Annotated in this window: 46 protein-coding genes (2 of these 46 cut by a window edge); 19 read left to right on the top strand and 27 right to left on the bottom strand. The window is 49.4% G+C overall.

Annotation, left to right across the window (positions count from 1 at the left end):
• Positions 1 to 600: the 3' portion of a hypothetical protein gene (locus tag BMW71_RS06775; protein ID WP_092171260.1), read on the top strand. The gene continues 201 nt to the left of window position 1, outside the view; only the last 600 of its 801 coding nucleotides appear in the window; its start codon lies off the left edge, out of view; its stop codon occupies positions 598 to 600.
• 137 nt (positions 601 to 737) lie between these two features.
• Here the strand turns inward: BMW71_RS06775 and BMW71_RS06770 are convergent, their stop codons facing one another.
• From BMW71_RS06770 to BMW71_RS06760, 3 genes are read right to left on the bottom strand one after another with little or no spacing between them, the layout of a single operon-like run.
• Positions 738 to 1,589 (bottom strand): mechanosensitive ion channel family protein, encoded by an 852-nt coding sequence (locus tag BMW71_RS06770; RefSeq protein WP_092171258.1) that lies wholly within the window; start codon positions 1,587 to 1,589, stop codon positions 738 to 740.
• 49 nt (positions 1,590 to 1,638) lie between these two features.
• Positions 1,639 to 2,346, bottom strand: coding sequence for a methyltransferase domain-containing protein (locus tag BMW71_RS06765; protein ID WP_092171255.1), 708 nt, complete (start codon positions 2,344 to 2,346; stop codon positions 1,639 to 1,641).
• Complete coding sequence (locus BMW71_RS06760) at positions 2,343 to 3,422, bottom strand: type III polyketide synthase (RefSeq protein ID WP_092171252.1); 1,080 nt, start codon at positions 3,420 to 3,422, stop codon at positions 2,343 to 2,345. The genes BMW71_RS06765 and BMW71_RS06760 overlap by 4 nt, the downstream gene beginning before the upstream one ends.
• An 87-nt stretch (positions 3,423 to 3,509) precedes the next feature.
• Between BMW71_RS06760 and BMW71_RS06755 the strand changes: the two genes are divergently transcribed.
• Both BMW71_RS06755 and BMW71_RS06750 read left to right on the top strand, forming a co-directional pair.
• Positions 3,510 to 4,394, top strand: coding sequence for a UbiA family prenyltransferase (locus tag BMW71_RS06755; RefSeq protein WP_092171250.1), 885 nt, complete (start codon positions 3,510 to 3,512; stop codon positions 4,392 to 4,394).
• A gap of 186 nt (positions 4,395 to 4,580) precedes the next feature.
• The gene (locus BMW71_RS06750) at positions 4,581 to 8,015 is read left to right on the top strand and encodes a ThuA domain-containing protein (protein ID WP_092171248.1); all 3,435 of its coding nucleotides are present in this window, start codon (positions 4,581 to 4,583) and stop codon (positions 8,013 to 8,015) included.
• A 65-nt stretch (positions 8,016 to 8,080) separates the two neighbouring features.
• On the opposite strand, the gene BMW71_RS06745 is transcribed toward BMW71_RS06750, so the two are convergent.
• Positions 8,081 to 8,521, bottom strand: coding sequence for a hypothetical protein (locus BMW71_RS06745; RefSeq protein ID WP_092171246.1), 441 nt, complete (start codon positions 8,519 to 8,521; stop codon positions 8,081 to 8,083).
• A gap of 108 nt (positions 8,522 to 8,629) precedes the next feature.
• Here BMW71_RS06745 and BMW71_RS06740 point away from each other — a divergent pair, with 108 nt between their 5' ends.
• Positions 8,630 to 9,235, top strand: a complete 606-nt coding sequence (locus BMW71_RS06740; protein WP_092171243.1) for a hypothetical protein — start codon at positions 8,630 to 8,632, stop codon at positions 9,233 to 9,235.
• A gap of 51 nt (positions 9,236 to 9,286) precedes the next feature.
• Here the strand turns inward: BMW71_RS06740 and BMW71_RS06735 are convergent, their stop codons facing one another.
• Positions 9,287 to 9,496: a BlaI/MecI/CopY family transcriptional regulator gene (locus tag BMW71_RS06735; protein WP_177179588.1), complete on the bottom strand. Its 210-nt coding sequence runs from the start codon at positions 9,494 to 9,496 to the stop codon at positions 9,287 to 9,289.
• A 139-nt stretch (positions 9,497 to 9,635) separates the two neighbouring features.
• Between BMW71_RS06735 and BMW71_RS06730 the strand changes: the two genes are divergently transcribed.
• A complete protein-coding gene (locus tag BMW71_RS06730) occupies positions 9,636 to 10,388 on the top strand; it encodes an NRDE family protein (RefSeq protein ID WP_092171238.1) in 753 nt (250 codons plus the stop codon).
• A 43-nt stretch (positions 10,389 to 10,431) separates the two neighbouring features.
• The gene (locus BMW71_RS06725; RefSeq protein ID WP_092171236.1) at positions 10,432 to 11,421 is read left to right on the top strand and encodes a YpdA family putative bacillithiol disulfide reductase; all 990 of its coding nucleotides are present in this window, start codon (positions 10,432 to 10,434) and stop codon (positions 11,419 to 11,421) included.
• A gap of 8 nt (positions 11,422 to 11,429) precedes the next feature.
• On the opposite strand, the gene BMW71_RS06720 is transcribed toward BMW71_RS06725, so the two are convergent.
• The 3 genes from BMW71_RS06720 to dusB form a co-directional block, all read right to left on the bottom strand.
• The gene (locus tag BMW71_RS06720) at positions 11,430 to 12,350 is read right to left on the bottom strand and encodes a mechanosensitive ion channel family protein (protein WP_092171233.1); all 921 of its coding nucleotides are present in this window, start codon (positions 12,348 to 12,350) and stop codon (positions 11,430 to 11,432) included.
• 65 nt (positions 12,351 to 12,415) lie between these two features.
• Complete coding sequence (locus BMW71_RS06715; RefSeq protein ID WP_241684862.1) at positions 12,416 to 13,330, bottom strand: DMT family transporter; 915 nt, start codon at positions 13,328 to 13,330, stop codon at positions 12,416 to 12,418.
• 51 nt (positions 13,331 to 13,381) lie between these two features.
• On the bottom strand, positions 13,382 to 14,371 hold the full coding sequence (gene dusB, locus BMW71_RS06710; RefSeq protein WP_092171230.1) for a tRNA dihydrouridine synthase DusB: 990 nt from the start codon (positions 14,369 to 14,371) through the stop codon (positions 13,382 to 13,384).
• 148 nt (positions 14,372 to 14,519) lie between these two features.
• Between dusB and BMW71_RS06705 the strand changes: the two genes are divergently transcribed.
• From BMW71_RS06705 to BMW71_RS06690, 4 genes are all read left to right on the top strand, one after another.
• Positions 14,520 to 15,458, top strand: coding sequence for a CPBP family intramembrane glutamic endopeptidase (locus BMW71_RS06705; RefSeq protein WP_092171228.1), 939 nt, complete (start codon positions 14,520 to 14,522; stop codon positions 15,456 to 15,458).
• Positions 15,451 to 15,657: a putative signal transducing protein gene (locus BMW71_RS06700; RefSeq protein WP_092171225.1), complete on the top strand. Its 207-nt coding sequence runs from the start codon at positions 15,451 to 15,453 to the stop codon at positions 15,655 to 15,657. Before BMW71_RS06705 ends, BMW71_RS06700 begins: the two co-directional genes overlap by 8 nt.
• A complete protein-coding gene (locus BMW71_RS06695; protein ID WP_092171223.1) occupies positions 15,641 to 16,480 on the top strand; it encodes a phosphatidate cytidylyltransferase in 840 nt (279 codons plus the stop codon). The genes BMW71_RS06700 and BMW71_RS06695 overlap by 17 nt, the downstream gene beginning before the upstream one ends.
• Positions 16,481 to 16,592: 112 nt before the next feature.
• On the top strand, positions 16,593 to 17,255 hold the full coding sequence (locus tag BMW71_RS06690; RefSeq protein WP_092171220.1) for a phosphatidylserine decarboxylase family protein: 663 nt from the start codon (positions 16,593 to 16,595) through the stop codon (positions 17,253 to 17,255).
• Positions 17,256 to 17,262: 7 nt separating this feature from the next.
• On the opposite strand, the gene BMW71_RS06685 is transcribed toward BMW71_RS06690, so the two are convergent.
• From BMW71_RS06685 to BMW71_RS06670, 4 genes are read right to left on the bottom strand one after another with little or no spacing between them, the layout of a single operon-like run.
• Positions 17,263 to 17,907, bottom strand: a complete 645-nt coding sequence (locus tag BMW71_RS06685) for a response regulator transcription factor (RefSeq protein WP_092171217.1) — start codon at positions 17,905 to 17,907, stop codon at positions 17,263 to 17,265.
• Positions 17,897 to 18,679: a sensor histidine kinase gene (locus tag BMW71_RS06680; RefSeq protein ID WP_092171215.1), complete on the bottom strand. Its 783-nt coding sequence runs from the start codon at positions 18,677 to 18,679 to the stop codon at positions 17,897 to 17,899. Before BMW71_RS06680 ends, BMW71_RS06685 begins: the two co-directional genes overlap by 11 nt.
• Positions 18,669 to 19,346, bottom strand: a complete 678-nt coding sequence (locus BMW71_RS06675) for a hypothetical protein (RefSeq protein ID WP_092171212.1) — start codon at positions 19,344 to 19,346, stop codon at positions 18,669 to 18,671. Before BMW71_RS06675 ends, BMW71_RS06680 begins: the two co-directional genes overlap by 11 nt.
• Before the next feature lie 41 nt (positions 19,347 to 19,387).
• On the bottom strand, positions 19,388 to 19,735 hold the full coding sequence (locus BMW71_RS06670) for a hypothetical protein (protein WP_092171210.1): 348 nt from the start codon (positions 19,733 to 19,735) through the stop codon (positions 19,388 to 19,390).
• A gap of 324 nt (positions 19,736 to 20,059) precedes the next feature.
• Between BMW71_RS06670 and BMW71_RS06665 the strand changes: the two genes are divergently transcribed.
• The 3 genes from BMW71_RS06665 to BMW71_RS06655 all read left to right on the top strand — a co-directional run bounded on the left by BMW71_RS06665 (position 20,060) and on the right by BMW71_RS06655 (position 24,336).
• Positions 20,060 to 20,608 carry a LemA family protein gene (locus BMW71_RS06665; protein WP_092171207.1) on the top strand — a complete coding sequence of 183 codons (549 nt, stop codon included), beginning with the start codon at positions 20,060 to 20,062 and terminating at the stop codon, positions 20,606 to 20,608.
• A 1-nt stretch (position 20,609) separates the two neighbouring features.
• Positions 20,610 to 22,541, top strand: coding sequence for a DUF2207 domain-containing protein (locus BMW71_RS06660; RefSeq protein WP_092171204.1), 1,932 nt, complete (start codon positions 20,610 to 20,612; stop codon positions 22,539 to 22,541).
• A 265-nt stretch (positions 22,542 to 22,806) separates the two neighbouring features.
• Entirely contained in the window at positions 22,807 to 24,336 is a 1,530-nt protein-coding gene (locus tag BMW71_RS06655; RefSeq protein ID WP_143057567.1) for a thiol-activated cytolysin family protein, read from the top strand.
• A gap of 28 nt (positions 24,337 to 24,364) precedes the next feature.
• Here the strand turns inward: BMW71_RS06655 and BMW71_RS06650 are convergent, their stop codons facing one another.
• The 4 genes from BMW71_RS06650 to BMW71_RS06635 form a co-directional block, all read right to left on the bottom strand.
• Complete coding sequence (locus BMW71_RS06650) at positions 24,365 to 26,965, bottom strand: serine/threonine-protein kinase (RefSeq protein WP_092171200.1); 2,601 nt, start codon at positions 26,963 to 26,965, stop codon at positions 24,365 to 24,367.
• 4 nt (positions 26,966 to 26,969) lie between these two features.
• On the bottom strand, positions 26,970 to 27,512 hold the full coding sequence (locus BMW71_RS06645) for an ECF-type sigma factor (RefSeq protein ID WP_092171198.1): 543 nt from the start codon (positions 27,510 to 27,512) through the stop codon (positions 26,970 to 26,972).
• Positions 27,513 to 27,832: 320 nt separating this feature from the next.
• On the bottom strand, positions 27,833 to 28,849 hold the full coding sequence (locus tag BMW71_RS06640; RefSeq protein ID WP_092171196.1) for a hypothetical protein: 1,017 nt from the start codon (positions 28,847 to 28,849) through the stop codon (positions 27,833 to 27,835).
• 29 nt (positions 28,850 to 28,878) lie between these two features.
• A complete protein-coding gene (locus tag BMW71_RS06635) occupies positions 28,879 to 37,758 on the bottom strand; it encodes a non-ribosomal peptide synthetase (protein WP_218145566.1) in 8,880 nt (2,959 codons plus the stop codon).
• 613 nt (positions 37,759 to 38,371) lie between these two features.
• Here BMW71_RS06635 and BMW71_RS06625 point away from each other — a divergent pair.
• A complete protein-coding gene (locus tag BMW71_RS06625) occupies positions 38,372 to 39,217 on the top strand; it encodes an ion transporter (RefSeq protein WP_092171188.1) in 846 nt (281 codons plus the stop codon).
• Between the two features lie 17 nt (positions 39,218 to 39,234).
• On the opposite strand, the gene BMW71_RS06620 is transcribed toward BMW71_RS06625, so the two are convergent.
• Together BMW71_RS06620 and BMW71_RS06615 are read right to left on the bottom strand one after the other, a co-directional pair.
• Positions 39,235 to 39,999 carry an SDR family NAD(P)-dependent oxidoreductase gene (locus tag BMW71_RS06620; protein WP_092171186.1) on the bottom strand — a complete coding sequence of 255 codons (765 nt, stop codon included), beginning with the start codon at positions 39,997 to 39,999 and terminating at the stop codon, positions 39,235 to 39,237.
• Positions 40,000 to 40,107: 108 nt separating this feature from the next.
• Positions 40,108 to 40,941: a polysaccharide deacetylase family protein gene (locus BMW71_RS06615; RefSeq protein ID WP_244891103.1), complete on the bottom strand. Its 834-nt coding sequence runs from the start codon at positions 40,939 to 40,941 to the stop codon at positions 40,108 to 40,110.
• 309 nt (positions 40,942 to 41,250) lie between these two features.
• On the opposite strand from BMW71_RS06615, the gene pelA reads away from it, so the two are divergent.
• The gene (gene pelA / locus BMW71_RS06605) at positions 41,251 to 42,339 is read left to right on the top strand and encodes a pectate lyase (RefSeq protein WP_092171180.1); all 1,089 of its coding nucleotides are present in this window, start codon (positions 41,251 to 41,253) and stop codon (positions 42,337 to 42,339) included.
• Between the two features lie 78 nt (positions 42,340 to 42,417).
• Here the strand turns inward: pelA and BMW71_RS06600 are convergent, their stop codons facing one another.
• On the bottom strand, positions 42,418 to 43,638 hold the full coding sequence (locus BMW71_RS06600; RefSeq protein ID WP_092171178.1) for a hypothetical protein: 1,221 nt from the start codon (positions 43,636 to 43,638) through the stop codon (positions 42,418 to 42,420).
• An 85-nt stretch (positions 43,639 to 43,723) separates the two neighbouring features.
• Between BMW71_RS06600 and BMW71_RS06595 the strand changes: the two genes are divergently transcribed.
• The gene (locus BMW71_RS06595; protein ID WP_092171175.1) at positions 43,724 to 44,494 is read left to right on the top strand and encodes a response regulator transcription factor; all 771 of its coding nucleotides are present in this window, start codon (positions 43,724 to 43,726) and stop codon (positions 44,492 to 44,494) included.
• Between the two features lie 686 nt (positions 44,495 to 45,180).
• Here BMW71_RS06595 and rluF read toward each other — a convergent pair.
• The 5 genes from rluF to BMW71_RS06570 all read right to left on the bottom strand — a co-directional run bounded on the left by rluF (position 45,181) and on the right by BMW71_RS06570 (position 49,210).
• On the bottom strand, positions 45,181 to 45,912 hold the full coding sequence (gene rluF, locus BMW71_RS06590) for a 23S rRNA pseudouridine(2604) synthase RluF (protein WP_092171173.1): 732 nt from the start codon (positions 45,910 to 45,912) through the stop codon (positions 45,181 to 45,183).
• Positions 45,913 to 46,902, bottom strand: coding sequence for a D-alanine--D-alanine ligase (locus tag BMW71_RS06585; RefSeq protein WP_092171170.1), 990 nt, complete (start codon positions 46,900 to 46,902; stop codon positions 45,913 to 45,915).
• A 722-nt stretch (positions 46,903 to 47,624) separates the two neighbouring features.
• Entirely contained in the window at positions 47,625 to 48,239 is a 615-nt protein-coding gene (gene nudK, locus BMW71_RS06580) for a GDP-mannose pyrophosphatase NudK (protein WP_244891102.1), read from the bottom strand.
• Positions 48,208 to 48,564, bottom strand: coding sequence for a TIR domain-containing protein (locus BMW71_RS06575; RefSeq protein ID WP_092171165.1), 357 nt, complete (start codon positions 48,562 to 48,564; stop codon positions 48,208 to 48,210). The genes nudK and BMW71_RS06575 overlap by 32 nt, the downstream gene beginning before the upstream one ends.
• Positions 48,565 to 48,640: 76 nt before the next feature.
• Entirely contained in the window at positions 48,641 to 49,210 is a 570-nt protein-coding gene (locus BMW71_RS06570; protein WP_092171162.1) for a Crp/Fnr family transcriptional regulator, read from the bottom strand.
• A 646-nt stretch (positions 49,211 to 49,856) separates the two neighbouring features.
• On the opposite strand from BMW71_RS06570, the gene BMW71_RS06560 reads away from it, so the two are divergent.
• From BMW71_RS06560 to BMW71_RS06550, 3 genes are all read left to right on the top strand, one after another.
• The gene (locus BMW71_RS06560) at positions 49,857 to 50,981 is read left to right on the top strand and encodes an AAA family ATPase (RefSeq protein ID WP_092171157.1); all 1,125 of its coding nucleotides are present in this window, start codon (positions 49,857 to 49,859) and stop codon (positions 50,979 to 50,981) included.
• Between the two features lie 88 nt (positions 50,982 to 51,069).
• Positions 51,070 to 51,993 carry a helix-turn-helix transcriptional regulator gene (locus BMW71_RS06555; protein ID WP_092171154.1) on the top strand — a complete coding sequence of 308 codons (924 nt, stop codon included), beginning with the start codon at positions 51,070 to 51,072 and terminating at the stop codon, positions 51,991 to 51,993.
• A 232-nt stretch (positions 51,994 to 52,225) separates the two neighbouring features.
• Positions 52,226 to 52,807: a Crp/Fnr family transcriptional regulator gene (locus BMW71_RS06550; RefSeq protein ID WP_244891101.1), complete on the top strand. Its 582-nt coding sequence runs from the start codon at positions 52,226 to 52,228 to the stop codon at positions 52,805 to 52,807.
• 621 nt (positions 52,808 to 53,428) lie between these two features.
• Here the strand turns inward: BMW71_RS06550 and BMW71_RS06545 are convergent.
• The 3 genes from BMW71_RS06545 to BMW71_RS06530 all read right to left on the bottom strand — a co-directional run.
• Entirely contained in the window at positions 53,429 to 55,084 is a 1,656-nt protein-coding gene (locus tag BMW71_RS06545) for a hypothetical protein (RefSeq protein ID WP_092171152.1), read from the bottom strand.
• Positions 55,085 to 55,410: 326 nt separating this feature from the next.
• On the bottom strand, positions 55,411 to 56,478 hold the full coding sequence (locus tag BMW71_RS06535; protein WP_092171146.1) for an NHL repeat-containing protein: 1,068 nt from the start codon (positions 56,476 to 56,478) through the stop codon (positions 55,411 to 55,413).
• Between the two features lie 18 nt (positions 56,479 to 56,496).
• Positions 56,497 to 57,671: the 3' portion of a DUF1501 domain-containing protein gene (locus BMW71_RS06530; RefSeq protein WP_092171143.1), read on the bottom strand. The gene runs 253 nt beyond the window's last position; 1,175 of the gene's 1,428 nt are visible here — the last part of the coding sequence; the start codon falls outside the window, past its right edge; its stop codon occupies positions 56,497 to 56,499.

Below are 57,671 nucleotides of genomic sequence, written 5' to 3'. Positions count from 1 at the left end.
CAAGGAAAAATTTCACCTATTCTGGATGTATCCAGTTGCCCGGGCTCGGTCATCATGCGGGACGAGAAAAACAGCCGGATAAAGGTGGATTACGGTAGTGGCTGTGTCGACGAAAGAGGTCTTCAGAAAAAAGGAGTCGTTACCATCGCTTATACCGATTCCTTTCTGATAAAAGGCAGCAGTGTTACCATCGGTTTTGAAAATTTTTCCTTGAACGGACGAAAGTTGGAAGGAACAAGAAAATTGGAAAATTTGGGCTTTCAGTCCGAAAAAAGGCGTATCCGGTTTTCTTCCGTTATCAGTGATTTTCAATTTACCTCCCTAACAGGAGAAACGTACCGCCTGGATCACTCGCAAATCAAAGATTTGCATCTATCTACGGAGGAAACAGGATTTCGGATTTACCTGGAAGGATACGGGACGGTATCGACCGTTGCGGGAGTAAAGACGTCGTTTGAAATAATACATCCGGTAGTATACCTGCAGGAATGCATGGCTTCCGGAAACCCCATCCCCTCTCAGGGTAGTTTGCAGCTCCGGGGAGGAAATCAACAGGTGCTACTTACCTTCGACTCGGGTAATTGTAGCAACAAGCGTTGAAAAAGAGCTTATTTTTTTGAAGATTGATTACGAGTGGGTTGGAAGAGAAGTTGGTTAATTTTGGTAGTTGGTTAATTTTTTAATGTAGGGTTTACCCGGAGCCTCTTAACTTGGTAGTGTCAGAGGCTCCGGCTTTTTTACCCTTTTATTTCGGGCTTCCCCTCCGGGAAAAAATGGTGCACATCTCGCTGAGGAAAAGGAACTTCAATGGCGTTCTCTTCCAATGATTCCTTTATAGCCTCCATATTGTCCCAAAAAACGGGCCATAGATCGTCGGCATTGGCCCAACACCGGACGGTGAGATCCAACGAATTGTCGCCAAAATTGGTAAAGTAAACCGCGGGTGCGGGATCACCGTGTATCCGTTCGTCCTTTTTTAAGGTATCCAGAATGACCTGTCTGGTCTTTTTCAAATCGGTACCATAGGCTACCCCTACCGCCATGTCAATCCGACGGGTTGGTTTTATGGAAAAGTTAACGATGCTGTTGTTGGCAAGCGCGCCATTGGGAATGGTTACCACCTTGTTGTCAAAATTCCGAACCGTGGTATAAAGAATGGCAATTTTTTCGACCGAGCCTAGGGTGCCCTGCGCCTCGATGGTGTCGCCCACTTTAAACGGTTTAAAGATTAGAATCAGTATTCCCCCAGCGAAGTTGGCCAGTGAGCCCTGAAGCGCCAGGCCAACGGCCAAACCGGCGGCACCCAATACGGCAATAAACGCGGTCACCTCCACACCCAGCGTAGAAAGAACGACGAGAATCAGCACGATATACAGCAAGCCCTTCAAAAAACTGTTTAAAAACGACGCAAGGGAGGGCTCCACCTCATACTTGATAAAAATCCTATCGGTAGCGCGTAGTGTAAAGTTGATCACCCATTTACCGATAAAATATACGAGTAAGGCAATAAGTATGCTTTTTACGGCCGTTAAAAGCAGTGGGACCATATTTTCGAGAAGGCCCTCAAAATCAAGGTTATCCAATTCCATAGTCTAATTAAATTTTTGGTTAAAATTATGTCAAAATAGAATTTCTTTTTTACAACCAACAAATAACCTGCCATCGGAATGCCCAATGCCACGAAATTTTATAGGTAGTGATTCCCGCCGCGGCTAAAATCCGCTCCCAATCCGTTCTGCTAAACGCGCGCAAAACCGATAGCGGGGCATCGTTTTTTACCATGCGGGAGCGAGAAAAGACCGCCGTCAGCCATTTGATGCTATAGTAGGCCAGAAAATGCCGATGCAGGTCATTAATAACCAACCCGATTCTAGTGGTATCCTTGAGGTTACAAAGAATCTGGACCAGTTCCTCGTCGGTAAAATGATGGGTAAACAGGGTGCAGGTTTGTATGTCCGCCGGGGTTTTCAAAAAGTCCTTCTCAAACACATTTCCCACCCTAAACTGAATTTCAGGATACCTCGACTGGATGGTCTCGCGTGCCAGCGAAATGATGTGGGGATTGGCATCGATGCCGGTAATTTCTAGCGAGTAGCGGTTTCGGTCTCCCCATTTTTTTAGCACCAAGGCCATGTCTCCCCTGCCACATCCCAAATCGGCAATGCGGTGCGTTTTTTGACGATTTTTCCCAATCAGGTACTGTATGCCAGAGGTGGTCACCCGATTTCCTCCCAATAGCCGGTTGATGGTGCGCAGCTCTCGAAGGGTTTGCTCCAGCTCCTTGCCGCTGCATTGCAGGTCGTCCATCAACTCCTTTGTGTAACTTCTGTGGGCAAATTTGCTCATGACTTTTGGAGCAATAAGGTTTCTAAGGTAAGCCCCGGACCAAAACCCATGGCCAAGACCTCTCCCTCTATTGCAGGATCTTCCAGGATGGCGGCGAGTACGTATAAGATGGTGACGGAAGACATGTTGCCAAACTTTTCGAGTACCTGGTGAGCGTGTCCATTTTGTCGTTCCTCAATGCCGAAAGCCGATTCAATTTTTTTCAGGATTTGTTTGCCTCCCGGATGAATCGCAAACTGGCGGATCTGTGCGATGTCAAATTTGTTTTCCAGGTTTTTTCGCAATTCCAGAATTCCTCGATTCAACAAATCGGGAATGTATTTGCTAAGTCTCATTTCGAAACCAAAATCACCGATCGTCCATGCCATATCGGTTTCTCCTTCGATCAGGATATTACTCTGGTATTGGCGGATGGCCAGACCATGTTCTGCGTTTTTAACCAAAACAGCCGCGGCCCCATCCCCAAAAAGTGCATTGGCGATGACGTTATCCTCGTTGTACGCTTTTTGGAAGTGAATCGTACACAACTCCACCCCCACGATGAGTACCCGGGCACTGGGTTCGCTACGGCAGATCCTATCGGCCAGTTTGATGCCATTAAATGCGGCATAACAACCCATGAAATGAATGGCGTAACGCTCGATCGTATTGGGAAAGCCAATCGTTTGGATAATGTCCATCTCCACTCCAGGCGCGTACATGCCGGTACAGGAGACCAACACCAGGTGGGTCACCTTCGAGGGCGGGAGTTGTGCCTCCTGCAAGCACCGGCGAATGGCCGTTTGGGCCAAAACCGGAGCCACGTTCCGAAATACCTCCATTCGCTTGGCCGTGCCCGGAAAGGGCTCCAGACTCCTGTTATTTGGAAAAAATTCAAACTTAGCCGGATCCTCGAAGTTGAAATCATTCAGGGCACTGTATCGCTGCCGGATCCCCGATTTACGGTAAATAAAACCCAATTTTCTGCTCTCCTGAGGGTCCAACCCATGTGCCAATTGCATAAAGCGACTGATCTTTTCTTGAGAAATGGGTTCTCCCGGATTGGCCAGCCCTATGCTGACGATTTGGCTATTCATGGATTTTATTTTAGCTTGTTTTTATTGTAATTTTCAAGATAAGTAAAAAACAGTTGCCATGACGAAAAGTTATCAAGCTTTCTAACTATGTTTAAGAAATCAAGTTGGGAACACTTGCGGATTCCCTTTTCCTATTACCTGATGCCGGTATACTGGTTTGCGCTCGCCACCCTGACCGAAATCGAACTCTTCCGGGCTGTGATGGTGTGGGTGGTTCTCCACCTTTTTTTATACCCTTCCAGCAATGGATACAACAGTTATTTTGATAAGGATGAAAAAAGCATCGGGGGCCTGAAGAACCCCAAGAAGGTCAGTCTGGACCTGTACTACTTATCCCTGGTGTTTTTTCTGATAGCTCTTGGGCTTGCGCTGGTATTGGGCACTGCCTTTTTCTGGATGGTGCTGGTCTACGGACTGGTTTCCATGGCGTACAGCCATCCCTCCATTCGGCTTAAAAAATATCCCTATGTCAGTTGGCTTACGGCAGGCTTTTTTCAGGGAGCCTTTACCTTCTGGATGTGCGTGGAAGGGCTGGGGGATTCGGAATGGTCCTGGCCACTTCCGGATAGCCTGTGGATGCCGGCATCGCTAACCAGCATCTTGCTGTTGGGTTCTTATCCACTGACACAAATTTACCAGCACGAGGAGGATAGTAAACGGGGCGATGAAACACTCAGCCTAAAGCTAGGACTTTCCGGAACGTTCGGATTTTCGTCCATCTGGCTGTTGTTGGGTGGGATTGCATTTGCCGGGTACTTCTTTTACACAAATCAACCCTGGGCGGTTTGGGTTTTCTTACTCGCCATGCTTCCGGTCGTATGCTATTTTTCGGTTTGGTTTTTTTTAGCCCAAAAAGATCCCGAACGATACGTCTCCCACAGCATGAGCATGTGGATGAACAAAATTTCTGCTACGGCTTTGAATGTCTTTTTTGTCTACCTGGTCTGGCAATCGCAGGCGGCCATCCCTTGAGGTATGATAGGGTAGGAAGGATTATGGAACGGCCTTAGGTACATGGGGTCCCGGTGCGGAATGGTAGAAAAAAGGAGGCTTTTCTTGCAGTCTCCGGCATCGGGATGCCGTTCAACTACAATTTTGATGAAGGAAGCTGCCAAAAAAAAGATATTCTTTATATTGCTCCAAAATTAATTTTCAGGTATGTATAGCAACACGATTACGAAGGGCTTTCTCGCCCTTTTGAGTGCAATGATCTTCCTTGGCGCCTGTTCCACGCGATCCGGCGACCCCAGGGTATTGGTTTTTGCGAAAACCGAAGGATATTACCACGAATCCATCCCAGATGGATTGCAGGCAATTATGAAGTTGGGACAGGAAAACGGCTTTTCGGTGGATACCACCACCCAGGCCGAAATGTTTACCGAGGAAATCCTGCAACAATACAGCGCAGTCGTTTTTCTTAGTACGACCGGAGACGTACTCAATCACTATCAGGAAGCCGATTTTGAACGCTACATACAGGCAGGTGGAGGCTTTGTGGGCATCCATGCTGCGGCAGATACGGAATACGATTGGCCCTGGTATGGAAAAATGACCGGTGGCTACTTTTCAGACCATCCGGGTATCAACGACCCGCACCCCAATGTACAGGAAGGAAGTCTGGACGTAGTGGACAAATCCCATGGAAGCACCTCTTTTTTACCGGACCAATGGGCCCGTACCGACGAGTGGTACAGCTACAAAAACCTGAACGAAGACGTAAATGTACTGATAACCCTTGATGAAAGCAGCTATCAGGGAGGAGAGGACATGGGCGAGCATCCCATTGCCTGGTACCACGAATACGATGGCGGCAGGGCCTTTTACACCGGTGGAGGGCATACCAGCCAATCCTTTCAGGAGGAGCTCTTCTTGCGCCACCTGGTAGAAGGTATTCGCTATGCCATCGGAGCCAATAAAAAACTGGACTATTCACGGGCGAGTAGCAAGCGGGTGCCCGAAGCCGATCGTTTCGCAAAAGTCAACATGGTGAGCGGGGAGTTTACCGAGCCGACCGAAATGGCCATTCTTCCGAATCTGGATATACTGGTCTCCCAACGTAGGGGCGAAATCCTGTTGTATAAAAACGGAGATTCCACCACCAATCAGGTAGCTCACCTGGACGTGTATTGGAAAACGGATGCCCCAAGAGTAAATGCCGAAGAAGGGCTTATGGGCATCAAGGCAGACCCGGACTATGAAAACAACCACTGGGTTTATGTTTTTTATAGCCCCACGGGAAAATCAGTGAACAGGCTCTCCCGGTTTAAATTTGAATCCGATGAATGGAACATGGATACCGAGCAGGTGATTCTGGAGTTCTATTCCCAGCGGGATATTTGCTGCCATACGGGTGGATCCATCGCCTTTGACAGCGAGGGGCTGCTCTATGTATCGGCCGGAGACAATTCCACACCCTTCAACCAGCCCAACCAACCCCATACGTTGAGAGGGTATGCCCCGCTGGACGAAAGGCCGGGTTTTGAACAATACGATGCGGCGAGGTCTTCCGGAAACACCAACGACTTGCGCGGAAAAATTATCCGCATAAAAGTGAATGAAGACGGCTCCTACAGCATTCCGGAGGGCAATTTGTACCCGGAAGGAATGGCGGGAACCAAACCCGAAATCTACGTGCAGGGCAATCGAAACCCCTACCGAATCAGCGTGGACCAAAAGACCGGCTACCTGTACTGGGGAGAGGTGGGGCCCGATGCCCGGGCAGACAGCCTGGGTGTGCGTGGTCCCAAGGGCTACGATGAAGTAAATCAGGCAAAAGAAGCCGGTTTTTTTGGTTGGCCCTTCTTTGTGGGAGACAACTACCCCTACAATGCCTACGATTTTGACACCGGAGAATCCGGAATCCAGTTCGACCCACTCAAGCCGGTAAACCTGTCCCGCAACAATACAGGATTGAAAGAATTGCCGCCGGCCCAACCAGCATTTATCTACTATCCCTACGTTGAATCGCCGGAATTCCCGCAAGTCGGAACGGGCGGCCGAAATGCAATGGCAGGACCGGTGTATTACTCCGACCTGTATCCCAATGGAGGCGGATTACCCGACTATTACGACGGAAAGCTGTTTATCTACGATTGGATTCGCGGCTGGATCAAAGCCGTGACGATGGATGAAAATGGCGACTACGTCAAAATGGAACCATTTATGGCAGACGTGCGCCAAAACGCCCTCATCGACCTGGAACTGGGACCCGACGGAAAATTGTACCTGCTGGAATACGGCAACGGCTGGTTCAGCGCCAACGAGGACGCTGCCCTTTCCGTCATTGCGTTTAACCCCGGCAACCGCGCGCCAGTAGTTACCGGAATTACCTCGGACAAAACATCTGGAACCCTTCCGCTTCAGGTGCAACTGCAAGTAAAGGCTAGCGATCCGGAAAAGGATGCGCTGACCTATACCTGGGACCTGGGGAACGGGGAATACATCGACACCACCGAACCTCAATTGACCTACACCTACGAATCCGTCGGCGATTACGATATCTCGGTAACGGTCCGGGATACCGGAAAGGAAGCTGCCAAAAGCCCAGTGCTGAACGTGTATGCTGGAAACGTTGCGCCGGAAGTACACATACAGTTTGCCGGCAACTCCTCCTTTTATTTCCCAGGAAAATCCGTTGCCTACGAAGTGACCGTAACGGATCCCGATGATCTCGAAGCGGGAAATGACCTATCCACCCTTTATGTGTCAGCAGACTACATCGAGGGATTCGACCAGGCAGAAGCGGCCATGGGGCATCAGATCATGTCGGAGGCCATGGCCGGAAAGAGCATCATGGAATCCCTGACCTGCAAAACCTGTCATCAGGTAGACGAGGCGTCCGTAGGCCCTGCCTACACGGAAGTTGCCAAAAAATACGCTGACGATCCGGATGCAGCCGATCACCTGATCAATAAGATCATTAAAGGTGGATCGGGTGTATGGGGAGAAACGATGATGCCAGCCAATCCTTCCGTAAAAGAAGGCGATGCCCGGAAAATTGTCGCCTGGGTGCTTTCGCTCGGAGAATTAGAAAGCCTGGAATCCAGCCTTCCGCCAGCTGGCAGCCTGGATCCGCTTCAGGGAAAACCCCTTTCCAACAATGGGGTCATGATCCTGAACGCCAGTTTCACCGACCGGGGTGGCGAAACCATCAAACCACTGACTAGTTCCGCTACAGCCTACCTGCGGAACAGCAAGATCAGCTTTGACGAACTGAGCGAAACATCCGGATTCAACAATGTCGATTTTGAGGGACAAAAAATCTTGATTGCCCCTACGGATCGTGGGCATGTTGCCCTCAAGGGAATCGACCTTACTGGTCTGAAAGGCATCGACTTTACGGCCGGTTCTCAAAACCCGTTTGCCTTTGGCTATCAGATAGAAGCCCGGGTTGGAAGTCCGGATGGCCCACTGATCGGTCAGTCGATACTTCGCAAAAAACCCGAACAAGGCAGAAGCCAATACGACTTCCAACTATCGTTTGAAAATGTACCGGAGGAGGAAATGCAGGACCTATACCTTGTCACCGTACCGCTGAATGAAGCGGAAAAGGTAAATTTGGCCTTTTTATCCATGGAAATGATTTCCGAATAGTACGAAGCAGGGACACATCCAGGCCTCAACCACCCTGTACCCATCGGTGCAGGGTGGTTTTTTTTTCAAGCCCTGGTATTCATTAAGGCGCCGTTGAAGCGGCTGCACCCGAAGAAACTGGCACCGGACAACTCCCCCTGGATAAGCCACTGGGGGTACGAATTCAGCTCGCTGGGGCACTCCTTGCAGTTTCCTGGCGGTAGGGGATTAATTCGTTTTCTGAGCATAAAATTCACGCCAACTCCAGCTTCCACTCCATGGGTACGATCTTCTAAAAGGCCCGTACGCGCCACCGGCAACCAGTATTGACTTCGCAAAAACAATTTCCACCGCCTGGCCAACAGGTAATTGGTCCCAAGGCCCAGTCGTAAATGACTGATTGTAAATTGGCGTACAGGGTCCGAGGCATACCGATACTCCAGTTCGGAATTATTTTCAAACTCGTAGATAAAATCCTGTCGGGATAGGTAATTACCCAGCAGTCCGAAACCACTTTCAAAGCTCACTCCCGCAAAGCGAGGTGGTACCTAACGTATACACTCGAAAAAGCATCTCTGCAGCCACAATATTTTGTGGAGACTTCAAGTTTTACGTAAGAACAGCCGCCGAAACACATGCAACTCGATACCCTTTCCGCTATGCCACCCGATTCGTCCAGCCTGGAAATACGTTGGTTTTTTTCAAAACCTGTTCCCGAATTGAAGGCCTTTGTGCTGGCAGCCTTTCGTTTGAAGCCGTTGCCGGAAACACGAACGGATGTGTACTACCCCATTCCCGGCAGGGAGGATCTGGGATTAAAAACCCGCGAAGGAGAAAACGAGCTAAAGAAACGAAGGCAATCCGGGCTTCCACTTTTTTTCCACGATTCGCAGGCCGGTTACCTGGAAATTTGGGACAAATGGGTGGTGGAAAATGGAATCGAGCAGCAGGGGTACCTGAATTCAATTTCCATCCGGAAAAAACGATGGGCCCTAAAATTCACCCTGTCTGAAACCGGCGCATGGGAAGTGCATCCGTATGAAAGCTACCTGCCTCGGGGAATTCAGATGGAGTACACTGCGCTAAACTGGCGGGACTGTGCGTATTTTACCTTTGGCTTGGAAGGATTTGGCGGCGTCGGTCAGGCAGAGGTAGAACAATTCCTTGCCCTGGCGCCTCTTTGCTCGGAACTGTCCCTTGACCATTCATCGGGCTATCCTGCCTGGATTTTTCGCCTGTAGCTTTGTTTTTTGCGCATCTCGGGAGCTAGCTTAGCGCTTCCTTTTTGAAAATTAGGGAAATGGCCTTTCTGCGTTGCGCTTTTTTTCGTTCCTGGCCAGCAGGCCTTTCGCATGCGTGTTTTGCCCAGTCTTCGGGATGGTGGATCCGGTTTGTTTTTCCCGGCCCACTCGCTCGTATACCTGGCGGACGCTGGCTGTCTCCATCTCCCATACTATAGCCAAAACTTCCAGTTCTGCACCGTTCGGTCTTTCTAGCATCATTTTATGCGATTTATTTCGCAGGCAATACACACGACTCATCTTGTATTTCGAACGACATACAATTATTTTCGTAGTGAAATAGATGAAAAATTCCTGCTAATTGATTTTTCCATAAGGTCGTCCTTCCGTATTTTGCGGCATGTGTCTGATATCTTTTAGTTGGAATGCCCATCCAAAATACCGATTGATTTTGGTAGCCAATCGTGACGAGTACTTCAATCGCCCTACGCAATCGCTGCATCAGTGGGAAAGCGGCATCTATGCCGGCAAAGACCTGAAGGAAGGCGGTACCTGGCTGGGTTTTCATCCCTCCGGAAGGTTTGCGGCCCTGACCAATTACCGGGATATTCGTAACGAGATTCCGCGCCAACGATCCAGAGGTGAATTGGTTACCGGGTTTCTGACTAGTAGCGAAGGTCCGAAAGACTATTTGAAAAAGGTAGAAGCGATTCAAGACGAATACAACGGATTTAACTTGCTCGTAGCCGATATGGAAAACCTGTACGTATTGTCCAACTATGGCAAGGGCATTGAACTGGTAGACCCTGGCGTCCATGCGATTTCAAATGCCTTGCTTGACAGTCCCTGGCCGAAGGTAACGAAGGCCAGGAGTCAGTTTCAGGAGTTGCTGGCAAAAAAGACGCCGGAAATGGACGATTTGCAGGGGCTGCTGCAGTCTACCGAATTGGCAGCGGAGGAACAGCTGCCTGCCACGGGATTAACGCAGGAATTGGAAAAGGCGGTTTCGGCGCAGTTTATCCGGGTAGACGACTATTACGGAACGGTCAATACCTCGGCCTTGCTGTGGGATCGGCTAGGCGAGGTCCGGTTACGAGAGGTACGCACCGTTCCGGAACGAGAGGTAACGGAATGTGCCTTTCGCCTTTATTAGTGGTATACCGGAACTATGCGTTCCATTTCCTGTTTGTATGTATATGAAAAAGTTGGAGTTACTGATAATCGGCGCCGGGCCGATCGGATTGGCCTGCGGGATTGAAGCCCAAAAAAATGGCCTAAATTACCTTATCATCGAAAAAGGGGTGCTGACCAATTCGATTTTTAACTATCCGGTGAACATGACTTTTTTTTCCACCTCGGAAAAACTGGAAATGGGAGATATTCCTTTTATGTCCATCGCAAACAAGCCTACGCGGCCTGAGGCGCTGGAATACTACCGGCGAATCGTCCGGCATTATGGGCTGTTAATCCACTTGTATGAGGAGGTGCAAACATTGGAAAAAACCGAGGAAAGCTTTTTGGTACATACCTCGAAAGGAACCTATTTGGCCGAAAAGCTGGTGGTAGCCACCGGTTTTTACGATTTGCCCAATACCATGAATGTGCCCGGGGAAGACCTTCCGAAAGTAACCCATTATTACAAAGAACCATGGCCCTATATCGGGCAGAAAATAATCGTGGTCGGAGGGGGAAACTCTGCAGTGGACGTTGCCCTGGAAACCTGGCGTAAAGGTGCGGAGGTAACCATGGTCGTGATGAAGCCCCAAATTGATCAAACAGTTAAATACTGGGTCTTGCCAGATATCGAAAACCGGATCAAGGAAGGTTCCATTAAGGGGTATTTCAGTACCACGATCAAAGAAATTAGGGAAAATGAAGTCCTTCTTCAGACGCCTGAAGGAGAGGTGTCGGTAGCAAACGATTTTGTATTGGCCATGACGGGATACAAACCAAATTTTGCCCTATTGGACCAATTGGGCGTGCAACTCAGCTTGGACGAAAAGCGTCAGCCTTGCTACGATGCGGAGAGCCAGGAATCCAATGTGCCCGGGCTTTACCTTGCCGGAGTGGTGTGTGGTGGATTAAATACGCGGGAGTTTTTTATTGAAAACACCATCGTCCATGCCCAATCCATCATAGCGGATATCGTGAAAAAGAAGCAAACGCCTTCAGGCGTCGAAAAGTAACGCATTGATTAGCGTTTCCGGGAATCCGGATGGGTGTCGGGATGTACCTTATCCTGGTGCAATAGTACCGTGGATGTAGGGTAAGCAATGCGTATATTGTCCTCAGGTCCAAGTTTTTCGAGGATACTTTCCGTGATGGCGTGTTCAAACATCCGCCTTTTTTTTGGGTCGCAGAGGTAGCGCATGGAAAGCTGAATCCCCCGTTCGGTGATTTTAGTAAAGATCATGGGGGTAAATTGCTTGTACACGATGAGGTGGTCCTGCTTGGCTTTCTTAAAAACTTTTTCTGCTAACCGTAGATCCTCTTTCAAATGCTCGTTCAGAATGTCCAGCAAAATGGCTTTTGCTTTTTTGAAATCACTTCGAAGGGTGATATAAATCTTTTGCTCGTTCCAGATGTAGTTGAAACCCGTTGAATAATTGGCCTGGGCGTCCAAAAACACTTTTCCATTGGGCACGTGGATCACCCGGCCGGTACTTTGGTCGGCTTCCACCCAATTGCCGATTTCCAGCAATGAAAACTGAAAAAGACGTAAATCGATCACGTCCCCCTGCACCTCGCCTATTTGAATCCGGTCGCCTACATCAAAGGGCTTGCGCAGGTAGATAAAGGCCCATCCGGCAATATTGACAAATATATCTTTCAATGCGATGGCAATGCCTGCGGACAATAGCCCAAAAAACGTGGTAACGGACTGAAAATTATTGATCCAGAGATTGCCAATGATCAGAATCCCGATGATAAAGGAGGTATATTCGATGACTTTTCTCCAGTGATACTGCCTCCTGAGTTCTACGGCATCACCCCGGTAGATCAGCCGTACGGAAACCTTGTTGATGAGCCACATGATAAATACGATCAGCAGGGTCTGGAGAATCCTGTTTCGCAGCGTGGTGTCAATATCAAAGTTCAGGAAATTGTCAAACATGGCGGTTCACTAAAGAAAGTCAAACTAGGCAAATATATGGCAATAATTCAACGCCTGGGAAGGAATTATTTTGGAGATTTGGGTTTTCGGTTGCCAAGCCATACCCCCAGAATGACGGCAAGAATTCCCAGGTAATGGAATGGAAACAATCGTTCCCCGTCGAGGACTCCCCAAAACAGCGCTACCATAGGTACCAGATAGGTTACCGAACTGGCAAAAACCGGGGTAACAAGTTTCACCATGGCGTTAAAGAGCACCAGGGCAGCAGCGGTACCAACGATTCCCAATGCGGCGACGTATCCCGCCGCTTTCCAGGCCCCTTCGACGTGTAGCAGTTTGAAGGAAAAGTCCGTAAACCCCCACAAATAGATTGCCGCAAGGGGCAATACCATCATGAGCGAAACGGAAGTAATCCCTTTCGCTTCGATTTCCTGAACCCGAAATTTGATAATGTTCACATTGAGTCCGTAACAAATGGTGGCTGCTACCACGAGTAATCCGTACAGATTCATGGTCGAGAACAGTTCCGTGCCGGTACCTTCCCCTCCCGCCACGACCAGGATTCCGACTCCGACGAAGGCGATCAGCAAGCCAATGGCATTTCTTAGCGTAATCCGTGCCTGAAAGAAAAAGGCTCCAACCGCCACCACCATCAAGGGGGTAAGGGCATTGATCACACCGGCCAGGGAACTGGAAAGATTGGTCTGGGCAGTAGCAAAGAGAAATGCGGGAATAAAACTACCGACAAAACCAATGGTCAGTAGGTAGGTCAATTGCTTTTTTTGTAGCAATTTGATCTGAGGTATGGCAAAAGGAAGCAGCACCGTCCCCGCCATCACGATCCGAAATGCGCCCACTTCTCCGGCAGAAAACACCAAAAGGGCTTTTTTAATCAAAATAAACGAACTTCCCCAGATTAATGCCAGCAATACCAGCATTGCCCACTGTTTTAACTGGCTTTCACTGGTGGCATCAGGCATGTACAAGCGGGTTCGATTTCACGGGCAGCTATTTTTCAGAAAAACGGAGGTTTACAATTCTGCATCAGTAAATACCCGTGCTATTTCTTCCAGAAGTTCGCAGGTCTCGGCATAGGATTCATTGGTGACCAAAGCGGTGCGGTACGGTTTGAAATGGGGAAGACCCCTGAAATAATTCGTATAATGCCTGCGCATTTCGAGCAAGCCTAATTTCTCGCCTTTCCATTCCACGGAAAAATCCAAATGCCTTTTGGCTACCCTGACACGTTCTTCCAGATCCGGCCCTTCCAGCAGCTGACCGGTAGCAAAATAATGCTTGATTTCATTGAAAATCCAGGGATAGCCGATAGCCGCTCGTCCGATCATGATACCGTCCACACCGTACCTGTCGCGGTAGCTTTTCGCTTTTTCCGGGCTGTCTACGTCTCCATTACCAAATACCGGAATAGTAATTCGTGGATTGCTTTTGACGGCTGACAGGTATTCCCAATTGGCTTCGCCTTTGTACATCTGCTTTCGCGTCCGGGCGTGTATGCTAATGGCTTGTATGCCCACATCCTGCAATCGCTCGGTAACTTCCTCTATCCGAATGGTGTTTTCATCCCAGCCCAATCTGGTTTTAACAGTGACGGGAATGGAAACGGCCTTTACGATCTCGGCGGTCATGGACACCATTTTGTCGATGTCCAGCAAAATCCCTGCCCCTGCCCCTTTGCAAGCTACCTTATTTACCGGGCAGCCATAGTTGATATCCAATATGTCGGGTCCGGCTGCTTCTGCAATTGCCGCAGCCTCTCTCATGGAAGCGATTTCATTCCCAAATATTTGGATCCCTATAGGTTTTTCGTAGTCGTAAATATCTAACTTTTGGACGGATTTGGCTGCATCCCGAATCAGTCCTTCCGAACTTATAAACTCCGTGTACATGAGATCCGCCCCATTGGCTTTACACACGGCCCGAAACGGCGGATCGCTTACATCCTCCATGGGGGCCAGCAAGAGTGGGAATTCCCCCAGATTCAAATCTCCGATTTTAATCACGTGCTAAAATTTTATGCAAAAATGAGTGTTTTTCCTTGAAAATCAATACCGTTAGCCGTTATTCGGGCATTTTTCCGGTACTTAATTTACACGCAAATCACTAAACCGGCTTGTGGTACAGGCTATTTCATGTAAATTTAAGCTGTCTATGGAAATCTACGAACATCAACCGGGGTATCAGGTGAGGCAGCACTGGTTGCTTTCCTTTTCGGTTTTGGTTTTACTTGTATTTGGCGCCCTCGCCATCCTTCAAACCCTGGCTGTCGGGCTGATTCCTTTCTTATTTGGAATTGGCTTTGATCAGTTACCCGCACTTTTGAGTGGAACATTGAATCATCCAAACGGGCGAATGGCCTTCCTGTTCATACAAGGCTTAGGGGGAGGTTTGGCTTTCTGGTTGGGTGGTTGGCTGTTTATCCGGCTGGTAGACAAAAAAACCATGCGGCTTTCCCGGCAGTTTAGCCCGGAAAAACTGCACGAAATCGGGTTGGTGTTTCCCATTCTGATTGGGTTTGTGTTGTTTAATTCCCTGTGGGTGTACCTCAACATGAACATGGAGTTTCCGGAAGCATGGAAGGGTTTGGAGACCCTACTTCGGGAAAAGGAGGACCAGTTGATGGAGTTGACCCTTTACCTGACCGATTTTGCCAGTACCGGGGAGTTGCTCATGGGCATTTTGGTGATCGGTGTATTGGCGGGCATTGGGGAAGAATATCTTTTTAGGGGAATCGTCCAACCAAAAATGCATGCCTATACCCAAAACGCCCACCTTGCCGTTTGGCTTACAGCACTTATCTTTTCGGCTATCCACTTTCAGTTTTACGGGTTCCTACCCAGGATGATGCTCGGCGCATTGTTTGGCTACCTGTATCTGTATTCCGGAACGTTGGTTTTTCCCATTCTGGCCCATATACTAAACAATACCTTTACCCTATTTCTGGTCTATTTCAACAAATTGAATTTGATCGACTACGACATGGAAAATGCGACCGAACTACACTGGGAATACGTCCTTATTGGCGGGGTCGTCTTTCTGCTTTCCTGGAAACGGTTTCTGAGCCGGCAAAAAACCCAAACACATGCGTAAATGGCAAAAAATTTTTGAATCTGATTCTCCGATCCGGGCTGAAATTGTCAAGGGGGTTTTGGAAGAAAAGGGTATCGTGGCCGTCATCCTGAATAAAAAGGATCCCGTGTACAAAATTCACGGCAGCATAGAGGTGATGGTTTCTGCTGACGAAGCCATCCGGGCTATAACTATCGTTGAGAATGAGATCTCGTTTTAGCATCAGCAATTATAGCAACCTGGCACAGCGAGTCATTACCGCGCTGATTGGCGCTGCGGTGATTATCGGCAGCACCATTTTTAGCGAATGGGCGTATTTCTTCGTGTTTGCCATTCTGCTCGGCTTCACACAAATGGAGTTTTACAAGCTATCGGGCCTGGACGGAATGTTGCCCTTGAAAAGTTTTGGGACCTTTGTGGGATTATTAATCTTTGCGTTTACCTTTTTGGAGGAAATGAAAATCATTCCCATTGCCTACTACTTTCTGGTATTTCCGCTGCTGTCCATGATCTTTTTTATCAAACTGTACCGAAAGTCGGACAAAAAGCCATTTACGGGAATTGCCTACACGATTTTGGGGATCTTTTACGTGGCCATTCCCTTTTCCCTGTTGACGGTTGCGGCCTTTTCGGTAGACAATACGTTTCATTTCGAAATTGTTATCGGTTCTTTGCTGATCTTATGGGCAAGTGATTCAGGCGCGTATTTTGCCGGAACGAAATTTGGAAAAACGAAGCTTTTTGAACGGGTGTCACCAAAAAAATCCTGGGAAGGGAGCCTTGGAGGGGCATTTACAGCGATTGTCGTCACCTATTTCATTTCGAAAAATTTCACTGTCCTGCCGGAGTGGCAGTGGTTTTGTATCATGACCATTATCATCATTGCAGGTACGTATGGCGACCTGATCGAATCCCTTTTTAAACGGAGCATTGCCATCAAAGACTCGGGAAAAGGGCTTCCCGGACACGGAGGCTTTATGGATCGATTTGATGGTTTGCTTTTATCTACGCCGTTTATCGTAGCATTTTTGAAAATATTTTAATTCTTACCTGAAAAAATCCTAATATTGTAAAACATTATTCCACACCCTGCGCTCGCTGGCAGCCAATAATTGCTGACTGACGCCGGCGCAGTTGAATCAAAGTTGCTCGCTCATGACCATTCATAAAGAAGGAAGATCGCTATTATTTTGGCTACTCTTTATACTGGCCGCAGTTAATATCCTGCTGCATCAGGTTTTACCCGACAGAGAGTTACTGTTAAACCTGACGATGCTGGGAAGCATTGTTGGCTACCTGGCCGTTTTGCAGTTTTTTCGAAACCCGGCCATCCCCATGCCCGATGACCCCGCGTTGATTTATGCAGCTGCAGATGGAAAAGTGGTGACCATCGAAAAAACGCGCGAGGACGAATACTTACAGGAAGACCGGATTCAGGTATCGGTGTTCATGTCCCCCATAAACGTGCACGTCAACCGGTCTCCCATGACTGGCCTGGTCAAATACGTTAAATACCATCCGGGAAAGTACCTGGTGGCCTGGCATCCGAAATCAAGCACCGAAAACGAACGAACCTCTCTGGTATTGGAGCATCCCTCCGGGCTGCTACTGATGGTTCGGCAAATAGCCGGAGCCATGGCCAGGCGCATCAAGTGGTACGTAAATGAGGGCGATCCCGTGGTGCAGGGGCACGAATTTGGTTTTATAAAATTTGGTTCCAGAGTGGATCTGTTTCTCCCGCTGGATGCTGAGATATTGGTAACGGTAAACCAAAAGACAAAGGCTGGCATCACCCCAATTGCCCGTCTTAAATCCTAAGCATTCCTCAGCCCAGACCCATTTCCAGGGCTTTTTTCACCAATTCTGCCATGGAAGACACTTCCAGCTTCCGGTGAAGGTGTTTTCGGTGGGTTTCGACCGTGAACACACTCAGGTACAGCTGGTCCGCGATTTCCTTATTACTTTTCCCACGGGCAATCCATTTAAGGATTTCCAACTCGCGTTTTGATAGCTTGAAGGCTGTTTTGAAGTGATCGTATTGGTCGAATTCGTCTTCCTCCGCTTGTTTCAATACTTGCTCAAAATTCGCCAGGTACCTTTCTTCCATCACTTCCCGGATGGTAAAAATCAATTCGTCGGGATCGGCATTTTTCAGCACGTAGGCGTCTACTCCCTGCTGTATACATTTTTTAAAAATTTCTTCTTCGTCGTACATGGAAAGCACGATGGTTTTTATTTTCCAGCGCTTCTTCTTGATGTGTTGCAGAATTCCGAGCCCATTGAGCCCCGGCATGTTCATATCCGTAATGAGCAAATCTGCTTTGATCGTTTCCAAGGCTTCCAACAGTTCCTTCCCATTATGGTAAACCCCTTCTACCTGAAAGTCTTCCTCTCTGGACAACAGGTTTTCGATACCTGCTGCGAATAACTTGTGGTCGTCTGCCAGGACGATTTTGGTTTTAGTTGTCATCGTTAGCCTCGATTGATTCCTCCAGTTGGATTTTTATTTGGGTCCCCTCGTTGCTGGCCGAAACCACCTCTACCTGACCATTGATTGCTTTAATTCTGGATTTAAGGTTTTTTATTCCCAACCCGGAGGATGCATTGGCTGTATCAAACCCAACGCCGTCGTCCCGTATAAGTAGCGTGGGGATTCCGCCTTCCTCCACAAGGTGAATGGAAATCAACTTAGGAGATGCGTGTTTCATGGCATTATTCAGGCATTCCTGTACCATCCGGATCACAACCAATTTCTTGTCCCCCTCTAGCCTGTCAAAGTAATCGCTCGTCTTTTCAAAAGCGGTCTTACAGAAACCGCTTTTTTCGATCTTGCCCAGCTCATCGGTCAGAAAATCTTCAAATTTTAAGGCGTTGAGGTAATCCTTATTAATGGACCTGGACAAGCTCCGAACCTCCCGGATAATCTGATTAATCAATTTTTTTCCTTCGTACAGTCCCGACCCATCCGGATTATTCAACACCAATTTCGCAAGCGAGAGCAATTGTCCGATATTGTCGTGCAACTCCTGACTGACAAAAAGCAGGGTCTGTTCGCGCATCTCCTTTTCCGCATTCAGAATGGTGTTTTCGTAGTCCGCCTTGAGGAGTTGGATTCGATGCCGATTTTTGATCTGCCGCTGCCGGTGGACAATGACGATGGTAACGATAAATACCGCCATGATCACCATCAGCACCACTCCGGTAAGGATGGCCAAAAACGTAGGCAAGGCATTATCTTCCATTTCGATTCGCCGAAAAGATAAAAGAAGAATAAAACGAAAGGCCAAAAATCAGGTAAAGCATGGCCGCAAAAATTCGGTTCATGGAGGCCAACACGGTCAGGTACCATTTGTCAATATCCCAGAGAATATTCAACGCTCCGAAATAAATAAAATTCGGGCAATAAAAAAGAAGAATGGCAGCAATGTTCCAAAAATGAGGTACGCCAAGCAGGGGCTTGTCCCAAAAACCCTCCAAAAGAAAGATGCGGTACAGCAGGTAACAACTCACCACTACGATCCCAAAACTTCCAAGCAAGTGGGTATATTGCTGAAAGAGTTGAGACGGGTTTTGAAAAAAAACACTGTTTACAAGGGCCCATGCAACAAATAAAAGCATGAATTGGTCAATCCGCTTTTTCACCAAGGGCACATCCACCAGCGACTTCAAATAGACCAAAATCAACAAGGTCTCTCCACAAACAAAGAAGATATTGTATACCAATACGTTTTTCTGCCCATTTTGCACCAGGTAATAGGCGTATAACTCAAAGGTCAACACATATAAAATGATGAAAAAAATGTAAGCATGGGCTCGCTTATCTTCGGTTTGTATCTTCCGTACAGGGAAGTATAAGAGCGAGCACAGCAATCCCACCCCAATACAGGAAAGGTATACAGCGATTGTCATGGCGAAAGAAACGTTGAATTGAATTCGTTCTTGGAGGACTCCTAGCAGTCAGGAGGACAAACCTTACCCCCATTTACAATCATGGTTTCCTGCCCCGGATCTTGGTTCACATTCGAGGCAGTAAGAACTACCGTCAATTTCCCGATATAATCGGAAGCGCGTTCGGCATCGTCTCTTTCGGATACAGTGCGTTCGTCGTACATACCCAGGTAAATCTTGATACCTCCTTGTTTTGGATCGGTTTGCGCCAGAAGCTTTTCAATCGTCTGCCTGTCAAACCAGACTGATCGTGTCTGCTGTTTGGCAGATTCCTGATTGATTGCCTTTTCCGCTTCCTGAATGAATTTTTCGTAATTCCGTTTCAGAATATCAAATTTCTCTAAGTCCATTGATGGTTTACTTTAGGTGATTGTCGTTGATCAAAATTAACCAAACTTCCGGTTAATCCTTCCCCACCGAAATAAAATTCCTGCCTTTTTGTTGCACCGCTGCCTCTCAAACCCCACCACCTTCCATTGCCTCCGCGCTAATTTACTGCGACAACCGAGCCCAGGTAACGAACAAACCGAAGATTTGGTGAGGGGAACCATTAAAAGGGAATAGGAGCACTAATTAAAATAATTACCCCTTAAATCAATTACCCATTCTTCTTTACGAAAAATTTTTTATACTTTACTTTATTATTTGGAAACCGATACTTACCCGCACCGTACATGATTGTTACCATAGTAGTCCTTGGTCTTCTCCTGATACAGACCATCGTCATTTATAACCGACTGATCCGCTTACGAAATAATGCCCGTGAAGGATGGAGTGGCATTGACGTTCAGTTGAAACGCCGGGCTGACCTGGTTCCCAATCTGGTCACTACCGTAAAAGGCTATGCCAACCATGAGCAGCAGCTTCTGGAAGATATCACCAAACTACGTAACCAAACCATCGCCGACCAAAGTATCCCCAACCAGGCCAAAACTGCCGCCGAACTGGGGCGCTCCCTACAGCGACTGCTTGTAATTGCAGAGGCGTATCCCGAATTGAAGGCTGACAAAAATTTCCTCAAACTCCAGGAACAACTCTCGGAAATCGAAAACACGCTGCAAAAGTCAAGAAGGTATTACAATGGAACCGTTCGGGAACTGAACATCAAAATCGAGTCTTTCCCTTCCAATCTTGTCGCCAAGATTTTTAGTTTTGAAAAATTTGACTTTTTTGCACTGACAGACGCGTCCGACAGGGCAGTTCCCGAAATAAATCTCAACTAATATGCGAAAAAAACCCATCGTGCTTGTACTGGTATTGCTGCTTGGCCTGGCCTTTTATCCGCCGGTGATGGCCCAGGAACAGGAGGAGATCCTTTCGTACCACAGTGAAATCAACATCCAACTGGACGGCTCCCTGGACGTTACGGAAAAGATCACGGTAAGGAGTACAGGAAATGCCATCAAACGGGGCATCTTCCGGAGTTTCCCCGTACGTTACCGCGATCGGTACGAAAATCAGGTGCGGGTGGGGTTCGATGTGCTGGAGGTAAAGAAGGACGGCAGGGACGAACCCTACGAAGTCATCCGGCAGGGCGATTATCAGGTGGTCCGGATCGGAGATGAAAATACCTTTTTGGATCCCGACGAATACACCTATACGATCCGATACACGACAAACCGGCAAATTGGCTTTTTTGATACCTACGATGAACTGTACTGGAATGCCATCGGCGATCAATGGGATTTTCGAATCAATCAGGCTTCGGCAAGAATCGTGCTGCCGGAAGGTGGCGAAATCGGTCAGTTTGCCGCCTACGCGGGTCCTGTAGGAAACACCGACTGCCCCTGCGACATTGAAAAGGAATCTGACACCGAATTGTACGTAGCGGTGACGGAACCACTCAGCCCTCGTGAACCGCTTACCCTGGCGGTTTCCTGGCAGAAAGGCCTCATCGAGCCCCCGGGTACGGTGGAAAAGACCGGGGATTTTCTGCGCGATAATGGCGGCATTTTATTGCTGCTACTCGGCATCATCGCAGCATCGCTTTATTACTTTTATGCCTGGAACCGAGTGGGTAAAGACCCGGAAAAGGGCGGGATTTATCCAATTTTTGACGTACCGGAAGGACTGGATGCAGCAGCTGTGCGGTACTTGTACAAAATGGGGTTCGATACCAAAGCCTACGTGGCTGCAATCGTCGAATTGGCAACCGGAGGTCACTTGAAAATCATCGAAGAAAAAAGGAAAAAATACGTGCTGGAAAAAGGTGAGGCAACGGAGACTACCAACAGTGGCTACCTGGCGATCCTCTCCAACCTGTTTTCCGGCGGAGAACGCACCCTTTCTTTGAATCAGAAAGAGCATAAAAAAATTGGTGGCGCGCTCAAAGGCCTGAAAAACGATTTATCCGACCGATTCCAAAAATCCCATTTCAAAACGAATACTACCTGGCTGATTCCAGGCATTCTTATCTCCCTACTGATGCTCTTCCTTGGCGTAAGGTCGACAATCAATCAGTCGTTGGAAGAAGAAAATGTGTTTTTGATCATGGGCCTTATTTTTTCCATTTTCCTGTTGACTTTTCTCAGCAAGGTCTTCCTGACGGTGATGCATTACCTGGACTACGGATACGTGAAGATCGGAACGATTATAGGAGAGATAGTTAGTTTATTATTCCTACTTGCCTTTCCTGCCGTGCTCATTTTTGTTTTTGATGCCCAGCTCCCATACGGTTTTCTGCTTTTAGCGCTGGTTCTGGGATTGATCAATGCAATCTTTATGTTTCTGATGAAGGCCCCTACCGAAAAAGGCAGAAAAGTGATGGACGAGATCGCAGGCTTTCGCATGTACTTAAATGCTGCCGAGAAACCCTTGCTGGAAACCTACAATCCACCTGGGGTTACGCCGGAGGTGTTTGAAAAATTCCTTCCCTATGCCATCGCATTGGACGTAGGCGAAGCCTGGGGCAAAGCCATGGAAAATAAGCTCGCGTCGCTGTCCGAAGAAAAAACTGCTACCCGCCGGTACCGTCCCTCCTGGTATGCCGGATCTGCCTTTGCGGCGGGATCGTTAGCCGGTTTTTCGTCCAGTCTCGGAAATTCCTTTGGCTCCGCCCTTAGCAATTCTTCCAGTCCCCCCGGTTCGAAGTCCGGAAGTGGGGGCGGAGGTAGTTCCGGCGGCGGTGGCGGTGGCGGCGGTGGCGGCGGCTGGTAAACGCGTGCCAGCGCCTCTGAATCCGTTGATCCAAGCCTACATTTTTTTTAAAAACAGATTTTTCCACTTGTCGCTGGCAGGGATGCATAACCACGCCCTGTCAGCAGGTTGGTGATTAGAAATCCCGAACCGATGCAAAAAAAGAAGGTTGCATATCCCCTTCTTCCTTTGCGTTGGTCAAGCGATTTTATTGATTTTTTTCTAAGACGTTTACCACTTCGGTCTGTTTTTGTCGCCTTGGTCTATAAGATCAACTTTACACATCGTGAAAACAAAATTTCTACAATTTCAGAAAGTAATGTCAATCGTCGCCATTCCACTAGCCATCGGATCTTGCGACTTCATTGGGGGAAACGAAGACCCCTTACAAATCTCTCCGGATGCCGAAAGTATATCAGCCTTCCTTACTTCGTTAAGCAGCGATTCAGGCAATCTTCTAAATGTGCAAAACATTAACGGAGGCACTCAGAGAGCCGAAATCAGCAATCGGGTAAATGCCACTCCAATCAATGGCGGCAATAGGGAATGCCGGGTGATCAAATACGATCTAAAAACAAACGCTGAAGAGGTGGCGATCCTGAGACCAACCAATGGGATCATCTATCCGGGAGCTTTGGTCATAGCGGATCGGGCCACGCTGGGAGGACTTCCCACCCCAGCTGGAATTGATCGGGCACCCATGAGCTTGCGAATTGATCTCCCCGGTATGGGAGAAAACGGCTCGCTCCGGATTGACAAACCGTCAAATTCATTGGTACAGACTAAAATAGATGAAGCCCTGGAATGGTGGAATGAAAATGCCTATCAGGAGGGCTATGTCAATGCGGCTAACTCCAGCTACATTGCCCGGACAGCTCACAGTTCCAAACAGGTAAGCATGGAGCTGGGATTAAATGTGGAATGGGCCAGAGGGGATGTTGAAACCCAATTTAACTTTCAGTCCAGCACTACCCAGCGTGTCGCTATGATGTCCTTTAAGCAGGTATTTTATTCAGTGACGATGGATGCGCCAAATAATCCGGGTGATGTTTTCGGTCCAGAAGCGAGCATCGAGGAAATCGAGCAAAAATTTGGTGCTGAAACACCTCCCGCTTACGTCCAATCGGTCAACTACGGGCGAATAATCTTATTTCGCATGACCACCACGGAATCAGCCACCGATGCGCAACTCGAAGGAGCAATGAACTACGCCACGGGACTCACTTCGGTAGATGGTCAAGTGGAAGCGAAATACAAAGCCATTCTTAACAAGTCTAGCATTACGGTTGTGACCATTGGAGGTAACGCGTCGGTGGCTTCCGAAGCTGTAAATGCGAGAAATTTTGCCGACCTGAACTACATCATTACCGGAGAAAATGCCGTCTATTCCAGGAACAATCCGGGAGTACCCATTTCTTACAAACTACACTATTTAAAAGACAATACTACTGCGAAACTTGGATACACCACCGAATACGATGTAGAAAATTGTGACGTGAAGCTTCATCCGGCGCAAAATATACGTGTTTCTAACAACGCGGGGACCATTGCTGCCCCGAACGTACGCTACTCAATCACCTATCGTACCTATGGGAGATCCGGTCAAAGCGTGATAAATAGCGGGAATATCGGCTTCAAAAAAAGTGTCACCAAACAAGTTCCTGCAGGTGCTTACGATATTCAATTCAAAGTGGAAATCTGGGATTTGTCGTGGAAGACCCTTATGGATCGGGTCTATTCCAGGCCGTCAAAAGCATGTTGGGAGGTCTTTAAGCCCAACATCATTAGTGTCAATGTCAGATCGGTCAATTGCTAAACTATACAGCAGACCACCAATTTTGCCACTATTTGCCTTTCGAAATTTTCACCTCGTAGACCGATGCGCTTTCCAACGCTCGTTGTTTTTCCTGAGCAGAAGCTAAAGAGGCATTCAGTTTTTGAAGCAGTTCCGTATTTTGTTCGGGATCGGATTGGGCAATCAAACGAGCCTTTTCAAAAAGCGATATCGCAGCAGCATGATCACCCAAAGCCAGCAGGCAGGCACCCAGTCCCAGCTGGCTTTGGGCGATTTTTACGTCCCCTTCGTTCAGCAACCGCTCCCGAATGGCCAGTGCTTCTTCATAATACACCCTCGCAGCTGCAAATCGTTTTTCGTTTTGAGCGATTTCTCCCAAGCGCATCCTTGGTGTTGCCCTGCGTAGGTCGTCTGCAGAGAGGAGGCGATCAAAACTTTCCACCGATATCAGGTAACAATCCCTGGCTTTAGTAAACAATTCCGCGGCAAAGTACGCATTCCCCATGCTTCCGTTCAAGGCTCCGTAATAGTAATGACTCCCCCCAAAAAGGGAATCTATTACCGAAATCGCGTCTTGATAGATTGGTATCGCTTCCAATGGTTTACCCAAGCCGATATAGGTTCGAGCCAAATTTCCCATACTTGCCACCGTTTCGACGTGATAGGTACCTAGAATAGCCCGGCGCTGTTCGAGCGAATGCTTTACGAAGCTTAAGGCCTTCTTGTAGTCACCTAAGTTTTGGTAAAGGCTTCCGAAGTAATTGTACGAATAGGCAATTTCAAGATGGGGTTCTTCGTACAACTCCTTTTTCATTTTCAATGCCTCCTCCAGGTACCTTTCGGCTTCCTGCAGGTTATCCCGCTTCATTGCCGTTGCTCCCTTCATGTGAAGGAAAGAGGCAATTTCAATCGTTGACCCACTGTAGGCTTTTTGCGCCAGCTCCAAGCCTACACTAAGCGTAGAATCTGCCGCCTCGTACCGGGTCATATCGTACAGACAACTCCCCAATTCCAACAATGCATCTGCCAGGTCAGGACCGTTATGGATGCCGGCTGCCAACAAGCGATTTACGGCTTTTTGAGAAAACGAAAAGGCTGAATCCAATTCCCCGAACATAAAGTACGAGGAAGAAATCAGCACCTCGTTTTGGGCCAACCGTTCTTCAGAGACGGCATCCAGGCTAAGGTTGATCGCATAGGACTCCGCCGCCATTTGTTTTGCTTGCTCGTATTGGCCCAAACTCAGGTACACGCCCGTCATCCGACTCAGCATGTCTGCGTACAAAGCAGGATCATCCCCAAGATTCTTCGAAAGGTTTTGCATCCCCTTGTCTAAAAGCTGAACAGCGGTAATCGTATCTGCACCGCCAATATTGGGGTCTGCTGCAGAAAAAACGTCTGTTATAAGTCCGGTAATCTGGTTTGCCCGCCTGGCTTCCGACAACGCAATATTGCGCTGCTCTTTAAGCTGAAAGGTGTAGTAAATACCCATGATCCCCAATAGAAGGAAGCCTACCCCTACTGCATACAAGACAGTCCTGTTTCTGCGCAGGTATTTTTGGGTGTGATAGGTCCAGGATTTTGGACGGGCGAGAACCGGGTAGTCGTTTCGAAAATCACGAACGTCCCGAATCAATTCGTCTACAGAAGCATACCGATCTCTCGGAGCCCTTTCCATGGCCTTTTGGCAGATAAGCCCGATATCTTTAGCAAAATGAACGTACCCAAATTTACCTGAAAGCCGAAATGGGGAGGAATACCCAGCCAAAATAGCATTTTTTAGTGCCAATGGGTCTTTGAAAAAGGTCTCAAATGGATGGTCTTCTACCAGCATTTCGAATAATATCACGCCTAGGGAATAGATATCCGAAGCGGTATTCGGATTGTTTTGCTCGATCTGCTCTGGAGAGGCATAAGCCAATGTAAAACTGCTCACCTGCTCGGTACCCTCCTCCAGCATTTGCGCAACGCCAAAATCCAGCAACTTAACCTGACCCTCTTCGGTGACAACAATATTCTTCGGCTTTAGATCCAGATGGACAATGAGCGATTGATGTGCATGCATAACGGCCTGACAGATATCCTCAAATAAATGTAGGCGGGCCGTTATGCTGAGCTTTCTAAATTGACAATAGGCAATGAGATTTTGGCCCGACACCCACTCCATGGTGAAAAAAGGGCGTTCATCTTCTGTAAAGCCGCCGTCATACAGCCTGGCAATATTCGGATGGTTCAGTTTGGCTAAAATCTGGCGTTCCCGCTCAAACAAACTTCTATGAGAAGGATTTACCGACACCGGTTTCATCAGTTTGACGGCAACGGTTTGATCAAACAGCCCATCATCCCGACCAGCCTTGAAAACGGTACCCATGGCACCTTGCCCGATCACTTCGGTCAGTACAAAGGCGCCAATCCGACTCCCGATGAGGTCATAATCGTTTTCTAAAATTGAAAAAATAGTTCCACTTTCCGTGTTGAATAAGCGGTGCGATTGTCGATCTGCATTTAGAAGGTCGAACAATTGCCTGTAAAGTAGTGAATCCGTCCGGGATAAAAACGCCAACTTTTCCGCACGTGCTGCATCGGGCATTTCCAGTAATTCGTGAAAAAGGGATGCAATAGTCTCCCATCGTCGGTCCGCTCTCCCCATCCTGCTAATTCTTAAGTTCCTTGCTCAGCCATGCTTTGGCAAATCGCCAATCTTTTCTAACGGTGTCTATGGAAACACCCAACATCTCGGCGATCTCTTCGTGTTTGTAACCCCCGAAAAAATGGTATTCAACTACTCTACAATACCTGTTGTTAAATGCCTTTAGCCGCATGAGCGCATCGTTCAACTGAATAACCTCCTCGGGAGTTGTCTGCACGACCGGTTCGATGTCTCCATAGGTTAGTTGAATTTGATCGCCACCTCGTTTGATTCTTTTCTTCTGCCTTGCATAATCGACCAAAAAACGCCGCATAACCAAGGCCGCAATTGCCATAAAATGCCGCTTGTTGGCAAATCCGTTTTTTCTGTTTTCCAACTTCAAAAACGCCTCGTGCACCAAGGCGGACGTGTCCAAGGTATCGGTATGGTATTCAAACCGAAGCTTCTGCCGAGCCAGGGAATGCAGCTCATCGTAGCAAAACAAATAATGCTGCCTCAGTGAGGCAAATGTACCCGATTGCTGCTGAAAATTTCTGGATGTTTCCATACAATGTTTTCTGATAGTATCGAATGAATCCAAAAATACTGTTTCTGCCGCTAATAATCTAATCGTCAACCAGCTATCCTCGCTAAAAAACCCAATTTGTAAAAAAGGTAGCCGAATCGTATCCGTCCTGCAACGAAAGCACGCATCGCTTAAAACCGCGCTATGCCTTCGGAGACGCTTTTTCCTCTCCGGCAAACCCCTATTTTTCCAGAAATGCCCGATTGCTGCTTTTGATCCAACCTGTCGCTCCCATCCCTGTTATAAAATAAGGGCGTATGAATCGGAAATCATACGCCTCTATTTGTTTTCATCGGCCTTTATTATTCCTGCTGCAAAACCGCTTTCATCGCGTCAATGTAGGAGGGCTCGGGTACTTCCTGCCCCTGTACCAACATGACAAAATGCTCCGCAAGAATCTCCTCCGGATGCAGCGTGTAGTTGGTGTTGTCTCCAATCTTCTGCTTCAAATCCGTGGCCGCCGCGAAATTTTTGAGTACCGGCATGTTGTCTACCAGTGTTGCTTGTTTGCCATCGTCCGGTCCATCCACAAACATCAGGCGTTGCTTCAGGTAAGTGAAAAAGGAGCCTCCGTCCCATTCCTCTTCGGAGATGAGTACAAATACCACCTCTTCTGATTCCCCGTCTACTTGCAAGGTGATCGTGTGCTCGAGAAAAGGCGCATCGGGATTGGTGATCACAAAATCACGAATCCCCTCCGGATACACAATTCGGTTGGTTTCCATAAAATTAATCGTCTCAAACAGGGCTGTTCTTCGTTCAGGTTTGAAGCGCGTCAGAATGTGAAACAACTCGTGAATGAGAAAACTCTCATTCACCAGGCCGCGGACCACGATGTAGTTTTCCCGGGTGTAGCTCACTGCTCCCCCTTCCTCATCCATGGTGGATTTTACCAGCAGTACCTCTTCTGGAAACTCCAGCTTGAGACCCAGGGCATCGATTTTATCCTTTATTCCCAGGATCCGTTCTTCCAACACTTCTTTTTCCTCTTCCGTCCAGGCTTGTGCTTGTTGGGAAGCATAGGTCAGGTAATCCTCTTCCTCGGTACTGGCCTTGTTTTTCGTTCTGGAAATTAAGTCAAATTTACTCAGCTCCTGCGTGTAGGAATCAGAGGTTCCCAGCCGCTCGGCAGCCTCCTCCTGTGGGGTAAAAACAATGGTAGTATTTTCATCCAGGGGAACGACTATATCCGGATCCCTCGGCGTAGGATTAGTTGGCTCCTCAGGTTCTTCCGGCTCTTGAATGGGATCCGGATCATCTACTGTGCAGGCCATGAGTAATGCCAGCATAACAAGGGGGTAAATCAATAACTTTTTCATTTGAGTTGAATTAATTGGTAGTAGTAGTATTATTTTTTGTTTCCTTGATCCAATACTTGTTGCAATAGCCGCGCAAAACTGGCATCGTTCGGCGGAGATAACATCGTGATGTGTTCGCCTTCCGCCTCCCATACACGTAGTTCGTTTACAAAGGGTTTCCAGCCAAAACCCTCCTTGTCCGGTAGGTAACCGGAAGCAATCCGGGCCTTAATTAGGTCTACCGCTCCATCGTAATACGGTATCTCGTATCCCTTACAGGCCTCTTTGTAAACGTACTCCACGCGTTTGTATGTTTTGAGCAACGAAGACTCTGCCTTTTCCTGCTCAGCTCCCAATAGTTTGTGAACCTTTCGAAATTTCCTTTGCCAGGATGCTTTTTTTATACGTTTGAAAATGTCCGGATGCCGGAGCAGAAGTTCCACATCAAATTTCCTTTTGCCGAAAAAATATTCCATGTTTTTCAGCAAGCGCATCCCAAAGGCGAGGTGGTAATTCCGCTGGAATGCATAGGTGTCGAACAAGACCAACTTTTCCACAGATTTCCCCATTTTTCTCAGTTGGCAGGCCATTTCATACGCGATAATTCCTCCCAACGAATATCCTGCCAGAAAATACGGTCCATTCGGATTTTGCTGCAAAACTTCCGAAAGGTACTGAGAAGCTATGGCCTCGACGGTCTGCAGGGGCTGCTCTACCCCGTCCAGTCCTTTGGCCTGAATCCCGAATACCGGTTGCTCCCGGTCCATTTCCCTGGCCACGGCATAAAACGGAAGAATGTTCAAACCTCCTCCGTGAACGATGTACAGGGGCGGCTTCGAACCGGCATTTTTTATCGCTACCAGGCTTTTCCACTCGCTGTCTCCCAGTACACCGCTTTTGATGGCTTGAGATAAGTTTTGAATGGTCGGGTATTTAAACAGCACCGATAAGGGCAGCCGAATGCCATAGACGTTTTCCAACTGCACCATCACCTTTACGGCCGTCAGGGAATGTCCGCCTATCTCAAAAAAATTGTCGGTTTTACGGATTTGTTCCAGCCCCAGTGCCTTTTTCCAAATTTCCGCCACCAATCGCTCTTCCGGATCAAATCCTGCCCCATCGCCCGTCGAAGCCGCGAACCCTCTTTCCGGATCGGGCAGTGCCTCGCGGTTTACCTTTCCATTTTCGGTTAATGAAAAAGCTTTCACCCACAAATAGTCTGTCGGAATCATCACCTCTGCCAGATTCTCAGCCAATTGATTTCTCCACTGCCTGACCTGATTGGCCTCCGGGTACTGCCATACCTGGGCTTCCAGGATAGCCTCTTGCGTTGGGACCAAATAGGCCCGCAAAAATGCCTGTTCGTTTGCGTCCTTCCGCACCAAAACGATCGCATCCTTGATTCCTTTCAGTTGACGAAGCCCGCTTTCCACCTCAGCCAATTCGATTCGGTGTCCACGGATCTTTACCTGATGGTCCATGCGACCACTGACGACCAATTCGTCCGCAGGCGTAATCCAACCCAAATCCCCGGTTTTGTATACACGATGGCGCGAACCAGCCTCCGCGGGAATCTCGATAAATCGTTCTCGGGTCAGTTCGGGCTGGTTTAAATAACCGGACCCGACCCCGTGTCCAGCAACCCAGATTTCTCCCTTTCTTCCCTTTTGAACGGGATTTCCATCTTTATCCACGACGTAAAGCCGGGTATTGACCACGGGTTTGCCCACCGTTATTTCCCGATCCGTTGCGCGCACCTGCTTGATGGTGGCATAAACTGTCGTTTCTGTAGGGCCGTATACGTTCCACAATTCTGCCCCAAGCGGCAATAAGCGCTGAGCCAGGTTCTTTTCCAGAGGCTCTCCCCCGCTGATCATCCGTAAGCTTTCAAGGTTCCGCGTCCAGCCTGCCTCCAACATCATTTTCCAGTGGGAAGGCGTGGCAAACATAACCGTGATGGCACGGTTTTCCAGTTCCTCCAGAATGACCCTGGGTTCTTTTCGCTGCTCCCGGTCAAGAATTATTATCTGGGCCCCGAAAACCAACGAAACCAGGGTTTCCAATAGCGCAATATCAAACGAAACCGAACTTACGGCCAATACCCTGTCCGTGGCGGAAATCCCCGGTTGATCGTTTACGACCGACACGAAATGGAATAAATTGAGGTGATCCAAGGCTACCCCCTTTGGCTTGCCGGTGGTACCGGAAGTATAGATAAGGTATGCGGGATCGCCCGGGACGGAATGGACTTCCGTATTTCGCGTGGGGTATTCCCCGGCCCTGTCCTGAAACTCCTCCCAGAGGATTTTCGTCACGCTGGTCTCTATTTGATGCTCGTCAGCACCGGTGATGAAAAACGAGCAGGAATCCTCCAGCATGTACCCAATGCGCTGTGCAGGTAAATCGGTATCCAGTGGCAGGTAAGCGCCGCCGGCCTTGAGAATGCCCAGGATACCTATCACGAACGCTGGAGAACGCGGAAGCAGAATGCCCACGACCTCCCCTTTTTTTAGCCCTTGGTCCAACAGATACGCAGCCAGCTGGTTTGCCTGGGAATTTAACGAGGCATAGGACAGCTCGGCCCTTCCGAAAAAAACCGCCGTCCGATCCCCGTTGCGGCTTGCAGCTGCCTCGATCATTCGTTGGATCGGCAGGTAGCGTTGATTGATTCCTTCGTAAGCTTCTACTTTACCGAGGCCACTGAAAGCGCGATCGGGCACCAATTGGGAGAGCTTTTGATTGGGATCAGCCAGCCCCGAATCCAATAGTTGAATGTATTGGGAGGCCAGCTTTTCGATCCTTTCGGCATCAAAGATATCTTTGGAATATTCGATCCTGACGCCAATTCCTGTGCTGCTTTCCTTGACCAGAAAGGTAAGGTCAAATTTAGCGGTGGTTTGAGGGACGGATTGTACCTCCATGGACAAGCCCTCTGCACTATTTCTTACCTCATCGCCATACTCCATCACAAACATGACTTGAAAAAGTGGATTCACTCCAAATTGCCGGTGCTGGGCAGTGGCCGCGACAATCTTTTCAAAAGGTACTTCCTGGTGCTCAAAGGCCTCCAGTGTGTTTTTTTTCACCGCTAATAGGGTATCCCGAAACGAGTCACTCGGATTCAGCTTGCTGCGAATGGGCAGTGGGTTGACAAAATACCCGATCATTGGCTCTGTTTCCGTGTGATTTCTCCCGCCCATAGCGGTACCCACACACAGGTCCCGCTGCCCGCTGTTTCGTTCCAGCAGGGACTTAAAAGCTGCTAGCAATAGCATAAAAGGAGAAAGACCCAACTGCTTAGCCAGCTCCAGAATACGCTTGCGGAGATCCGAACCGATGCGGATTTCGTACGTGGCGCCATCATGGGATTTCCGGTGTGCACGCACTCCCTCCCCATAAAAATGAAATGGCCGCAGACCGGCAAGTTTTTCTTTCCAATACTGCATTTTTGCTGCCAGGGTCTCATCCCGGAGCCGATTTCGCTGCCAGAGGGCGTAGTCTGCGTATTGAATTTTTAGATGAGGCAAAAGTGGGTTTTCTCCCCGTTTTTCCGACTTTACCAACGCAAAGAGTTCGCTGAGAAATACGGAAATGGACCATCCGTCAAATGCGATGTGATGAACGACTACGAATAGATGGCATGCATCCCCGTCCAGCGGGTATTTTTTGGCGCGAATCATGTAATCCTTTCCCAAATCGAAAGGCCGCGCCAGGAACTCGGCCATTTCTCGATCAGGCAAACCGGCTTGAGAGGCTCCCAAATGCCCGGAAGCTTCGGCCAACTCCCAGGCTGCAACCGGCATTACCTGCTGGGAGGCCTCATCTCCCCGTTCCCGGATTACGGTCCGCAGGACCTCATGGCGCTCCATGATGCTTTTGATGGCCTCCTGCAACACCATCCTGCGGGTTTCTCCGGTAATTTTTATAAGTAAGGGAATATGGTATTGGCTGGAACCTTCCAGCTTATCGGTCAGCCAGAGACTCTCCTGACCAAAAGACAGGGGAACACGGTCCGGCCGTGGCCTGCATGGAAGAATACGGGCAGATACCGTACTCGTTTGTTCGCGACTTCGGATCAAATCGGCAATGGCCGAAACCGTTGGGTGGGCAAACAATTCGGTCACGCTTATTTCTACCCCGATGGACTCCCGTATTTTGCCGAGCAGTCTCAGGGCCAAAAGTGAATTTCCGCCCAATAAAAAGAAATTATCCCGGACTCCTGCCTGATCCGAACGCAACACCGTTCGCCATAGGTCGAGCAAGTTGCTTTCCAGCAAGGTGGTGGGCGGTGCAAAGCCTTCCTGTTCCGAATCCAGAATTGCCGCTTTTTCAAGCTGCTTCCGGTCGATTTTGCCATTGGGTGTCAGTGGAAAGCGATCCACCTGTACCACCTGAGAAGGCAACATGTAGCCCGGCAAGGCATCGCGCAATTTTCCTTGAATTTTCCTCGTGTCCAATGGTTGGTCGGCGGTAAAAAATCCAGCCAGCCGCTTTTCACCGGAAGCCGCTTGCTGAAGTACTACTACCGCGTTCTTTACCCCCGGGATGGCCTGCATTAGGGTAGCTATTTCATCCAATTCGATTCGGTACCCGTTCAACTTGATTTGATTATCCAATCTACCCAAGAAGTCAATTTTCCCATCCGAACGCCAAACACCCCGGTCTCCGGTTTTGTATAGGATACTTCCAGCCGCTTTTGCAAGGGGATTTGGAACGAATTTTTCCGCCGTCAATCCGGGTCGGTTCCAGTAGCCCTGTGCCAGCCCCCTGCCTCCCAGGTAGATCTCTCCAGGCACGCCCACCGGACAAGGCATGAGATCCGCATTCAGAACATAGGCGAAACTACCGGCTATTGGTCGGCCGATGGAGACCGGCTTGCCAGGCAGGAGCCGCTCACAGGTAGAATACGTGGTATCCTCCGTGGGGCCATACAGGTTGCGGACAGGTAGGCTTTCCAGACCCAGCTGATTTACAAGCGATCCGGGTATGGGTTCGCCCGCCATGTTTAGCAAAGCCACATGAGCCAAATCCACCTTTTCTTCCAGCAGCTTCTGCACCAGGCTGGGGACCGTATTGATCAGCACCCCTTGATCCCCGGGAAGGTATTCCGGAATCTGAAGCCCGTTCTGAAGAATACGGATCGGCTTCCCAAAGGCCAACGGGAAAAATAATTCGAAGATCGACAGGTCAAAGCACATGGATGTCGCGGCGTACATCAACGCAAAACTTTCCGGGGCAAATTCCCTACCGCACCAATCCAAAAATGCGGCAAGATTGGCCTGCGTCAGGCAAACGCCCTTGGGTTTTCCTGTGGTTCCGGAGGTGTAAATCAGGTAAGCCCGCTGATCCGGGGACAAATTTGGTAGTCGCTGTGGCTCAAAATCGCTCTCTTTTAACCCTTGCTGCAACCGGAGGAGTTTTCCCCCATGTTTCGGCTCAATTAGGCCAGCCGATGCCTCGTCGACCAGCAAGTGCGAAGCTCCGCAATCCGCCACGATAAACGCAATCCGTTCGGCAGGGTAGGCCGGGTCCACCGGCACGTAGGCTGCGCCTGCCTTCCATATTCCCAGCATGGCTGCAACCATATCCGACCCCCGCGCGGCCAATAGTACCACGTGGTCGCCCTGCCGGACCCCTTCCCGTACCAGCCAATCGGCAAGCTTGGTTGCTCGGCGATCCAGGCTACTAAAATCCATTCGTTCCCGGCCTGTCAACAAGGCGGTTTCAGGCCCTTTCCTCGCGACCTGTTCCTCAAAGCGGTCGAAAAAGCTTCGGTAAACAATATCTGCCTGGGACGCTTCCCCACCGGAAAGCGCGTCCAGTTCGTCGGCAGAAAGCAAGGTCATTTTCTTAACCGGAGAATGCAGCTGTTCGGGCAGCGTTTGCATTAATTGCCGAAAATGAGCGAGCAAGCGTTCAATGGTTTCTGGAGCGAACTTTCCTGCGTCGTACTCAATGCTTCCCTGGAGACCAGTGGCATCCCCGGCCAGGCTGAAGCTAAGATCGAATTTGGCGGCGAATGGATCCACATCCAGACTTCCGACCTCAATATCTGGTAACTGCAAATTCGCTGCGTCAGCGGCACCTTCGTGCATGACAAAAAGTGTGTTGAAGAATGGTTTTCCTCCGGTATCACCCGAAGAAAATGCCTCCACCAATTTCAGGAAGGGAATCCGGGCATGGGCCAAGGCCTCCCTTACTTCCTTTTTAATGGCATGCAAAAACTGGTCAAAGGTATCCGCTGGTTGGATGCGGGACCGCAGCGGTACGGTCGTGATCAGGTAGCCAATCTGCTCTTCGGCACCCGGAAAATTTCGGTCTGCGACCGTGGTTCCGACACAAATGTCTACCTGGTTCGTATACCGGTACAGCAACACCTTAAACAAGGCCAAAAACGTCATGAACAGCGTAGCCTGATGTTCTTTTCCAATAGCTGCGACCGGCGCAATTTCTTGCCGATCCAGAAAAAACCGCAGAATGCCTGCCGGACGAGGGCCTGCGGATGTCTGCGAGTAATCGGTTGGCATCTGCAGGATTTCCCAGCCAGCCAGGGTTTTTTCCCAATAAGCCATCGATCCGGAATCTTCGGGCACCTCCCGCTGGTCATGGACAGTGGCGGGCGGTGGTTCTACGAAGTCCGGGGAATCCTCCAAAACAGCCCCGGTAGCGAGGGAACGGTAATTGTCCGACAGCTCCCGAAGAAAAATCTTCATCGAATGATCGTCGAATGCGATGTGGTGGAAAACCAGGCCCAATACATGTCTTTCCTTGCCAAAGGCCAGCAATCTACCCCGCACCAGAAAGTCTTCCCGGAGATCAAAAGGCTTCCTAAAAAAGTCGTCGAAGTCTTCCCGAACCACCGATTCGGAAAACTCCCGTTCCGACTCCCGGTATAGGTCAAACTTCCAATGCGCTGCTGCCTTCAGGCGAACCCGATCGATTCCCAAAATGCAGGTCCGTAGGCTTTTGTGTTTTTTTATCACCGCCCGTATTGCCACTTCCAACCTGTTCGGATCTAGTTTTCCGGTTAGCAGGTAGCTAACCGATAGGTGGTAAGCCAGGGAACCCTCCAGCTGATCGACTATCCAAAGAGACTGTTGGGCAGAAGAGACCGCCGGAGCCAGCGGTTGTGCGCGGGAAGGAGCGGCGGACGCGCCGCTTTTCACCACCTCGGCTTGCCGTCTCTGTCGAACTACCCGGTGCAATTCAGAAATCGTTGGGTGGTCAAAAATATCCGAAACGCGAAGGCCTACTTTGTGCTCGTTGTTCAAACGAGCCACCAGCTGCATGGCTGCAAGCGAATTGCCACCCAATTCAAAGATATTTTTGGATACATCTGGTTGCTCCACGCCAAGTACATCCCCGACTGCTTGCACCAAAAAGCGCAATTCCTTATCGGACAGCCCATTCATTTTCGTCTCCTCTGGTAGGCCCGCCAGCAGCGCTTGCTGGTCCAATTTCCCGTTCTCGGTACGTGGAAAACGGTCTCTCAGTTCGATTTTACCCGGAATCATGTATCCGGGAAGGCGTTTTTCGAGCAAATGCCGGGCCTCGCCCGCATTCAGTCGTCCCTTCGGAACGATAAAAAGCAGGAGTTGCGGATTCGACCCAAGGGGTTCGGCCAGCATTGCAACCGCCTCCGAAACCTTTTCTGAATCGAGCAGCACCTTTTCGATTTCTGCCAAATCAATGCGGTTTCCCTGAAATTTTACCTGCCGGTCGTTCCTTCCTTCAAATACCAAACGCCCATCCGGAAGGCTTCGAACCCGATCTCCTGTTGCGTACAGGATGGCTCCCTTCTCCTCACTGAACGGATCCGGAAGAAACCGGGCGGCTGTCAGGGCCGGATCTTTCCAATAGCCTTGGGCCACTTGAATGCCGCCAATGTATAGTTCTCCACCGATGCCCGCAGGCAAACGCGCTCCCGTTTTTGGATCCAATACGTAACAGCTGACTCCCGCTAGTGGCGTTCCGATAGTAATGGGATCCTGCTTAGGCGTGATTTCTGCGACGGTGGACCAGATGGTGGTTTCGGTAGGGCCGTATTCGTTGTAGAGGCGTACCTGATTCATTTCCTGAAAATGGGCAAGGGCAAGTGTTTTGGGCAGGCTCTCTCCTCCCAAAATGACACGCTCCAGCTGCTGCCCCTTCAAAAGCCCTTCTTCAAGAAGAAAACGGTAGTAGCTGGGCACACAAAGCAAGGTATTGGTTCCCGCCAATAAGGAAGGAATCGCTTCGGGTTCCCGAATGGACTCGGCAGAACTCATGACCAGACTACCTCCGGTACATAAGGGCCAAAAAATGGCTGCCAGGGAGGCATCAAAGCTCAGCGGCGGAATCAGCAAAAGGTTGGGAACACCCGGATACCGATCAATCCTATTTTGGGTAGCAGCAAACAACTGCCGGTGATTTACCTGCACGCCTTTGGGCGATCCGGTACTACCAGATGTATAGAGGATGTAGGCAGGGGTATCCGGGTTGATGCGGTGTAACCCAGCCGATGTCGTACTTTCGCCCACCCTTACGGCTTCATCAAAGGCGAGCAGGGTGAATTTTTCACTTGGGACCGAAGTCTCGCCCTCGCTAAACAGGAAGGTAGCATTCAGCTGCTGAAGGATTTCCCGCTTTCGCTGTTCCGGCCATTCCGGATTCAGTGGTACGAAGGCTTTACCCGATTTGATTATTCCCAGGATAGTGGCCACATAGCGGTGCGTCCGGTCCATACTCACCGGAACCAATTGCTGGAATTGAAACGCTGGATCGCCTAGAAACTGACTGATTTTGGTGGCCAGCTCGTCCAGTTCGGTATAGGTATAGCTGTGGGATGCCTCCCTAATTGCTTTCTTTTCCGGATAGCTGTTAACCTGTTTTTGAAATAAATCAAGAACCGTCTGCGCCTTCTCAGGAGACTTACCAGTTAATTCATTCAAAAACCGTTTGCTATTCATCTAGTCCTATCTCCTCTTTTTTTTAATGTCACCCCTGTAGTCGGCCTGGTCCACTACGGCGTGTTTTTCTTTGCATTCGCCAGAGAACCTGGATAGACAGGAACCCTACGTAGGGCCGGAGTAATTTCCGACGAACCGAAAACACGTCGAAACCTCCCCAACCAACTGCAAACCGGGATACCGCCAAGCCCATATTTTCCGAAAATGCGGTATTTTCGTTATCTGGGGACTTTCCATCCCTTCTGGTTGGATGTTTGAAAAAAACCCTTTCTTCCACATAATCATTTTAAGAATGAGGGGAGATGCTTCGAAATAAGGAGTTTTTTGGTGTTATTTAAAAACAATATAGACTATTCCACGTGACTTACCAATAGGCCATCAACAAATTTATTATTTTGTAATTCATTTTTATAGGTTTGAAATGCAAATATATAGAATTTTTTTTTATTTTATCGATACAAACGGTAAATCTGCGGTAACCAGATCGCTGGATGGTAATAACTACCGACCTGGCGTCGGGTTTCTATAAACAAAAAGTATGCGTAATTTTCGGAATTGGAATACAAAATGTGATGCCCGTTAATTTTGATAACCGATGATAGATTTCCCCTCCAAAGAACGCCTGGCCCATATCGTCTACGAGTCCGATGACCGGGCTTCGAAAAACTTTGATCTGGCCTTGCTGCTCTTGATTTTGATGAGTGTCAGTATTGTGGTACTGGATTCCGTTGAGGAAATTCACGCCAATTATGGATCCCTTTTGTACGCACTGGAATGGTTTTTTACGCTGGTTTTTACCGTGGAATACGTTTTCCGTATTTGGCTTAGCAATAACAAACGCGGATACATTTTTGGGTTCTACGGTTTGGTGGACTTACTGGCGATTTTGCCCACCTACCTAAGTCTATTGCTTTTTCAAACCCAGTACCTGACGGTCATACGCGCCTTGCGGTTTTTGCGGATATTGCGGATACTAAAGTTGCCCAAGTACGTACGTGAGGCCACTCTGCTAAGTACCGCCTTGAAGCACAGCCAGGCAAAAATCAAGGTATTTGTAGGTTCCGTGCTGACCATCGTCCTGATCATGGGCTCGGTCATGTACATTGTGGAGGGACCAGAAAGTGGTTTTACTTCCATTCCGCGCTCCATGTATTGGGCCATCGTCACCTTAACCACCGTGGGATACGGAGACATAGCCCCCATCACCGATCTCGGGCAATTCATCGCCGCCCTGATCATGCTGATGGGCTATGCCATCATCGCAGTCCCCACAGGTATCGTCAGCTCCGAGTTGACCGCAGCAAGGCTGGATGAAAACCGCCAGGCGAAAACCCCGGATGCACCTGGACGGCCCTGTCCGGAATGTGGCGTACAAAGCCATAGCGAGGATGCGCTATTCTGCCGGAAATGTGGTGCAAAACTGGATGCCGCAACCCCCTGATTACACGCTCCTTGTCTCTAAACGGTAAATCCACCGTCGATAACATAGGTGGCTCCGGTAATAAATTTGCTCTGCTCCGAAGCCAGAAACAAGGCCAAATCGGCAATGTCCTCGTTGCTGGCATACCGGCCTAGCGGAATCATCTTGGTGAAATTTTCTTTTACGGATTCGCCCTGTCCCGGAGCGAAGCCATCTTCCAGGGAACGCATCATCCGGTTATCCACCGGAGAAGGGTGGATGGAGTTTACCCGTATATTGCCCGGTGCTCCCTCCAGGGCACCCACCCGCATCAGCCCGATTGTGGCATGTTTGCTGCCCACATAGGCACTGACCTGAGCGGTACCGCGCAAGCCGGCCACCGAGGACGTGATGATGACCGATCCGCCGCCATCTGCCTTCATGATCGGAAAGGCATACTTCATCCCCAGCCATACCCCCTTTACATTTACGCCCATCACCTGATCAAAGGTCTCCTCCGGATAGTCCTCCATGGGCTTGACCACGCCTTCCGTACCCGCATTGAGAAACAACACATCTATCCTGCCATACTTCTCTTTTACCTGCTTCGTGTATTTTTGCACCTCGCCGGCATGGCTTACGTCCGCCCGGATGTACAGCACCTTTTCTCTCCCCAAGCTCTCTTCGGCCAGTTTCAAGTTTTCCTCACTAAAGTCTACGATGGCTACTCCTTTGGCTCCTTCTGCCAAAAATAGCCTGGCAGTGGCCAATCCGATTCCTCCGGCTCCACCGGTAATTAGTGCTACTTTATTCGTTAGTCTCATGATATTTTAATTTGGGTTTACACATAATTCTATTGCTTTACTCACTTAAATTTAAGGCGTTTGCCAGGGAAATATCCCGACCAGGCTCATGCAAAAACATGAGAAAAATCATGGAATGGGTCCGAGTAATTCCTTTAGTGGCACCCAGGAATACCCCCATTCCCGCATAAGGGTGAGGAGCGCTGGTAACCGATGGTAAAATTTATCCGCCCTCCCCGGTCCGGCCCCTATGTGGACCAACAGAATGAAGCCGTTGAAACCGGCTGCTCCGAAAGACTCCCAGTCCCGGATGCTGTCGAAAATCGCTTCGCTGCTCCGAAAATTCGGCATATCCTCCGTTGTGTAGTCGGCGTGGCTAAGGGTGCCCCTCGTGTAGTTAATCAATTGCAAACCCATCTCTTGGGTCCAAAGGGCAATGCTGTCGTTATACCACTCGTAGGGCGGCAGGAAAAAGGGAGCTTCTTCCATCGAAACACCAAACCGCGCTAGTTCTTTGTAATTCGCCATCAAATCTGCCACAAACTGCTCCCGGGTAATCAGCAGGTCGTTGCGGTCGTCCCAACTTGCATATAAAAGGTGTCGGTCCGAGTGTGCCCCCAGGTAGTGGCCATCCGCCTGTAAGGCGCGGATTTGTTCGTTAAAATCAGGATTTCTGTAGAAATCGCCGGTAAAGAAAAAAGAGGCCGGCACCCGCTGTTCCTGCAACGCTTTCCGGATAAATTCGGCCCCTTCTGCGTAGGCATGACCGGTAAACACCAAACTCAGGGACTTTTCCTGCCGATCTCCCCGGGTAATGGCGCCAAATTCGTATTGGTTTTGCGCCTGCACAGTGGGCACAGTTAGCAGCAAAAGCAGCCAACTCATGCCAAAAATCCCGGGAACTCCCAACAATCTTTGCGGGCTGGCCCATCCGTTTGTCATCCGAGCTAATTTTTTCCTCATGCTGGCACCGAATTCGTACTTTCCGCCGGGACAATTCCTGGTTTAGGAACCATTGCCAGGCGCAAAGCTATTCAAAAGTTACTGCTTTTTCCGGGGCAATCCTATTTCGGAACCCAAAAAAAGATCTGGCGGAAGCCGCTCCAAACCGGAACGATTGGCATGCGAATGGATCTGGGCAGATTTCCCTGTTCGGGAGCGAAGCAATGTATCCGTACGTTGTTTGCGTACGAAGACAGGCGGAATACACCCGCTCATGTGGTTTACAAAAAACATTCGTATCTTGGATGCAACTCCTTTTTCTCCCAACGTATGAACCCAGCGCGTATCCTTTCCAATTGCTTGATTCTTTTTTGCCTATCGCTCGTTTTTTCTGGGGCAGCTCAGGCACAGGAGGCCGTCCCCTGGAAGGACGTTTTGAGCCAATCGCCCTCTTGGTACGGTTCCGAAGAGGCGCTACGCATCGCCGAAAATATCCTGCTACACCAGAAGCAGAACGGCGGTTGGTACAAGAATATCGACATGGCGGCACCAATTACCGACACCGAACGGAGCGCCCTGATTGCGGAAAAATCCGAATGCATGGGCACGACGCTGGATAACGGAGCGGGATTCGTACAGATTGACTACCTGGCCCGTGTATACCAGCAAACGGGCGGGGACCGTTGGAAAGAGGCTGCACTAGCCGGCATCGACTACCTACTGGCAGCCCAATACCGCAATGGAGGCTGGCCGCAATATTACCCCTTGCGGGAGGGCTATTACAGCCGCATTACCTTTAACGACAACGCCATGATCGCGGCGATGAATCTGCTCCGTGCAGTGGCTAAAAAAGACCCTTTGTATGCATTTGCCGGGAACCGGAGAAGAAAAAAAGCCAAGCAGGCCATCGATAAGGGACTGGACGTGATCCTGGCCTCGCAAATTCGGGTAAACGGACAACTGACGGCCTGGTGCGCGCAAATTGACGAGGAAGACCTGAGTCCTGCTCAGGCCCGCGCGTACGAACTTCCTTCCACCAGTGGGTCGGAAAGCGTAGGAATCGTTCGCTACCTGATGCAACTGGAGCGTCCGAATGAAGCCGTAATTCAGGCTATCGAAAGCGCCGTGCGCTGGTTTCGGGAAGTTCAACTGGAAAACATTCGCCTGGAACGGGTCGAAAACGCCGATTTGCCGCGAGGTTACGATCGGGTTGTCGTTCCGGACCCGGACGCCGAACCCCTTTGGGCCCGGTTTTACGAAATTGGCACCAACCGCCCCATCTTTGTTGGCAGGGACAGTGTGGTTCGGTATGCCCTGGCCGAGATCGAGCACGAAAGGCGCGTTGGATACAGCTATTTGGGAGCCTATGCACGGGAATTGCTGGCAACGGACTACCCGCAATGGAAGGCGGGGCGCTAACGGCTTTCGGTAATCCCTTCGGTGATTCTTTTAGCCGGTAGTTGGGCCCATCTTGCCCGCCATTGGGCTTCCCAGCGTTTAGTCCAACCAGAAATCCACTGTCCCGTTTTCCGCTTCCTTTCGAGTGAATCGCTCAAAATACCTCCGCTGTACCATTCCCTCTACCGATGACTCCTCAACGAGCAGGTTGCAGCCAATCAACTCATAGGTAGCGCCGGTACTGATAAAATGACGGTCGTATTCGGGAAACACCCCCAAACTCCCCAAGTCAACCAGCGTCTCCCGACTTTCGATCCTCGTAAACCGAAGCCCTCGGGTGCTAGCGTTAAAAGAATAGTCTCCCCAGAACAAGTGATCCTTCGCATTGTAGCGGTAGGCAGGTTTCTTGTCACAAAAATCGGAATTACCCGGATCAATATTCTGAATGGTCAGGGATAGTAAACCGTTCATGGTTCCGTCTGCTTTGAAAGTCAGGTACTCCCTATCCACTGTACTGAAATGTTCGTAGTCCAGGGAGATCCATTCGGACTCTGGAATAAAACTGCTGAGGCAATTTACGGACCTCCCGTCTCGGCAGCAACCATTTAGCGAAAACGTGTAGATTTCTGAGATGCCTGGCGAGGAGTCAAACTCCCCGTTGACAGTGGTCCATTTCCAAACCCAGGTATCATCGGGGCCCGGCGTACAGGAAGGAACCGTATTGGCGTCTGGAATCATTGCCCGTCGCTTGATCCGATCAACGGGCACACCGTCAGTCGTAACCGGCAGAATTTCGATGTCCACGTACGGTGGGAGTTGCTGTTCGCCGCATTGCAGGGACCACTCAAAGGCAAGCGTGGTTTCCGGACAGGACGGGACTTCTGCCAGCCGGCTCTGCCTGCTGGTCAAAAACAGGGAGTCTCTCACGCTGCTTCGGATAAATGTTTCGGGGGTCACAGTAACGTATTCCTCGGAACCGACCACCCAAATCAGCAGGGAAGCGATGTCCTCCTCTCCGCAGTCGGAAGTCCGTAGGTGTATGCGGTCCGTGTGATTGGCATTCAGGTACAGGGTATCCTTGTCGATCTTGAAATCCAGAAGCATCGCGGGTTCCGGGATGGTTCCCCTGGCCAGACGCGCATTGCTGATGCTCAGACAACTTGTGACATCGATGCCAGGTGGCGGTTGCTCCTCTATTTCCTCTTCGGGAATTACCGGATCCGTTCCCTCCGGTACCGACTCGATACAAGCGACTACATGGAATGAAAATGCAACGATTACAGGCAAGAACTTATAGTTAATAAATGATTTTCTGCTCATGGCTTGGTACTATTTTATCCAATCCCTAAATTGATTAAAAGATAGTAGCCACTCAATACCTCAATTGAGGTACGTTCCGAAACACATGGTCAACGATTACAACGATTTAGTTAGAGCTTTTGGCAGGCAGGACTACCTGGTATACCAGAACGACTATTTGGAAATCGTCAAAAAGAATCCCCTGGTAAACGGTTTCTGGACCGCTGGAAAGTGGTTTTCCTTTGTTGCCAATACCCGTACATGGAACCTGGAATACGTGGCCGGCGACAGCCTGGAGGTGAGCGGCTACAGCCACCGGGAAATCATGAACCTAAACCGGGAATTCGTCGCCAATTTTCTTTATTCCGAAGACTACGAGTTTGTCAACAAAGCGATCCAGCAAGCCATGATGTATGTAAACGAACGGCCGATGGACCAGCGGCCCAGCGTATTTATGGTTTTTTACAACCGGTGTAACCGCCGGGACAAACGGGTGTTAACCATCCAAAACCAAAACATCCCCCTGGTATTTGACGAAAAAAACCTGCCTTATGTATTTGCCAATATTATCACGGATATTTCTCATTTGAATCCAACCAATATCCCACAGGCCGTTTTGCTGAATAAAGCCACGGAGGAGCAATTTTACATGGACAGCAAAAACCTACAGCTCAGCCCTTATCGATCCATTTTCTCTACCCGTGAATTGGAAGTCCTTCGATTGCTGATCAAGGGATATTCGAGTAGAAAAATTGCGGCAGCGTTGGATATCCGGTACGAAACAGCCCGTACACACAGAAAAAACATTTTGGCAAAGGCACAACTGAAAAATACCGGAGAGTTGATCCACTTTGTATTGGTGAATAAGATTCTCTAGCGTTATTTCCCAAAGAATCGATTGCTACCTCAGAAACAATGGCTAACGGCGAAGGTGCTTGATCCAAAATAATTAACCGGAACAGGAGTAGTTCGTTTTTTAATGCCCCGATCGTCCTCCAACCGCTTTTTCTGCGATTTGAATCTAACGGGCAGAAACAAAAAAAGCCATGAAACAACGTTTCATAGCTTTAGTCAATTAACAATAAACCCAAAATAACCTGCTGTAGGAGAAGGATTCGAACCTCCACGGGGCGGTTGGGCAAAATACGAGCTCGCTATTTGCTTTATTCCGGACTCCCCACCCCCGAGACAGGAGGGCATGTCTGCCAGTTTCATCACCCTACAGTGTGTGTAATCTTAATTTGCATGAAGATGAAAAGGAAAAAGCGTTGTCGCCTTTTACTCGCCTGCCGAAGGCAGGTTTCATCATCCTACAGTATTCTGTCAAAACTGCTGGCTGTTACGCCAGTCAAGACCGTTTGTCTTTGTTTGATGATTCAAAGGTAATAAATGGATCGATAAAATAAAATTTCAACAACAAATTAAGCTATATTTTACAGTATTTTTATTAAAATAGTGTTTTAATTATACTCTTAATAACTGAGACTAAAAAATCGAACAAGGAATTGACTATTTTTCAACGAAAATGGCAAAAAATGGCTTTGCAAGCCATTAACCCGCTTTTCAGGGCTGGGTTTTGGAGGAGTGGACAAGCAATTGCTGTATTTCCTGCAATTCGGAGGCGCTCAGATCCCGCCATTGGCCGGTAGGCAGGTCCAGGCGAATATTCATGATGCGGATACGCTTCAGCGACACCACCTGGTAGCCCAGGTATTCGCACATGCGGCGGATTTGGCGGTTGAGGCCCTGGGTCAAAATGATCTTGAATCTGTTTTTACCCAGCTGTTGCACCTCACATTTGCGCGTTATGACGCCCAATATGGGCACACCGTTGCTCATCTTCTCGATAAAATCCGGGCGAATGGGCTTGTTTACCCGAACCAGGTATTCCTTTTCGTGGCGGTTGCCGGCACGCAGGATTTTATTGACGATATCCCCGTCGCTTGTCAGCAGAATGAGTCCTTCGCTGGGCTTGTCCAGGCGACCGATGGGAAATATTCGCCGGGGATGGTTGATAAAATCGATGATATTGTCCTTTTCTCCTTCCGTATCGGTGGTGCAAACGATGCCCACCGGTTTGTTCAGGGCGATATAAACGGGTTTTTCCTCCGGCTCCGCGATCAATTTTCCATCCACCCGGACTCGATCTTCCGCACCGATCTTGGTTCCCATCTCCGGAACTTTCCCATTGATGGTGACCCGGCCGGCTTCAATGAGTTTGTCGGCCGCCCGGCGGGAGCAGTAGCCCACTTCGCTCAAATACTTGTTGATCCGTACCCGGTTTTTATCTTCCATTTAGGCCCACATTTCTTCAATCAACTCGGTATAAAACTCCTTCAGCGTTTTGCCGGTTGCCCGAACCTGCTGGGAAATCAGGCTGGTTTCCGTCTGACCGGGCACGGTATTGATTTCGATAAAGAAGAAGTTGGCCGTATCTTTTTCCAAAAAATAATCCATACGGACCGATCCCTTGCAGTTGAGCTTTCGGTACACCTGTTCGGCAATCCGGTTTACCCGGTCCACTTCTCGCTCGTCCATGCGGCCCGGGGTGATCTCTTCGGAGACGCCGGGGCTGTATTTGGCTTCGAAGTCAAAAAACTCTTTGGAGCTAATGATCTCGGTTGCCGGAAGGACCGTCACTTTTCCGTTTGCCCGATAGATACCGATGGAAAACTCCCTGCCCGTGACAAACTCCTCTACCAGTACCTGCCGGTCCTCCTGGAAGGCCTTGCTCAGCGCTTCTTCCAGTTCCTCCGCTTGCTTGACCTTGCTCATGCCAATGCTGCTGCCCCCGTTATTGGGTTTGACAAAATAAGGCAGGCGCAGTTGGGCCAGGACTTCCGTGGCCGTTTCCGGGCCATGAGAAAAAAGCTGTAGGGACCGGGCCAGGTGCAGGTCCTCGATACCGGAAAGAATGGCCTTGGTATAGCCCTTGTTCATGGTGATGGAGGACGTCAGCGCGTCGCAGGTGGTATAGGGGATGCCCAGCATATCGAAATATCCTGCCAGTTTGCCATCCTCCCCCGGTGAGCCGTGGATGATATTGAAAACGCCGTCGAAGCGGATCAGCTCTCCATCTTTTTGAACGGTAAACGCGTTTTTATCCACGGGCCAGTGCTTGCCGTCTTCCGCTTCCAGGTACCAATTTCCGGGGTATATATGGAGCGGATACACCTGATAGCGTTCCCGGTCCAGGTGTTGGGCCACTACTGCGGCACTTTTTTCGGAGACCACCGCCTCCCCCGTATAGCCACCCATAATCAGGGCGATGTGTTTTTTTTCCATGGAGCAGATTTTCTAGCTACGAATTACCGGAATTTTGCTTTAAAAGCGAAAAGTTTATGCACCGGAAAGGTAATTAGTGGGGACTGGAACCTTTTAAATCGAAAAGGTTATTCCGGTTTATTGCGGTAAACGGCAAAACCCTGAATGGATCCTCTGCGAGAAAACAGGAAAACGGCCACCTGTTTGCGAGTATTGGTCGACCATTGCACATGGCTGTTACCATGGCGCTAAAGAAGAAAGATATTTGAACCATATAAGGGCATTGAAGAGCATATAAGGGGGGTGGGAATATACCGCCTCAACCCTGCTTCTTGCTGGAGTGAAAACATTGTAGAGGAAATTCAAGACGTTTCCCCATCTCATATATGTCTCACCGGAATTAAAAAGGTTGAACCATAAAAGAACATAGAAGAACATAGAAGCGAATACAAACAAGCGGGTTGAACCGGTGTTCCGGATGGCCTGGAAACATTGCAGTGGAGGTGTCAAATGCCCGACTTCGCGCCCTAACAAAGCAGTCACTTCCAATTTTTAACGGTGCGAGCCACCCGACGAAGCGAATACTACCCCGGGAAATGCCAAAGCGGGCTGCTGGGGATCGTTTCCCCGCCTCCAAGGATATCCTCGCGTTCTTAACTCCTGAATCGTATCCGCCCCGGCGGACCGAAAGCCGAAACGGGGAGTTAGCAGCTACCATTTCTTGTACGCAAACGTGCTCCCTTCTATTTTATCCTTGGTAGATCGAATTTTAGCTGTAGGTACTGAAGGAGCATCAGCGTCTTTGCATCCCGAATTTCCCCGGTTTTTATCCATTCAAAGGCCCGGTCAAACAACACATCCAGTACCTCAATATACTCCTGCTCTTCTTCCAGTCCCCCGCCCTCGGATAGTTTCATGCTTTCCCGGTAGGGGGCGATAAAAAAATGAAGGAGCTCAGTGACCGAACCCGGTGACATATAGGCCTCAAAAACCTTCTCCACCTGCTCGATCCGGTAGCCGGTTTCCTCCTCGGCTTCCTTGCGAATGGCGGCTTCCGGATCCTCGCGATCCAACAAACCCGCACAAATTTCAATAAGGTAGCCGGAATCATTCCCATTCAGGTAGGTCGGCAGCCGAAACTGCCGGGTGAGAATCACTGTCTTTTTTTCCAGGTTATACAACAATAGCGCCGCGCCATTTCCCCGGTCGTATGCTTCCCGGGTTTGGCTTTCCCAGCTGCCGTCCTCCCGCTGCATCTCATAGCTGACTTTCTCCAGCTTGTACCAATTGGCAGAAAGCAATTCCCGGTGTAGCTTTCTTACCTCCCTAGCCGGCATGGGGAACGTCATCCAGGTCATAAAATACAGGCAAACCTTTCGATCGGGCGATTTCCACGTCCTGATCGGCACCTTTTGAGGCGCCGGGTATCCGGAAGATGGCATCGCACTTTTCGATCAACTGATGGGCTACGGGGTATTGTATCCGCTCCCAATGCCGATCACCGATGCGTTCCGAACCCGCCAGGCGCATCAAGGGCAAGGCGACCCACTCGCCTATCAAGGGCACATGCCCTTTTTCAAACAGGGGTAAGGCCATGGCCTCCAGGTTTTCCATGTTTCTCCCGATCAATTCCGGGTCATCGTTGGTCCCACTTCTGTAGGGACCTGCTATTAAAATGATCATCTCTTTTTTTCTACCAAATTACGCCCGGTTTTTCGCTGGGACCAATAAGGTAGTTTAAGAACGTACAAAAAATGTACTAGGCCGTTTTACTCCGTATGGCACTCAAAAACTCAGGGGTAATGCCCAGGTAGGATGCAATTTGTTTCAAGGGCACCTTTTTGGCTATCTGCGGGTATTTTTTTAAGAAATTCTCGTAACGTACTTTGGCAGGTAAGGAAAGGCTTTCGATCATCCGCAGTTGTTCCCGGCAATAGGCATTTTCCATCAACTTTCGAAAAAACACGTTGAAAACCGGTTTTTCCTGGAATAATCGATCCAACTCTTTTATTGATAGGACCAACACCTGGCTTTCCTCGATGGCTTGGATGGAGATCATCGCCGGCAATCCGTGGATAAAACAATGCATGTCCGTGATCCACCAGTCCTCCACGGCAAACATGATGGTGGATGCTTTTCCGGATTCGCTTACAAAAAACGAACGCAATGCTCCGGACTCAACGAAATAGATAGCCGAACAAAGCGCGCCTTTTTCAAGAAGAATTTCACGCTTCTTCACGCGCTTTGTCGAAACCAGGCTTAAAACCAAATCCGCTTCCCCCGAAGTCAGCTTAACGCGCTTTTCAATATGTTCAATTAATCCACCCATGATCTCTCGCTTTCATTGTGGACCCTCGTATTCGTTTGATTTCGAAATCCGGATCATTTCCCCCAAATATAACACCAAGATACGGGTTCATCTATGGGATATCGCCGGTAATGGCCTGTATTTTGGTTGGCGTTCAAATCCCTCAGGCTATCTGAATATCCATCTCGTTTGGCCATTGCAAATGGCCGGTTGACTATTGCTTTTCCAAAGGATATTGTCGTAGATACCAGGGATGAAATCTCCAATTTCACCCAGCGAGGACCAAAAAGGATTGAACCATAGAAGGCCATAGAAGCGGATACAAACAAGTAGGCTAAACCAATTTTTTGGACAGAGCGTAAAAACCGGGTAAGTTATTGAAGCTATTTCGGCATCCCTTATATGCCTTATAGGATTTAAAAAAACGGCCAAGCAAAAAGTTGGAACCATAGAAGTACATATACTACGTAATCGGCAGGACTCGCGTATTGAGCGAGCGCTGTACCGGATGGTTCGAGCCAACTTATCCCGAATTCATTGGCATCGCCAACAATACGAATTCAACGCTGAATGACAAACATACCGCCTTCCCGAAAAATTCGTTTACCTGCGACACCCTTTGGCGTAGGCAAGGGCTACTTTTGACGGAACCTCAAAACTATCGGTTATGACCAAAGCAACTGCCACCGCAATCATCCCGCCTGAGAAACCCGGGATCGACAACACCTCGAATAAAATCAACCTGGGGGATTTATTCGCCCCGAGAGGCAGGTACCTCAATGAACTGACCTTATTTGTCGCCCACTTTAATGCCATACCCAACCTGATCAGCGAAATAGCAATCGACTGCAAGCGGGCCAATCGCTGGTTTGAAAAACAGTACCCTTCCGAAATCAAAAAGAAATACTTTATCAAGCGGTATTTTGACGGGAGCAAAAAGGCGAAGTACGACGACATCTTTTACATCCTGTACGAAGACCTGCTCGTCAATTTCGATACCAATTGCTCCACCGTACGGTTTCTCTTTGCAGAAACGGAACTTCCACGGGTAGAAGCGGTAGCTCGGGCGATCAAACGATTCAAAAAACGAACCCGGCGGCAGGCCTTCATTTACCTGCTCATGCGCTCTTCCGCCGGCTTTGAAACCAAAGCCCTGGAACTCAACCGACCCAAGCTGCGTATCGAAGACCATTACAACGATGACTTTATCGACGTTCATCGGCGGATTCTCAACCGGCTGCAACAACCAAAAGACAAGGGATTGGTGCTGTTGCACGGGAAGCCGGGAACCGGAAAAACCTCCTATATTCGCCACCTGGCAGCCTCCCTCCGAAAAAAGGTGATTTTTCTTCCGCCCAGCCTGACCAACGCCCTGACCAATCCGGATTTGATTTCCGTTTTGACCGATAATCCGGATTCCGTATTCGTCATTGAAGACGCCGAAAACATCATCGTGGACCGGGAGACAGCTGGGAATTCGCCGGTTTCCACCCTGCTCAACATCACGGACGGCTTGCTGTCCGATTGCCTTACCATCCAACTTATCTGCTCGTTCAACACCGACCTGTCCCGCGTGGACCGGGCTTTGCTGCGAAAGGGGCGGTTGATTGCCAGCTACGAATTCAAGGAACTGGAGACCGCCAAGGCCCGGCAACTTTCCGCAACGTTGGGCTTTGAAACGCAAATACATTCACCCATGACCCTAACGGCCGTTTACAATCAGGAAGAACCGGAATTTTGCCGGGAAAGAAAAACCCAGGCAATTGGGTTTGGATCAAAAAAAGGATACTAAATTCGGTAACGAGAACCCCTATAATGACCCGTCCCTACCCCCAAGCCGCCACGATTGTGGAGTAGGGCAGTAAACAAATTCCTGTGCCATGTCCAAGAAAGGCTACCTATACCGATACCTGCTCCTGATCAAAAAGCTAAAAATGAATCCCTATTCCTCCTTCGAGGAGCTTCAGCGGTACATCGATCAGCAATGTACCTACCTGCTGCTGCAAGACGATCGGCTGAGCATGGGGTTTTCCAAACGCACGCTTCAGCGGGATATACGGGAAATTCGAATGCTTTTTGGACTGGACATCGCCTATTCGCACGCCCAAAGGGGGTACCATATCTGCGAAAGCAGCGCAGAAAACCGAAACTTTCAGCGCATGATGGAAGCCTTCGATGTCTTCAATTCCCTCAACCTGGCACAGGACCTGGCTCCCTACCTTCACCTGGAGCAAAGAAGCGCCCAAGGTACCGAACACCTGTATAGCCTGCTCCACGCAATTAAAAACCGGCGATGCATTACCTTTGACTACCGGAAATTTTGGGACGAAACGCTCAGTCAGCGACACCTGGAGCCCTATGCATTGAAGGAATTTAAAAGCCGCTGGTACCTACTGGGAAAGGATATCCGGGACGGTCGCATCAAACGTTTCGGACTGGACCGATTAACGCGCCTGAAAATTTCGGAAAACCGATTTGTGTATCCGGAAGATTACAACGTGCAACAAAGCCAACGGTACTGCTTTGGCATCATGGGAGCAACCGGGGACCAGCCGCAGGAGGTGGTCTTGTCCTTTGTGCCCTTCCAGGGAAACTATATCAAAACCTTGCCGCTGCATCCCAGCCAGGAGATTCTGGTGGACACCAGCGACGAACTACGCATCAAGTTGACCGTGTACCCCACGCAGGATTTGCTCATGGAACTGCTATCCTACGGGCCGCGCCTGAAAGTGCTGGCTCCCGAGGAGCTGGTAGCGCAGGTAAAACAGGCACATCAGGAGGCATTTAATAGGTATGGAATTTGATTATGCGATGGTTTGATGGTAAGTGGGATAAAGAGATAACCTACTATTATACCCCGATGGCCATTGCAAATGACCTATGTTTTCCAAACGGTATTTTCGTAGATAGTAGGGAGAAATTGCAAATTTCACCCAGCAGGGTATGAGGACAGGATGGTTTGGTGATGGGGTGTGATTTACAAGCGGACCAATTAAACCGCCAACCGGTTATACAATTCACCCGAACACCGTACCTTTGCACCAAACAGAACCCATTGTGGACCTATTTGCTTTTTTTGATACGATTTATCCCATCAGCGCCAAAGCCAAAGAGGCCTTGAAACAGCTGATTCGGGAGCAGCGTCATGCGAAAAATGAGATCGTACAGGGAATCGGCAGCAGATGCCGGACGGTCTACCTCGTAAAAACGGGAGGCGCCCGGATTTTCTATTACAAAGACGGCAACGACATCACCGAACACTTTGCCTTTGAAAACGAGCTCATCGTCAGGGCCGAAAGCTTGTTTACCGGCAATCCCACGTCAAAAGGCATACAGGCCATCGACGATACCACGCTGCTTGCCATTGATTCGGAAAAGCTCTTTCAGCTTTATGACCAACACCACGATTTGGAACGGTTGTTTCGGCTCATTTTTGAACGGGAATACGTGCATACCGTCAAACGCCTGGAAAGCTTGCAGTTTAAATCGGCGCGGGAACGGTACCTCGAACTGCTGGAGACCACCGATTTTGTTCAAAAAATACCCTTGAAGTACATCGCTTCCTACCTGGGAATCACGCAGGTTTCCCTCAGCCGCATCCGCTCCAGCCTGGGGTAATTTTTTACCATTTGTAAAATGTTTTATCCCAGGCCCACCGGACCTTTGTAGGAACAAAACGGCAAAGAATAACCGCCCTACCTTACGGCTGGGCCTGAAACAAATTTGGAAACAGTTTATCTCAATGACTTTGTGGGCGGAATGATCTGCGTGGTACAAACGACCATTCCCAAATTTGACGAACCGGAGTGTGGGATCGCTTCAAAAACAGTGGAAACCGCCTTCGAAAACAACCCATTTATTTTATTTGATCCACAAGCCGATCGTTGGCGGGGGCTTGTTGGCATTGGTTTTTTCCTTCCAACATTTGGCCAATGAAACCGGTGGCAGCATTCCTTTCATCTATCCCGGCTCCTGGGTTTGATCCTCCTATAAAAAGTACCCTACTTTTTTTGGATTGTATTTGTCGGGGTTGCTGGTAGGATTATTTGATAGTGCTATGGTAGCATGCATTCGTTAGCTCATGAGTTATTCCGGTAAGCGGTTAACGTATTTACTCAGCCTGCTGGCCAACAATTTAACCCCTTAACGGCAACACCTCTTTCCAACTACAGCACAGTTACCCGGTAATTGCCGGCGTTACATGAGTATCGAAACGATTGTACTAAGCGTTAACAGATTCTAATCCCTTCGTATCTCCACATCCGTAAACAAAAACGGGTTGTCACTTACGCGCAGCTCCTTACCGCTTTCCGTGGTCACGTTTTTGAGGAGGACCTCTTTTGTACGAACGTGAGGGTAGGTTTCCTCGTAGGAATCATCGGTCATTGCCGGATTAAAATTGGCGAAAATGGCTGGCCCCTTGTAATCTTCCGGGTGGTTGGAATCCCGGATATGTAGGTTTTCGATAACGATGCGTTCCGGCATGTAGGTGGTATAGCCAAAATTGTGCTTCCCGGAATTGGATCCGCCGATCAGGTTGGCACTGACCTCAGCCCCGCCAGCCGGGATAAATACACAATCCCGAATAATAAACTCGCCTTCCCAGGTGCTGCCGTAGTCGGAGCGCAGGTTGATCAGCGTTCGGCCGTTGAGGGTGGAATTTTCCACCAGAAAGGTACCCGTGCCGATGGCATTGATGCCCATGTGACCCAGGGTGGAATGTCGGACCGTGGCATTGGCCACACCCATGTGGGCATCGAAGCGGGAAAAGACGCAGTGGTCCAGGATCAGGTTCTTGCAAAAATTGGAGCCCATAATGCCCCAGTAGGTACGGTCATTGATGTCGTTGGTCTGGCTGCAATGCTCAAACGACACGTTGATGGAACGACTCAGCGAAATATCGTAGCTGCCCATGGATACGGGGACACCAGCCGATCCGATGGTCCGGTAGGTTTTGTGTCCGGTAAGGACCGTGTTGCGCACCGTCACATCGGAACAGTCGCGGAAATTGAGGAAACCGCCGTAGGGCGCGCCCTGCTCTCCTTCTCCGGTAACCCGATGCTCCAGGCCATCCAATACCACGTTGGAACGCCGGATGGCGATGCCTCGGCTGTAATAGGTGTATTTTGACTCAGCCCGATTGGCAATGGTGGTAAATCGCCCTCCCCTAATGGTCAAAGGTATCTCGTCCATGGGTAGCGCGGTGATCTCGGTGATTTGATCGAAATCCCAGATGATCGGTGCATTCGGATCCACGTTCCCATCCTTATCTACAATAAAAATATCCGTCTGCGGAGAGCCATCGTTTTGATTGGGTCCGTACCGGATATACCGTCGCACATTCGCATCGGTGACCGTCACCAGGCAGGGACCGGGAAAAGGAACATCCAGTTTCTTCTGATTTCTTTTGAGCGAGGTAATCCCTTCCAGGTCGAAGGGCCGAAGCGTGGAGCTCACCAGAAACACGTGTTGGGTTCGATCTTCTACGTTGGTATCGTCAATGATAAACTCGGCGGTTCCAAAATCGGTATTGGTTTGGATTTCTGCAATGCGCACTTTGCCACTGATGTAATACTGGGCACCCGCGTCGGCTTTTACGGAAAGTCCTTGCTGATTGGCCACCGCGTGCGTCGCAGCAATCGCGTCGATGTCATCCGATTTGCCATCTCCTACGGCACCCAAATCGCTGTACCGAACCAGTCCCTGCGTAGTAAACCGGCGTAGGTCTTCCGGGGAAACGTTTACGAGCAAGGATCCTTCATCGCCAATGCGTACCTGGGTTGGGCCTGACACGCTGCTGATCTTTACAGATTCGCGGGCAGGATCTTCTTGTGCGCTTACAGACAACGCACTGGCAAGAAGCGTGCAAAAAAGAAATAAAACGGGATGTTTCATGGGGCATGGGTTTATCAGTGCAATCAATTGGAAGAAGGGGAAAAGGTCGAACCGTCGGCCTTCCCCGTATGTTTCGGAAAAACTACCTATTTTCGCGCATAAAGCCAAAGCAATTTCAACCAGCGGACAAAATCCATCCCCTCTGCTCTAGCAAAAAGCTGTGGGTCGGGGCGGATCCGATTTTTCCCGGCGATTAGTAGCTATTCCGAACTCCTCGGTTCACTCCCTCTCATGCCGTACACGGGCCATCCGGGTAAACAAAGGGCCGGTATCTTTTTAAATACCGACCCTCATTCAGGTGATTTTCGCAACTCGTTACGAAGCGATTATACCCTTTCCAGTTTTACCGGATAGGTCTTTTGAGAAGCCCATTGGGGCACGTAGATGTTCTCATCTCGGTCCACACACACGTCGTGGGGATGCATAAACCCCTGAAAGCTCATGTCTTTGCGCTGCTCCTGAAGGTTACCGTTTACGTATTCCGGAGCAGTACCTCCCGGAGTGGAAACCACCCGGTCTTGGTTGTCCAAAACGGTAATGTAACCCGAGTTGGGGTACGCCTGCGTGGTGCTGCGGTATACAGCCGCATAGATATTGTCCCCACGCAACACGGGCCTGCATACAAAAGAGCCCGGGGTGGGAATGGTCTTGATGTATTGGCCATCCAGGGTAAACCGCTTGTACTGCATGTGCCCCCGGTCGGTGATCAGCAAGGTCGGGTTGTTTTTATCCCGGGTATCGACCAGGATGCCATGGCAGCAGTTAAAGGTCTCGTCGGTATCACCGGAACCGCCAAATTGCCGAATCAGTTTACCTTTGGCATCGTACTGGGTGATGTAATTTTTTCCGTATCCATCCACCACATAGATGTCACCATTGGTCGGATTGATAGCGGTCTCTGTGGGGACAAACTGTCGGGGGTACGCGTAGTTACCGGTTTCTCGGGGATAGTCCAGCACCATGATTTCCTTTCCCTTCAAATCGGTTTTAATGACTTGATTACGGGTATTGTCGGCAATGTACAAAAACTCCTCGCCTCCCTCATCACTGATGGTTAAGCCATGGGCACCGGGATAGGTGGTCCCCCAGGTTTCCAGCAATTTGCCCGATTTGTCATAGATAATGACATTGTTTTTGGTTTCATTGGTCAACAGGATCAGCCGTCCCTTTGCATCCTCCACCATCTCGTGGCAGTCATTCACCGGGTTTTTAGAAGGATCCAGCTTTCCCCATCCTTCGATGACGCGGTAGCGGTGGCTGCCGTGTCCCAAAATGGTTTCTTTTTTCATGGCGTGGGTTTTATGAGAAATGACATTGGGAATCAAGGCACCGGCTGCGACGGCAAGGCCTGTTTTTCGGATAAACTCCCTTCTCGGGTTTACGATTTCTTTCATGGTGTATGGTGTATTTTTTTAAGCCAATAGATCCATTTCCGCTACTCCCTCTCCATCCGGAGTGGTATAAAATGGGCGTTTTTCGATTTCATAATTGGTTTCGGGATGGATTCCCAGTGCGTGATAAATGGTCTGATGCAATTCCGCAATTTTAATGGGTTTTTCGATGCTCTTACACGGGCGCTCGTCCGCCGTCTTTCCATACACATGCCCCCGCTTGACGCCTCCCCCAAACATCAGGATGGAACAACCGTCGGTAAAGTGTCGGTGCATGCCGTAATTTTTCATGTCTTCAATGATATCCGGTACTTCTACCTGATCTTTCACTTTTGCGCCGGGCCTCCCTTCAGTCAGCATGTCCCGGCTAAATTCACTGGCCACGATGATCATGGTCCGGTCCAGTCGCCCACTTTCGTCCAGGTCTTTTACCAGCTGTGCGATCGGCGCATCGATGAGCTTTTTCATGTCTACCAATCGCGTATGCCCGTTTTCATGGGTATCCCAGCCGAAGAAAGGCTCGTATTCGGAGGTAACGCTGATAAACCGCGCCCCTTGTTCCGTCAGCCTTTTGGCCATCAAACAACCCAGACCGAATTTACCGGTGTTGTATATATCGTATTTTTCTTTGGGCTCCTGGCTGAGATCAAAGGCTTTGGCCTCTGGAGAATTCAGCAGCCTATAGGCCTGCTCCATGGATCGCTTCAGGGATTCCTTCTGGTAATCGCTGCCAAATTCACCCATGGCGCTTTCCTGCACCAGCCGTTCGTATAGCTGGTTCCTTGCTTCAAAGCGCTTGGTGGACATACCCACTGGGGGGCGAACGCTTTCCAGCCCGGAAGTCGGGTCGGGAATCAAAAAGGGCCCGTACTCGCTTCCCAAAAAGCCGGCACTGTGAAAGGCCTTTAGCTCTTCTCCTTCACCCACCGTAAACCGCTGGCCGATGTTAATAAACGGTGGAATCACCGGATTCACCGGCCCCAATTCCTTGGCCATCCAGGAACCCATATGGGGTACGGCCACCGATTGTGGCGGCTCGTAGCAGGTATGCCAATGGTATTGATGGCGGGTATGCAAAATGTGTCCCAAATCTGCCGCCACGTAGGATCGAATAAGCGTCCCCCGGTCGATAACCTGTGCGATATTTTCCAGTCCCTCAGAAAATTGAATGCCATCCAGTGCCGTAGGAATGGCGG

Source organism: Cyclobacterium xiamenense (assembly GCF_900109255.1).
GTDB classification, from domain to species: domain Bacteria; phylum Bacteroidota; class Bacteroidia; order Cytophagales; family Cyclobacteriaceae; genus Cyclobacterium; species Cyclobacterium xiamenense.
This window is presented reverse-complemented; position numbering and strand designations above follow the sequence as displayed.

Bases quoted from the DNA above. Each gene is read 5' to 3' on its own strand.
- BMW71_RS06750 (WP_092171248.1), top strand. From the start codon at position 4,581: ATGTATAGCAACACGATTACGAAGGGCTTTCTCGCCCTTTTGAGTGCA.
- BMW71_RS06765 (WP_092171255.1), bottom strand. From the start codon at position 2,346: ATGAGCAAATTTGCCCACAGAAGTTACACAAAGGAGTTGATGGACGAC.
- BMW71_RS06715 (WP_241684862.1), bottom strand. From the start codon at position 13,330: ATGCCTGATGCCACCAGTGAAAGCCAGTTAAAACAGTGGGCAATGCTG.
- BMW71_RS06725 (WP_092171236.1), top strand. From the start codon at position 10,432: ATGAAAAAGTTGGAGTTACTGATAATCGGCGCCGGGCCGATCGGATTG.
- BMW71_RS06545 (WP_092171152.1), bottom strand. From the start codon at position 55,084: ATGAAACATCCCGTTTTATTTCTTTTTTGCACGCTTCTTGCCAGTGCG.
- BMW71_RS06660 (WP_092171204.1), top strand. From the start codon at position 20,610: ATGCGAAAAAAACCCATCGTGCTTGTACTGGTATTGCTGCTTGGCCTG.
- BMW71_RS06575 (WP_092171165.1), bottom strand. From the start codon at position 48,564: ATGATCATTTTAATAGCAGGTCCCTACAGAAGTGGGACCAACGATGAC.
- BMW71_RS06685 (WP_092171217.1), bottom strand. From the start codon at position 17,907: ATGACAACTAAAACCAAAATCGTCCTGGCAGACGACCACAAGTTATTC.
- BMW71_RS06585 (WP_092171170.1), bottom strand. From the start codon at position 46,902: ATGGAAAAAAAACACATCGCCCTGATTATGGGTGGCTATACGGGGGAG.
- BMW71_RS06555 (WP_092171154.1), top strand. From the start codon at position 51,070: ATGTCCAAGAAAGGCTACCTATACCGATACCTGCTCCTGATCAAAAAG.
- BMW71_RS06560 (WP_092171157.1), top strand. From the start codon at position 49,857: ATGACCAAAGCAACTGCCACCGCAATCATCCCGCCTGAGAAACCCGGG.
- BMW71_RS06670 (WP_092171210.1), bottom strand. From the start codon at position 19,735: ATGGACTTAGAGAAATTTGATATTCTGAAACGGAATTACGAAAAATTC.
- BMW71_RS06705 (WP_092171228.1), top strand. From the start codon at position 14,520: ATGGAAATCTACGAACATCAACCGGGGTATCAGGTGAGGCAGCACTGG.
- BMW71_RS06735 (WP_177179588.1), bottom strand. From the start codon at position 9,496: ATGATGCTAGAAAGACCGAACGGTGCAGAACTGGAAGTTTTGGCTATA.
- BMW71_RS06595 (WP_092171175.1), top strand. From the start codon at position 43,724: ATGGTCAACGATTACAACGATTTAGTTAGAGCTTTTGGCAGGCAGGAC.
- BMW71_RS06720 (WP_092171233.1), bottom strand. From the start codon at position 12,350: ATGTTTGACAATTTCCTGAACTTTGATATTGACACCACGCTGCGAAAC.
- BMW71_RS06730 (WP_092171238.1), top strand. From the start codon at position 9,636: ATGTGTCTGATATCTTTTAGTTGGAATGCCCATCCAAAATACCGATTG.
- BMW71_RS06615 (WP_244891103.1), bottom strand. From the start codon at position 40,941: ATGAGGAAAAAATTAGCTCGGATGACAAACGGATGGGCCAGCCCGCAA.
- BMW71_RS06620 (WP_092171186.1), bottom strand. From the start codon at position 39,999: ATGAGACTAACGAATAAAGTAGCACTAATTACCGGTGGAGCCGGAGGA.
- BMW71_RS06645 (WP_092171198.1), bottom strand. From the start codon at position 27,512: ATGGAAACATCCAGAAATTTTCAGCAGCAATCGGGTACATTTGCCTCA.
- BMW71_RS06690 (WP_092171220.1), top strand. From the start codon at position 16,593: ATGACCATTCATAAAGAAGGAAGATCGCTATTATTTTGGCTACTCTTT.
- BMW71_RS06760 (WP_092171252.1), bottom strand. From the start codon at position 3,422: ATGAATAGCCAAATCGTCAGCATAGGGCTGGCCAATCCGGGAGAACCC.
- BMW71_RS06740 (WP_092171243.1), top strand. From the start codon at position 8,630: ATGCAACTCGATACCCTTTCCGCTATGCCACCCGATTCGTCCAGCCTG.
- BMW71_RS06650 (WP_092171200.1), bottom strand. From the start codon at position 26,965: ATGGGGAGAGCGGACCGACGATGGGAGACTATTGCATCCCTTTTTCAC.
- BMW71_RS06665 (WP_092171207.1), top strand. From the start codon at position 20,060: ATGATTGTTACCATAGTAGTCCTTGGTCTTCTCCTGATACAGACCATC.
- BMW71_RS06640 (WP_092171196.1), bottom strand. From the start codon at position 28,849: ATGAAAAAGTTATTGATTTACCCCCTTGTTATGCTGGCATTACTCATG.
- BMW71_RS06570 (WP_092171162.1), bottom strand. From the start codon at position 49,210: ATGGGTGGATTAATTGAACATATTGAAAAGCGCGTTAAGCTGACTTCG.
- BMW71_RS06600 (WP_092171178.1), bottom strand. From the start codon at position 43,638: ATGAGCAGAAAATCATTTATTAACTATAAGTTCTTGCCTGTAATCGTT.
- BMW71_RS06755 (WP_092171250.1), top strand. From the start codon at position 3,510: ATGTTTAAGAAATCAAGTTGGGAACACTTGCGGATTCCCTTTTCCTAT.
- BMW71_RS06700 (WP_092171225.1), top strand. From the start codon at position 15,451: ATGCGTAAATGGCAAAAAATTTTTGAATCTGATTCTCCGATCCGGGCT.
- nudK (WP_244891102.1), bottom strand. From the start codon at position 48,239: ATGACCTGGATGACGTTCCCCATGCCGGCTAGGGAGGTAAGAAAGCTA.
- BMW71_RS06695 (WP_092171223.1), top strand. From the start codon at position 15,641: ATGAGATCTCGTTTTAGCATCAGCAATTATAGCAACCTGGCACAGCGA.
- rluF (WP_092171173.1), bottom strand. From the start codon at position 45,912: ATGGAAGATAAAAACCGGGTACGGATCAACAAGTATTTGAGCGAAGTG.
- pelA (WP_092171180.1), top strand. From the start codon at position 41,251: ATGAACCCAGCGCGTATCCTTTCCAATTGCTTGATTCTTTTTTGCCTA.
- BMW71_RS06675 (WP_092171212.1), bottom strand. From the start codon at position 19,346: ATGACAATCGCTGTATACCTTTCCTGTATTGGGGTGGGATTGCTGTGC.
- BMW71_RS06770 (WP_092171258.1), bottom strand. From the start codon at position 1,589: ATGGAATTGGATAACCTTGATTTTGAGGGCCTTCTCGAAAATATGGTC.
- BMW71_RS06680 (WP_092171215.1), bottom strand. From the start codon at position 18,679: ATGGAAGATAATGCCTTGCCTACGTTTTTGGCCATCCTTACCGGAGTG.
- BMW71_RS06625 (WP_092171188.1), top strand. From the start codon at position 38,372: ATGATAGATTTCCCCTCCAAAGAACGCCTGGCCCATATCGTCTACGAG.
- BMW71_RS06535 (WP_092171146.1), bottom strand. From the start codon at position 56,478: ATGAAAGAAATCGTAAACCCGAGAAGGGAGTTTATCCGAAAAACAGGC.